The organism is Variovorax sp. Root434 (assembly GCF_001426595.1).
Lineage (GTDB): Bacteria > Pseudomonadota > Gammaproteobacteria > Burkholderiales > Burkholderiaceae_C > Variovorax.
Genome location: NZ_LMEK01000014.1, coordinates 1 through 57,188, shown reverse-complemented (window position 1 = coordinate 57,188; position 57,188 = coordinate 1). Strand labels below are relative to the sequence as shown.

The window sequence follows — 57,188 nt, the reverse complement described above, 5'->3', positions numbered from 1 at the left end:
GGCTGAGGCCCTTGGGGCATTTGCTCGCCCCAATGAAAAATGCCCCGCTCTCGCGGGGCATCTCGATCAAGTCGTCGGCAGACTATTTACACAGCCTGAGAAGCGGGGCTTTTTCAATTCCAGGGTGCCGCCGATCCGGCTTTGCCGGTCGGCCAGCACCGCCCCCGGAAGGGGGTAGGCGCAGCGACACGAAGTGCGCGCAGCCTGGGGGTGAACCGCTTACGCGGCGGCGAGCCAGTAGCCAGCGTTGAAAGGGCTGCTCATGCGCAGCGCCAGGGGCGACACGTCGACCAGTTTGTCGGTCGGCATTTTTTCGCCGGCCGGCTCGGTGCTGGCGGCGGCCGTTGCGGCGGCGTTGGGGTTCACTTCGATGCCATCGAGGGTTTCAGCGTTTGGCTGAGCCTCGTTCGCCCGTTCTGCTTGGCTGGTAGATGCAGAACGGGCTACAGAAAAGAATAGAAGCACCGGAACGGGACCTTGCGGTCGCCCCAGTAGTCCGAGGCGTCGCGGAAGATGTCGAGCAGCTGCTCGCGCGCTTCCTTGTCGAACTTGGCGTTGGCCGGAATCTGTTCGAGGACGATGACGAAACCAGGCTGCGGGCCCGATTTATGCAACGGGTCCGTCATGCAGTCGTACAGCGCGTCGAAGTTCTTCCCGAAGTGGGCCGGGAACGTGAACTGCTGCGCGATCAGGTCGAGCACGTCCTGCTTGGTCTGGGCGTTGCCCAGGTTGGCGTACAGGAAGTGCTGGCCGGCTGCGTTGGCAGCGTCCTGCAGGTCGCTCACGCGGAACGCGCGGATCGATTGCACGATGTTCGGGCGTACGGCACGAAGGGATAAGGTCATCTCCGCTGGTCTTTCCATAGTCATCATCATTTCTTCGGGGCGCTTCGGGGCGCCGCCCAGGTCGTTTTCATCGCTCATGGCGCAATCCGTCTGAAACTCGCATAGTGATCTGCCGTGTACCAGCAGGCCTCGGGTGCCGTGCGCTGCTCGCCGCCGCAGACGATCCGTTGTGCACCACGATTGCGTGAACCGGGCGTCTGCACCGTGTACTCGCGGTAGTGGCCACGGCGCGCCGGCGGCAAAAGACGCTCGCGATTGCCGAACACGGTGCCGTCCTTGTCATGCCGGAAGGGGCCGCCACTGAGGATGGCCTGGTAGGTTCGCTGGCCTTGCACCGGCAAGTCGGACAGTGCAATTGTTTCCTCGGCGGACGTTTTTCCGGCGCCGAACCATCCGCGGGCCTCGGCCCCCGTCGTCAACGCCGCCAGCATCAGGCTGGTGAGCGCAAACTTTGTGAACGAGGACGTGATCGAGGCGTAAGCCGCCATGGGGCACCACAAGAAAAGAGCGGGGGGTTCGAATCGGCGATCAACGTCGGGGTTAACCCGCAAATTCAAGCCCGCGAGTGTGCACCACGCTGGCGAAAATAGCAAGCGACTGCTCAAAGTTTGAGCAGTCGCAAGGGGAGTGAGTGGTGCTTTAAGTTGGCGACCACTCTCGCCAAAGGGCCTATCTTTCGGCGTTTGCGTCAGCCACTGTCAAGGCTGTCATGTTCACGATGCGTCGAACAGTCGCGCTGGCCGTGAGAATGTGCACAGGTTTGGCCGCTCCGAGCAAAACCGGGCCGATCGCGATATTGCCGCCAGCCGCCGTCTTGAGCAGGTTGTACGAAATATTGGCGGCATCGATGTTCGGAAATACCAACAGGTTGGCGTCGCCGGCCAGTGCGCTGTGCGGCATGACGACCGCGCGCTGCTTGCTGTCGAGCGCCACGTCGCCGTGCATTTCGCCATCCACTTCGAGCCAGGGCGCCTGCACGCGCAGCAGTTCGAGCGTCTTGCGCATCTTGATGGCGCTGGGCTCGTTGCTGGTGCCGAAGTTCGAATGCGACAGCAGCGCCGCCTTCGGCTTCAGGCCGAAGCGCATCATTTCCTCGGCCGCCATCGTCGTGATCTCGGCCAGTTCCTCGGGCGAGGGGTCGTAGTTGACGTGCGTGTCGACCAGGAACACCTGGCGGTCAGGCAGCAGCAGGCCGTTCATGCAGGCGTACACCGGCACGTCCTGCGGCGTGCTTTCGCAGCCGCCGGGGCGCTTGCCGATCACCTGGTCGATGTAGTGCAGGTGGATCAGCGTGGTGCCCCAGGTGCCGCAGATCATGCCGTCCACCTCGTCCTTGTGCAGCAGCATCGCGCCGATCAGCGTGAGGCGGCGGCGCATCTCGATCTTGGCGGTCTGCACCGTCTGGCCCTTGCGCTCGGTCATGCGGTGGTAGGTCTGCCAGAAATCGCGGTAGCGGTGGTCCTGCTCGACATTGACGATGTCGTAGTCGAGCTCTTCCTTCAGGCGCAGGCCGAACTTCTCGATGCGCTGGGCGATGATGGCCGGGCGGCCGATCAGCGTCGGACGCGCAATGCCCTCGTCGACCACGATCTGCGCGGCGCGCAGAACGCGCTCTTCCTCGCCTTCGCAGTACGCCACGCGCTTCTTCGACGCGCGCCGGGCGCTGTCGAAGATCGGCTTCATCGTGGTGCCCGAGGCATAGACGAAGCTCTGCAGCCTGTCGCGGTAGGCGTCCATGTCCTTGATCGGACGCGACGCCACGCCGCTGTCCTCGGCCGCCTTGGCCACGGCGGGCGCGATCTTCATCATGAGACGCGGATCGAAGGGCTTCGGAATCAGGTATTCGGGGCCGAAGGACAGCTTTTCACCGACGTAGGCCGCAGCCACGCGCTCGCTCTGCTCGGCCTGTGCCAGGTCGGCAATGGCGTGCACCGCGGCGATTTCCATCTCGTCGGTGATCGTCGTCGCGCCGCAGTCCAGCGCACCGCGGAAGATGTACGGGAAGCACAGGACGTTGTTGACCTGGTTCGGGTAGTCGGTGCGGCCGGTGGCCATGATGACGTCGTCGCGCACCGCATGGGCGTCTTCGGGCGCGATCTCGGGGTTCGGGTTCGCCAGCGCGAAGATCACCGGGCGCTTGGCCATCTTGGCGACCATCGCGGGCTTTAGCACGCCGCCGGCCGACAGGCCCAGGAACACGTCGGCGCCCTCGATCACCTCGGCGAGCGTGCGCGCGTCGGTCTTCTGCATGTACTGGCGCTTGTCGTCGTCCATCAGCTCGGTGCGGCCTTCGTAGACCACGCCGGCGAGGTCGGTGACGAACACGTTCTCGCGCTTCAGGCCGACCTTCAGCAGCAGGTTCAGGCAGGCCAGCGCCGCCGCGCCCGCGCCCGAAGCGACCAGCTTGACTTCCTCGATCTTCTTGCCCGCCACCTTCAGGCCGTTGACCATGGCGGCCGCCACCGTGATGGCCGTGCCGTGCTGGTCGTCGTGGAACACCGGGATCTTCATGCGCTTGCGCAGCTCGCGCTCGACGTAGAAGCAGTCCGGGGCCTTGATGTCTTCGAGGTTGATGGCGCCGAAGGTCGGCTCCAGCGACGCGATGATGTCGACCAGCTTGGCCGGGTCCTTCTCGTCGATCTCGATGTCGAACACGTCGACGCCGGCGAACTTCTTGAAGAGAACGCCCTTGCCTTCCATCACCGGCTTGGACGCCAGCGGGCCGATGTCGCCCAGGCCCAGCACGGCGGTGCCGTTGCTGATGACCGCCACGAGATTGCCGCGCGAGGTGTACTTGAACGCGTTGGCCGGGTCCTTGACGATTTCCTCGCAGGGCGCGGCCACGCCGGGCGAGTAGGCCAGCGACAGGTCGCGCTGGTTGACCATCTGCTTGGTCGCCGCGATGGCGATCTTGCCGGGCACGGGAAACTCGTGGTACTCGAGGGCGGCACGTCGCAACTCGGCGCGTTTGTCTTCGGGCGTGGGAGTCGATGAGGTCGAGGGGGTCGAATCTGACATGTGCCGTAGCTCCTGGTGGCGCTTCTTCTGGGGGCGCCGATTGTAGACCTCGCTGCGCACCGGCCATACGTCGCATGGCTGGTGGGAGCCATGGCGAAAAGCCGGGTGCGCCGTCAAACCGGTGTGGCAATATGCATGGTTCGGACAAAACCTGAAAAAACGAGGAGCGACCATGGCCCTGATGGATTTCATCAAGAAGCAGTTCATTGACATCATCCAGTGGACCGAGACCGGCGATGGCACGCTGGCCTGGCGCTTTCCGATGGCCGAGATGGAAATCCAGAACGGCGCCTCGCTCACCGTTCGCGAATCGCAGGTTGCCGTCTTCGTCAACGAAGGCAAGGTGGCCGACGTGTTCGGCCCCGGCATGTACAAGCTCACGACGCAGACGCTGCCCGTGCTCACGTACCTGAAGAACTGGGACAAGCTCTTCGAGTCCCCCTTCAAGAGCGACGTCTATTTCTTCAGCACCCGCCAGCAGGTCGACCAGAAGTGGGGCACGCCCCAGCCGATCACCATCCGCGACAAGGACTTCGGCGCGGTGCGATTGCGCGCCTTCGGCAACTACAGCTTCCGCATCGGCGACGCCAAGGCCTTCCACACCGAGATCTCCGGCACGCGCGACATCTATTCGGTGGCCGACCTCGACGGCCAGCTGCGTGGGCTGGTGCTGCAGAACATCAGCAACGCCATCGCTTCGAGCGGCGTGCCCTTCCTCGACCTCGCGGCCAACCAGATCCAGTTTGCGCAGGCGCTCGCCGCGCAGCTCGTGCCCGAGTTCGAGAAGATCGGCATCAAGCTCGAGAACATCACGGTGCAGAACGTCTCGCTGCCCGAAGAGCTGCAGAAGATCCTCGACCAGAAGATCGGCATGGGCATGGTCGGCAACGACATGGGCAAGTTCATGCAGTACCAGACGGCGCAGGCGATTCCCAAGTTCGCCGAGGGCGCCGCTGGCGGCAGCGGCATCGCGGGCGACGCGATGGGCCTGGGCGCCGGCGTGGCGCTCGGCCAGGTGCTGGCGCAGAACCTCGCGCAGGGCCTGAGCCCGAATGCGGCCGCCCAGGCTGCGGCGACGCAGCAGCAGCCGGCCGTGGCAGTGGTGAGCCCCACCGACGTGATGACCACGCTCGAGAAGCTCGGCGAACTCAAGGCCAAGGGCATCCTCACGCAGGAAGAGTTCGACGCCAAGAAGGTGGAACTCCTCAAGAAGCTCGTCTGACCCCAGTATTGGTCTAACCCCCAGGCTTCGCGCACTTCGTGTCGCTTCTCCTCCCCCCTTGCAGGGGGCAACACCGACGGCCCGGCAAAGCCGGTTCCGTGGTGTTTCCCGCAACTGCATCCGTGGTTACAGCCGTCGATCTCCTGAGCCGCCATGGCTGAGGAAACCGGCAACCAACGCTACTACCGCGCACCCTGCCCCGGCTGCGGTGCGCCGGTCGAATTCCGCTCGGCGCAATCGACGCACGCGGTCTGCCCCTACTGCCAGAGCACCGTCGTGCGCCAGGGCGACACGCTCGCGCGCACCGGCAAGATGGCCGAGCTGTTCGACGACTTCAGCCCGCTGCAGCTGTTCGCCGCCGGCCGCATCCAGGACAAGCCCTTCACGCTGATCGGCCGGCTGCAGTACACCTACCCTGGCGGCCGCTGGACCGAGTGGATCGCCGCGCTCGACGGCGACCGCACCGGCGTGCTCAGCGAGGACAACGGCGCCTACGTCTTCGCGCTGCCCTTCGACCTGCAGCGCACCGCGCCGCCCTGGAACGAACTGCGCGTAGGCGCCACCACCGCCTTCGCGGGCCAGAGCTACGCCGTCACCTCGAACGAGCAGGTGGCACTGACCTCCGCACAGGGCGAACTGCCGCACCTGCCCGAGCTCGGCCGTTCCTTCGCGATGGTCGAGCTGCGCAACGACAAGGGCCTGGTCCTCAGCATCGACTACGGCACGCAGCCGCCCGCGAGCTACCTCGGCCGCTCGGTGCAGCTCGAAGACCTGCAGCTCACCGGCCTGCGCGAGGAATCCGCCAAGGACGAAAAGGGCCGCAGCTTCAACTGCCCCAACTGCGGCTCGCCCGTCACCGTCAACTTCGCCGACAGCAAGAGCATCACCTGCCGCTCGTGCAACAGCATCATCGACCTGTCGCAAGGCATCGGCGGCGAGCTCAAGCACGCCACGCAGGACGAGCCCGTGCGCCCGCTCATCGCGCTGGGCAGCATGGGCCAGCTGCAGGGCGCACAGTGGCAGGTGGTCGGCTTCCAGCACCGCATGGGCAGCGCGCCCGGTGACGACGAGTTGTTCGGCTGGGACGAGTACCTGCTCTACAACAAGAAGCGCGGCTTCAGCTTCCTGGTGGACGCCGAGGACGGCTGGAGCATGGTCAAGCCGACCACCGGCGCGCCCGTGATGGCTGCGAGCGGCAACACCGCCACTTACCTCAACAAGCGCTACCAGCAGCAGTACGCCTACAACGCCGAGACTACCTACGTGGCCGGCGAGTTCTACTGGCAGGTCGAGCGCGGGCAGAAAACCTTCAACCGCGACTTCGCCAGCGGCGGCGCACTGCTGTCGATGGAGCGCTCGGCCAACGAACTCACGTGGTCGTCGGGCAGCAAGCTCGACAGCGGCCTGGTGGCCACCGCCTTCAAGCTCGACGCGCGCAAGGACATGTTCAAGCGTGCCGACGCGCTGCCCGTGAGTGCCGCATCCGGCATGGGCTGCGGCACCATCGTCCTCATCGTCGTCGTGATCATCATCGTGTTGATCATCATGAGCACCTGCAGCAGTACCAGCGGCTCGTCGGGCGGGTTCCGCAGTTCGGGCGGCTCATATGGCGGCTATTCAAGTGGCGGCGGCCACAAATGACGGCGAAGATGCACGCGATGTTGTCTCTCACTACTACGACTGGAGGTCCCCATGGGATTTGAATGGCTGAAACCGGGCGTGGTCCTCGGATCGCTCGTGTACGCGCTGATCGGCGTCCTGGTCTTCTGGCTCTGCTTCCTGATCATCGACAAGATCACGCCCTATGACCTGTGGGGCGAGATCGTCGAGAAGCAGAACGTGGCGCTGGGGCTGGTGGTTGCCGCGATGAGCCTCGGCATCAGCATCATCGTCGCCGCAGCAATCCATTGAGCGACGCGGCCCTGCCCGCGCGCACCCCGGATGCGCGGGGGCCGCAACCCGTGGAGATCGCGCTGCTCGCCAGCGTGTTCGTGGTCGCCGCCTGCGGGCTTGTCTACGAACTGAGCGCGGCCGCGCTGAGCAGCTACCTGCTGGGCGACTCGGTGCTGCAGTTCAGCACCATCATCGGCACCTACCTGTTCGCGATGGGCGTGGGCTCATGGCTCTCGCGCTATTTCGAGCGGCAGCTGCCGGCGCACTTCCTTCGCATCGAACTGATGGTGGCGCTGATCGGCGGTGCGCTGCCGGCGATCCTGTTCCTGGCAAATGCGTATGTGCCGAGTGCCTTCCGGCTGCTGCTGTACGGCCTCGTGATGGTCGTGGGCACGCTGGTGGGGCTCGAGATCCCGCTGGTGATGCGCATCCTGAAGCGCAACATCGTGCTCAAGAACCTCGTGTCGCAGGTGCTCACCTTCGACTACCTCGGCGCGCTCGCGGTGTCGGTGGCGTTTCCGCTTGTCCTCGTGCCGCAGCTCGGCATGATCCGCACCGGCCTGCTGTTCGGCTTCATGAACGCGGCCGTTGCGGTGTGGGCGCTGTGGTTGTTCCGGCATGAGCTACGCCGCGTCGGCGCGCATGCGGTCGCGTGCTTTCTCGCACTGGCCGCGCTGGTCGCGGCCTTCGCCTGGGCCGACCACATCACCACGCTGGCCGAGGACAAGTTCTACCAGGATCGCATCGTCTTCAGCGCCACCTCACCCTACCAGCGCATCGTGGTCACGCGCGGGCTGCTCGGGCACCGGCTGTTCCTCAACGGCAACCTGCAGTTCGCCGAGCGCGACGAATACCGCTACCACGAGGCGCTCGTGCATCCGGTGATGGCCGCGCAGGGCGCGCCGAAGAAGGTCGCCGTGCTGGGCGGCGGCGATGGCATGGCGGTGCGCGAGATTCTCAAGTACCCCTCGGTCGAGTCGGTCACGCTCGTGGAGCTCGATCCGAACATGACAAAACTCTTCACCGAGCACGAGACCCTGGCCGCGCTCAACGGCCACTCGCTCTCGTCGCCCAAGGTGAAGATCGTCAACACCGACGCCTTCCAGTGGCTGCAGCAGCCCGGGGACATGTTCGACGTGATCGTGGTCGACTTTCCGGACCCGACCAACTTCGCCATCGGCAAGCTCTACACCAACAGCTTCTACGCGCTGCTCGAGAAGCGCCTTTCGGCCAGCGGCTATGCGGTGATCCAGACCACCTCGCCGCTGGTGGCGCGCAAGAGCTACTGGACCGTGGCCACCACCATCGAATCGGTGGGCCTGCGCGCCACGCCGTATCACGCGCATGTGCCGAGCTTCGGCGAATGGGGCTACATCATCGCGAGCCGGCGGCCCTACCGCATGCCCGATGCGCTGCCTTCGGGCCTGCGCTTTCTCTCGCCTTCCACGCTGCCGTTGATGTTCGACTTCCCGCTCGACATGGCGCGCGTGCCGGCCGAAGTGAACCGGCTGTCGAACCAGACCCTTGTCACCACCTACGAGCAGGAGTGGGGCAAGGTGATGGCGCACTAGCTGAGTCATGCAACGGCGCGAATTTCTCGGAATGGCGGCAGGCGCGCTGGCGCTTGCCGGCTGCGAGGCGCCGCCAACGCCCATCGAAGGCGGCTTCACCGGCATCGACATGGCGCGCGGCCACGCGATGCGCGACGGCGCGCTCAAGAGCCAGGCGCCCGCCGTCGTGAAGCGCACGCGCGTGGTGATCGCAGGCGGTGGCGTCGCGGGCCTTGCGGCTGCGCGCGCCCTGCGGCTCTCGGGCATCGACGACTTCACGCTGCTCGAGCTCGAGGACACCGCCGGTGGCAATGCGCGCGGCGGCGTGGTCAACGGCATCGCCTGCCCGCTGGGCGCGCACTACCTGCCGGTTCCCGGCGACGATGCGCGCGAGGTGCAGGACCTGCTCGAGGAACTCGGCCTGCGCCGCCGCGTGGCGGGTCGCTGGGAATACGACGAGGTCATGCTCTGCCACAGCCCGCAGGAGCGCCTGTTCTTCCGCGGCGAGTGGCAGGACGGCCTGCTGCCCGTGCACGGCGTGGGCGAAGGCACGCTCGCGCAGTACCGCAAGTTCGCGCAGCGCATCGATGCGATGCAGCACGCGGCGCACTTCGCCATTCCCACGCTCAAGGTCGCCGTCACGCCCGAGCTGCTGGCGCTCGACGCCATCACCTTCGCGGGCTGGCTCGACAGCGAAGGCTTCAGCGACGCGCAGCTGCGCTGGTACCTCGACTACTGCTGCCGCGACGATTACGGCGCCGGCATCGAACACGTCTCGGCCTGGGCCGGCATCCACTACTTCGCGAGCCGCCACGGCTTCCATGCGCCCGGCGATCCCACCGGCAGCGTCAACGATTCGAGCCCCGAGCGCGACGGCATCCTCACCTGGCCCGAAGGCAACGGCTGGCTCACGAAGCAGCTGGCCAGGCCGCTCGGCGATCGGCTGCGCACCGGACAGGTCGTCACGCGCATCGCCGAGGTGCGCGATGGCGTCGAGGTCGACGCGTGGGATGCGGCCACGAAATCGCTCGTGCGCTGGCAGGCCGAGCGCTGCATCGTCGCGCTGCCCGTGTTCATCGCCGCGCGCGTGGTCGAGAACCCGCCGGCCGTGCTGAAGAACGCCGCGGCCCACGTGCGCTACGCGCCCTGGCTCGTGGCCAACATCCATCTGCGCGGCCCGCTGGCCGACCGCCACGGCGCCGCGCCGAGCTGGGACAACGTGATCCACGGCACGCGCGGCCTCGGCTACGTCGACGCGCGACACCAGTCGCTCGACCCGACGCCGCGCGGCACGGTGCTCAGCTGGTACCGGCCGTTGGGCCCGAGCGGCTACGACGCGGCAGACGGCCGCAAGCTGCTGCTCGATCGGCCGTGGAGCGGCTGGCGGGACGACCTGCTCGCAGAGCTGTCGGTGCCGCACCCCGACTTGCTTTCGCTCGCCACGCGCATCGACGTCACGCGCTATGGACACGCCATGTCCATCCCCAGGCCAGGACTACTGGCCCAGATCGGCTCGCAGCGCAGCGCGCCCGATGCTGCGCATCGCGGCAGCGTCGTGGCGGGCCGCCTGTCGTTCGCGCATGCAGACTGGTCGGGCTACTCGATCTTCGAGGAGGCGTTCACGCGTGGGCACCTCGCCGGAACGAGCGTGGGGGCGGCATGAGGACACACGTCCGAGACGCAATCACGCCGACGGGGTGCTCTGCTCCGCGAATGTCCCCCGGCCTGCGGCCTCCTCCTTTATTTCGCTGCGCAGAGCACCCCATCGACGTGATCGTTCGGAGCACTGGTTGATCGAGCGGAAGAAACGCAGCGTGCCCTGTGCGAAGGGCACCGGGTGTCCCCCGCAGCGAAATAAAGGAGGAGGCGAAGCCGGGGGACATTCGCGGAGGGGGACACCCGGTGTCCTTTGCACTCGCCATGAAAAAACACCCAGCAAGGCAAACCGCACCATGAATCCTTGAAAACGGCCCGGCGCAGCCCCGTGCAGTTTTCACGCGGACTTCACACACGGCGCCATTGCTTCACAGACGGTCTGCAAACTCGCGAACGCCAACAAAAACATCGGGGGAGCTTCCATGCTTCAAGTCGCCAACAGAAAACTCGCGTCGCTCAGCGACGTGCTCTTCACCGGGCTGGGCCGCGCGCTCGGCTTCCTGCGTCCGCTGGCCCGCGGGCTCATCGGTTCCTGGCGACCCCCGGGCTGGCTGCGCATTGCCGGCGCCTTCGTGCTGCTCGGATTGCAGTGGCTGCAGCAGCGGCTGGCCTGGCTGGTGTTGCTCCTCTTGCTCGTGCTGGCCGGCTGGATGGCGAGCCCCCATGTGCTGAAGTGGTGGCACGGCCTCACGCCCGACCGCGTCGAGCCCGTTGTCGCCACCGCGAAGACCGAGCCGCCGCAGCGCACGCTGATCGAGCTCGACAAGGGGCCGAACCCCTTCGTCATGAACTTCTCCGCCTCGGTCGCGCCCATTGCGCGCATCGGCCAGGAAGCCACCGGCGTCACCATCGAGCCCGCCATCGCCGGCCGCTGGACCTGGACCAAGCAGAACCGCCTCGAATTCCTGCCCGCGCAGGACTGGCCCATTGGCCAGCCCTACAAGGTGCAGATCGCCGGCAACGCGCTCGCGCCGCACATCGAGATGGCGCAGCGCAAGTACGAGTTCACCTCGCCCGAATTCACCGCCCAGATCGCCAGCGCCGAGTTCTATCAGGACCCGGTGCAGGCCAACGTGCGCCGCGCGTTGTTTCAGGTGCGCTTCTCGCACCCCGTCAACACGGCCGAGTTCGAAAAGCGCCTGGTGCTGACCTACGACCAGCCCTGCAGCAGCTCGATCTTCAGCGTCGGCAAGTGCGCGAGCGAGAAGTTCACGGTCAGCTACGACAAGCTGCGCCTCAATGCCACCCTGCAGTCGGAGCCGCTGCCGATTCCCGAGAAGACGCGCCCGGCGATTCTCAGCCTCACGGCTGGCACGGTCGCGCAGAAGGGCGGTCCGGCGTTGCGCAACGACCAGTCGCGCGCGGTCGACATCCCCGGACTCTTCAGCCTGGCCATCGCCGCCATCGAGCCCACCATCGTCACCGGCGAGAACGGCGAACCCGAGCACGTGATGCACGTCACTGCCTCGATGCCGGTGCACGAGCGCGAAATGGCGCGCGTGGTGCAGGCCTGGCTGCTGCCGGCCACGGAAGAAGCCAAGGGCGACCCCGACGACAAGTTCGACTGGTCGGCCGAGCCCGCGAAGATCACCGACGCCGTGCTGCGTCGCGCGAAGAAGATCAACCTGCAGCCCATCGCCAGCGAGCGCGAGGTGACCGAGATGGTCAGCTTCCGCATGCCGCAGGCCGAGGGCGGGCGCTACCTGCTGGTGCGCGTGGCCAAGGGCCTGAAGACGCCCGGCGGCTACCAGCTCGGCGCCGCGCGCCAGGACGTGCTGCTGCTCAAGACCTTCGCGCCCGAGCTCACCATCATGAGCCAGGGCTCGCTGCTCGCACTCTCGGGCGAGCGCAAGCTGCCGATCCTGGTGCGCGACCTGCCCGGCATCCGCCTCGAGATCGGCCGCCTGCTGCCGCAGCAACTGCAGCACCTGGTGACGCAGACCAACGGCGACTTCGCGCATCCGCAGTTCTACGGCGGCCTGCAGTCGGACAACCTCGTCGATCGCTTCCAGAAGGAGATCCCGCTCAGCATTCCCGCCGGCAAGGCGCACTACGAAACGGTCGACTTCGCCGAGTACCTGCGCAGCGATGCGGCCGACCGGCGCGGCGTGTTCCTGCTCAAGGTGCAGGGCTACGACCCCAAGGCCAAGAAGAAGCCCGAGGGCGACGCGCAAGCCCAGCCCGAAGACGAACAGCAGCAGGAGCAGTCCTCGAACGAGGAAGAAGGCAACGGCGAAGGCGGCAACCCCGAGCAGCAGCTAGACCAGCGCCTCGTGCTCGTCACTGACCTGGGCATCGTCGCCAAGAAGTCGCTCGACGGCACGCGCGACGTGTTCGTGCAGAGCATCGCCAACGGCCAGCCGGTGGCGGGCGCCATGGTCGAGGTGTGGGGCCGCAACGGCATGATCGTCGCGTCGCAGGCCACCGACGCGACGGGCGCGGCCAAGCTGCCCAACCTCGCCGGCTACCAGCGCGAGAAGGCGCCGGTGGTGCTGGTCGTGCGCAAGGACGGCGATCTGAGCTTCCTGCCCTTCAACCGCAGCGACCGCACGCTGGACATCTCGCGCTTCGACGTCGGCGGCTTGCGCGCGGCCGGCGTGCCGAACCAGATGACGGCCTACGTCTTCAGCGACCGTGGCATCTACCGCCCGGGCGACACCATGCACATCGCGATGATGGTGAAGGCCGGCAACTGGGCCACCTCGCTGCGCGACCTGCCGCTCGAAGCCGAGATCATCGACGCGCGCGGCCTCAGCGTGCGCCGCGAAAAACTCAAGCTCGGCCCCGGTGGCGCCGCGGAAATCGCCCACACCACGCAGGACAGCTCGCCCACCGGCAACTACACCGTCAACCTCTACCTGCCGCGCGAATCGTCGCCCGGCACGCCCGAGGTCGAAGGCCTGCTGATCGGCAGCACCACCGTGAAGGTGCAGGAGTTCCTGCCCGACCGCACCAAGGTCACGGCCAAGCTCAGCAGCGAAGCGGCCGAAGGCTGGGTCAAGCCCAAGGACCTGAAGGCGCTGATCGATGTGCAGAACCTCTTCGGCACTCCCGCGCCCGACCGCAAGGTGGAAGGCACGCTCACGCTGAGCCCCGGCTTCCCGGTGTTCCGCGCCTTCACCGACTACGCCTTCTTTGATCCGCAGCGCGCTGCCGACAAGCAGGTCGACGATCTGGGCAGCGTGCAGACCAGTGCAGACGGCAAGGCCGAGTTCGACCTGCGCCTGTCGCGCTTCGACGCCGCCACCTACCAGGTGCACGTGCTCGCCAAGGCCTTCGAGCCCGAAGGTGGGCGCAGCGTGTCGGCCGAGGCGCAGACGCTGGTGAGCGACATGCCCTACCTCGTCGGCGTGAAGGTCGACGGCGACGTCGGCTACGTGAGCAAGGGCGCCGCGCGCAACGCCACAGTGATCGCGATCGACCCGCAGGCCAGGAAGACGGCTGTGCCCGGCTTGAAGATCGAACGCGTCGAACGCAAGGTGCTGTCGGTGCTCATCAAGCAGGACAGCGGCCTGTACCGCTACGAGTCGCGCCGCAAGGAGATCGTGCTCGACGAGAAGCCCTTCGCCATCGTTGCCGCCGGCAACACCGTGGCGCTGGACACAGGCGCCCCCGGCAACTTCGCCTACGTGGTGCGCAACGCCGACGGGCTGGAGCTCAACCGCGTCGAATACAGCGTGGCCGGCAATGCCAACGTCTCGCGCTCGCTCGACCGCAATGCCGAACTGCAGCTCACGCTCGACCGCAAGGACTACGAGCCGGGGCAGGAGATTGCAGTGAGCATCCGCGCGCCCTACGTGGGCGCCGGCCTCATCACCATCGAGCGCGACAAGGTCTACGCCCACGCATGGTTCAAGACCGACAAGACCGCCTCGGTGCAGAAGATCACTCTGCCCAAGGACTTCGAAGGCACCGGCTACATCAACGTGCACTTCGTGCGCGACCCGGCCTCGGACGAGGTCTACATGAGCCCGCTGTCGTACGGCGTCGTGCCCTTCGCCACCGCGCTGACCAAGCGCACCGCCAACCTGCAGCTCACCAGCAGCGACCTCGTGAAGCCCGGCCAGACCGTGAAGATGAAGCTCACCAGCGACAAGCCCACGCGCGCCGTGGTGTTCGCGGTGGACGAGGGCATCCTGCAGGTGGCGCGCTACAAGACGCCCGATCCGCTCAAGCACTTCTTCCAGAAGCGCGCGCTCGAAGTCGGCACGCTGCAGACGCTCGACCTGATCCTGCCGGAGTTCAAGAAGCTCATGCAGGGCGCCGCGCCCGGCGGTGACGGCGAAGGCGAGCTCGGCAAGCATCTGAATCCGTTCAAGCGCAAGCGCGACAAGCCGGTAGCCTACTGGTCGGGCCTGGTCGACGTGAACGGCAGCCGCGAGTTCAGCTACACCGTGCCCGAGAGCTTCAACGGCAGCCTGCGCGTGATGGCCGTCGCCGTGAACGACGAGACCACAGCCGCCAAGAGCACCCGCACCGTGGTGCGCGGCGACATGGTGATCCTGCCCAACGCACCGCTCGCGATGGCGCCCGGCGACACCGTCGAGGTGGGCGTGGGCCTGGCCAACAACATCGTGGGCTCGGGCAAGGAAGCGCCCATCGCGCTCACCCTCACCGCCTCGGGCGGGCTCGAAGTGGTAGGTGATGCCACGCAGACGCTCAAGGTCAACGAGCGCGGCGAAGCCAGCACGAAGTTCAACGTGCGCGCCAAGCCGGGCGAACAGGCGGTGCTGGGTTCCTCGGCGCTGGTGTTTACCTCCACGCACAAGAACTTCAGCGCGCGCCTGTCGACCGAAGTGAGCGTGCGGCCTGCATCGCCCTTCGTCACGCTGGTGCAGGCCGGCAGCTTCCAGCGCGCGGGAGAAATCTCAAGCCAGGCCGACCTGTACCCGAACTTCCGCCAGAGCGACGTGGCCGTGTCGGCCGCGCCGTGGGCCTTTGCCACAGGCCTCATGCAGTACCTGGAGGCCTACCCGCACGGCTGCACCGAGCAGATCACGAGCCAGACCTTCCCGGCGGTCCTGCTCTCGGGCCGTCCCGAGCTGGTGAAGGAAATGGCGCGCGGGCGCACGGCCGAGCAGGGCCCGCTGCCCGAGGCGCGCAAGACCTTCGAGCGCTACCTTGTGCAGCTGCGCGCACGGCAGACGGCCGACGGCGGCTTCTCGCTGTGGCCCGGTGCGGGCACCGATGCCTTCGCCACGCTCTACGCCGTGCACCTGCTGGTCGAGGCCAAGGACCACAAGCTGCCCGTGCCGCAAGACCTGCTGCAGAAGGCCAACATCTATCTGCAGGGCTGGCTCGGCGGCGGCGACAGCTCGCTCGACGGTTGGCGCCAGCGCACGCAGGCGGCCTACCTGCTGACGCGGCAGGGCATCGTCGCGCCGGCCGCACTGGCCAACCTGCGCGAAGCATGGCGCGGCAGGCAGACGCAAGGCTGGAGCGACGACCTCGGCGCCGTGTACCTCGCCGCGAGCTACCAGCTCGTGAAGCAGGAGCAGGTCGCCAACGAGCTGCTCAACCCGGTGTGGGCCGACCTGCTCGCGCGCACCGAGAAGAAGCAGCGCCGCAACGTCTGGGGCGCCTACTACGACCCGCTGGTGCACGACAGCATGACGCTGCACCTGGTAGGCCGCCACTTCCCGTCGCGCCTGAAGACACTGAAGCCCGCGGTATGGGAAGGCATGAGCGCGATGGTGCGCGACGGCTGGTACAACAGCCTGTCGTCGGCCTCGATGCTGCTTGCGGTCGACTCGTACTTCGAGGCCGTGGGGCAGAACGTGGAAGGCAAGCTCACGGCGAGCACTGTCAATGCACAGGGCCAGGCCGCCGCGCTCGCACTGGGCGCGGTCAACCCGATCACGCGCGCCGCGGTGCCGGCCGGCACGGCGAAGCTGAAGCTGTCGAACGACAGCGACTTCAACCTGTACTACAGCTGGGCCGAACAGGGCTTCGAGCGCAACGTGCCCACCACCGCGGTGAACAAGGGCCTCGAGATCTTCCATGAAGTGCTCGATGTCAAGGGCAACCCGATCGCCAAGGCGAAGCTCGGCGAGGAGGTCACGGTGCGGGTGCGCGTGCGCAGCCTGGAGCGGGCGAACATCAACGACGTGGCGCTGGTCGACGTGCTGCCCGGCGGGCTGGAGCCGGTGCTGCAGGCCGTGGGTGACGACGACGATGCGAATGCCGACGCGCCGATCTGGAAGAAGCGCCTCGGTGGCGGCGGCTCGTGGAAGGTGCAGTACGCCGACATTCGCGAAGACCGCGTGGTGTTCTACGGCAGCGTCAACAAGGACCTGCTCGAAGTGACCTACAAGGCGCGCGCCACCAACGTGGGCGACTACGTGGTGCCGGCGGCGTACGGCGAGGCGATGTACGACCGGCGCGTGTTCTCGCGCTCGGCCGGCGCACGCTTCCAGGTGGTGGGCAATTGAACGAGATGACGACGCACCCTGCCTTGTTCCCTCTCCCTCTGGGAGAGGGTTAGGGTGAGGGTGAGGGTGCGGCCTTCGCATGAACACGCTGCCTGATCCATCGCCGCGGCCCTCACCCCAACCCTCTCCCGGAGGGAGAGGGAGAAAGATGGGCATCGCTTTCGCGTTCGTCGTCTTCATGCTCGCACTGCTTCGCCTGTGGCCGCACGCAGCGCTCAGCGAAACCGTCGGCAGCTCCCGCGCCGTCTACGCACAAGGCGGCCAGCTCCTGCGGCTCACGCTTGCAGGCGACGAGCAGTACCGTCTCTGGGTGCCGCTCGAACGCATCTCGCCCACGCTGGTCGATGCGGTGCTGCTGTACGAAGACCGGCGCTTCTACACGCACCCCGGCGTCAACCCTGCCGCGCTGGCGCGCAGCGCCTGGCGCATTGCCAGCGGCGCGCGCCGCCAGGGCGGCTCCACGCTCACCATGCAGCTCGCGCGCCGCGTCTACGGCATCGACAGCCGCACGTCCACCGGCAAGGTGGCGCAGATCTTCGCCGCGCTGTGGCTGGAGGCGCGCTTCAGCAAGCACGACATCCTCGAGGCCTACCTCAACACCGCGCCCTATGGCGGCAACATCGAGGGCGTGCAGGCGGCGAGCCTCATCTACTTCCGCAAGGACGCCGCCAAGCTCAGCCTGCCCGAGGCGCTGACGCTCGCGGTGATTCCGCAGAACCCCGTCAAGCGCATCGCCGAGCGCGGCCGCAACGCCGAGCTGCAGTCGGCGCGCGAACGCCTGTGGGCGCTGTGGGCCGAGCGCGATCCGACGGCGAAGCAGCATGCGCCCGATGCGCAACTGGCGCTCTCGGCACAGTCGCGCGGCAGCCTGCCCTTTCTGGCACCGCACGCCACCGACATGCTGCTCGCGCAGGAGCGTGGCGTGCAGGAAGTGCACACCACCATCGACCTGCGCATGCAGGCCACGCTCGAACGCGTGATGGCGCAGTACCTGCGCGCGCATGCCGACGTGGGCATGAACAACGCGAGCGCGCTGCTGCTGGATGCATCGACGATGCAGGTGCGCGCGATGATCGGCTCTGCGGACTTCCGCAACGACGCCATCGCGGGGCAAGTCAACGGCGTTCTGGCCAAGCGCTCGCCGGGCTCCACCCTCAAACCCTTCATCTACGCGCTTGCGCTCGACCAGGGGCTGCTGCATCCGAAGACCATGCTGAAGGACGCGCCTACCTCCTTCGGCCCCTACACGCCTGAGAACTTCGACCATCGCTTCGCCGGGCCGCTGCCCGCGCAGGAGGCACTGATCCGCAGCCGCAACGTGCCCGCGGTGGCCGTGGCAGCGAAGCTCTCGAAACCGGGGCTCTACGATTTCATGCGCCTGGCCGGCGTGCAGAAGCTGCAGGGCGAATCGCACTACGGCCTCGCGCTGGTGCTGGGCGGTGGCGAGGTCACGCCCGAGGAGCTGGCCGGCATGTACGCGACGCTGGCCAATGGCGGCATCTCGCAGCCCATCCGCTACACGCAGCCCGCGCCCGGCGAGCGGCCCGTGCAGCCGCTGCGCTTGCTGAGCGAGGAAGCGTCGTTCATCACGCTCGACATGCTGCGCCACACGCCGCGCCCCGACACCACGCTGCCCGCGCGCCCGGCCATCGCGTGGAAGACGGGCACGTCCTGGGGCTTTCGTGACGCGTGGACGGCCGGCGTGTTCGGCCGTCACGTGCTGGTGGTGTGGGTCGGCAATTTCGACGGCACCAGCAATCCCGCGCTGGTGGGCGTCGACGCGGCCGCGCCGCTGTTCCTGCGCATGGTCGATGCGCTGCGCGCCGAGCGGCTCGACCCCGGCGAGGTGGCGTCGCGCCAGCCGCCCGACCTGCGCCAGGTCGAGGTCTGCGCCGCGACGGGCGGCCTGCCCGATGCGCTGTGCCCGGTGCGCACCATGACATGGTTCATCGCCGGCAAGTCGCCGATCCAGGTCAGCAACCTGCACCGCGCAGTGTGGGTCGACGAAACGACCGGCAAGGTGGTCTGCGGCCCGCAGCCCAATGCGCGCCAGCAGGTGGTGGAGCAATGGGGCAGCGACATGCGCCGCCTGTTCCGCCAGGCCGGACTGCCACGCGCGAGCGCGCCTGCCGACGGCTGTGGGAAGGATGGCGATGCGCCGGAAAGCGCGCCGCTCATCACGTCGCCCTTGCGCGGCGTGCGCCACACGCTGCGCGCGAAGAAGCCCGAGCCGCTGGTGCTGCGCGCCGAGGCTGCCGCGGGCACGCAGGCCATCTACTGGTTTGCCGACGACGCGCTCATCGGCCGCGCCGCGCCCGGCGAAGGCATCACCTGGATGCCCGACCTCGCGGCATCGGGCCGGCGCTATGTGCTGCGCGCGGTCGACGACCAGGGCCGCGCGGAGTCGCGCGAGGTGACGGTGGACGTCGCCCCCTGAAAGGATGTCATGGCCGCGTCATGCCGCCTCGGCATGGTCACGCGTTTTGAACTCGAACGCCTTCCTTTCCATGACGCGCATCGCCTCCCTGTCTTTCGTCGCTCTTGCCGCTGCACTCGCATGCGGCGGCGCGACGGCCCAGACCGCCTTTCCCTCCACGCTCGCCGGCCACGCCGTGCTTCCCGCGCAGAGCTTCGTCGCTGCGCCCAAGGACGCGCCGGCCGACCTGCAGGCCAGCGGCAAGTTCACGACCGGCAAGCGCGTCGAGGCGATCGGCTCGGTCGAAGGCCTGTCGGCCGGCCGCGGCACGGGCGTGTCGCTGCCCTTCAAGGGCCAGCCGCTGCAGGGCCACTCGGGCATCAAGAAGATGGACGACGGCAGCTTCTGGATCCTCACCGACAACGGTGCCGGCAGCAAAGCCAATTCGCCCGACTTCATGCTCTACCTGAACCACTACAAGGTGGACTTCAAGAGCGGCAAGTTCAACCACCTGAACACCATCTTCCTGCACGACCCGGACAAGAAGGTGCCCTTCCGCATCGTCCACGAAGGCACCAAGCAGCGCTACCTGACGGGCGCCGACTTTGACCCCGAGAGCTTCCAGTTCGCCGGCGGCGCGCTGTGGATCGGCGAGGAGTTCGGACCCTTCCTCATCAAGGCCGACCTCAAGGGCAAGGTGCTCGCCGTGTACGACACGCTGGTCGACGGCAAGGCCGTGCGCTCGCCCGATCACCCCGCAGTGACCACGCCGGGCGCGCCCGGCGGCGCGGTCGATTTCCAGATCAAGCGCTCCAAGGGCTTCGAGGGCATGGCCTCTTCGAAGGACGGCAGCAAGCTCTACGCGCTGCTCGAAGGCCCGGTGTGGAACGCCGAGGCCAAGGACTACGAACGCGTCGACGGCAAGGAAGCGCTGCGCGTGCTGGAATTCGATGTGGCCACCGAGAAGTGGACGGGCCGCCACTGGAAGTACGTGCTCGAAGCCAATGGCAACGCCATCGGCGACTTCAACATGATCGACGCCACCACCAGCCTGATCATCGAACGCGACAACGGCGAAGGCACGAGCGACAAGGCCTGCCCCGAGGGCCAGAAGCGCACCGACTGCTTCCACGACATCGCGAAGTTCAAGCGCGTCTACAAGGTCGAGTTGAACGACGCGAACGCGGGCGGCCCGGTGCGCAAGATCGGCTACATCGACCTGCTGAACATCGCCGACCCCGACAAGCTCGCACGCAAGCCCTTGAACGACGGCGTGCTGAAGTTCCCCTTCTTCACCATCGAGAACGTCGACGTGGTGGACGCCACGCACATCGTGGTCGGCAACGACAACAACCTGCCGTTCTCGAGCAGCCGCGAGCCGAACAAGGCGGACGACAACGAGCTGGTGCTGCTGGAAGCCGGGGCGCTGCTGCAGGCGAAGTAAGCGGCCTGCCGCGAGGGCATCGGCACCGCCTTGCGGCCTTTCAGGTGTCCGTGCCGCGCTGCTGCACCAAGGTCATCGCGAACTGGCCGTTGCCGACCGACCAGTCCGAGTAATCATTTTCGTGAGTGAAGATGAAGACGTCGGCTGGTGCGATGCCAGCCTGGTGTTCCAGGTTGTGCGCGATCTGGCCATAGAGTGTCCGCTTCATCGCGTCGCTGCGCCCCCGGCGCATGGTGATCTCGACCACGATCACGCGATCGGAACGTGCCACGCCATTGAACCTGCGATCGAAAAAGAAATGGTCGGCCCTGTACGGGTTCACCAGGTTGAACAGCTCGTCCTCCGGCATCCCGATACTGCCGACCAGTGCGTCGTGGATGCCTCGCACGATGGCCTGGCATTGGGCGGGAGGCGTGTCTTCAGGGACGGCGGTGCGAATGAAAGGCATGGTGACGGACTCCAGCAAAAGCGATACATGCCGCCGGACGATTCCGGACAGGTCATGCGCCGTTTGTAGGCGCCGCAACGCAGAAAACGAACCGATGAATTTGCCGGTGCTATGTGCAATAAAGTCACTTCACCATGAAACAGCATCTTCGCCACATGAACGCGTTGCGCGCCTTTGAAGCGGCCGGCCGTCTGGGCCGCATGACCCTGGCCGCCGACGAGTTGCATGTCACGCCTGGTGCGATCAGCCGGCAGGTGCGGCAACTCGAGGATGCGCTCGGCGTCGTGTTGTTCGAAGGGCCGAAGAACCGGCCCGTGCTGACCGCTGCCGGCAAGTACCTGCAGCCGACCCTGTCGGCGGCCTTCATGCAGATCGAACAGGCGGTGGATGCCATGCTCGAGCGGCAGCACACGACATTGGACGTCTCCTGCCTCAGCACCTTCACGATGCGCTGGCTCATTCCGCGGCTCTACGATTTTCATGCGAGCCAGCCGGACATCGGCGTGCGGCTCAAGGCCACGGACCAGAGTGCGGCAACGCCGGTGTCGCGCAGCGACGTCGCGATCTCGGTGGCGCAGGACGAAGACGAGGAGGCGACGCCCGCCGATGTATTCCTGTTCGACGAACTGCTCGGCCCCGTGCTGGCTCCCGGCCTGGCCGACCGGTTGCGGCTCGGCGAGCCGGCCGATCTCGAGAATCGGGAGATCCTGCAGACACGCACGCGGCGCAATGCCTGGTCGATGTGGAGCGCATCGGTCGGCAGCGCGGTGCGGGTTCTGCCCGGCACGGAGTTCGAGCACTACTACTTCACGCTGGAGGCGGCGATCGGCGGCCTGGGCATCTGCATCGCGCCCTGGCATCTCGTGATGGACGACGTGCGGGCGGGACGATTGACCGCGCCCTTGGGCTTTCATGCCAGCGGCTACCGCTATGTCGCCAGGCGCAACGGCACCCGGGACGAGGCGGCGCGGCTGTTTTGCGACTGGCTTCAGGCCCAGGCCGTGGCGATGCCACAGCCCGAGCCGCTCGGCGCGCGCGCCGTCAAGCTCGCATCAGCGCCTCGATCTCGTCCGCCTTCACGGGCACGCCGCGCGAGATGAGTTCGCAGCCGGTGGCCGTGACGATCGCGTCGTCCTCGATGCGGATGCCGATGCCGTGGAACTGCTCGGGTACGCCGTCGGCGGGCCGCACGTAGATGCCGGGCTCCAGCGTCAGCACCATGCCCGGATGCAGGATGCGGCTCGGGCGGTTCTTGATGACCTCGTTCGACAGCGGATCCTTGCGCTCGCTCACCTCGCCAACCTGCGTAGGCTCGACGTAGCTGCCGCAATCGTGCACGTCCATGCCGAGCCAGTGGCCCGTGCGGTGCATGTAGAACTGGAAGTAGGCGCGCGAGTCGATCACGTCGTCCACGCCGCCCACCTTGTTGGCATCGAGCAGGCCGAAGTCGAGCATGCCCTGCGCCAGCACCTTCACCGCGGCGTCGTGAGGGTCGGTGAAGCGGTTGCCGGCCTTGGTGACGGCGGCCGCTGCGTCCTGGCTGGCCAGCACGAGGTCGTACAGCGCGCGCTGCGGGCCGGTGAACTTGCCGTCGGCCGGGAAGGTGCGGGTGATGTCGCTCGCGTAGCCGTCGAGTTCGCAGCCCGCGTCGATCAGCACCAGCTCGCCCTTGCGCAGCGGTGCCGCATCGGCGCGGTAGTGCAGCACGCAAGCGTTGGCGCCGGCCGCGACGATGGAGTAGTAGGCCGGGTACTGCGAGCCGCCAAGGCGGAATTCGTGCAGCAGTTCGGCGTCGAGGTGGTACTCGCGCGCGTCCTTGCCCTCGCGCAGCATGCGGGCCGAGAGCTGCATCGCGCGCACGTGGCCGCGGGCGCTGATCTGCGCGGCGCGGCGCATGATGTCCTGCTCGTGCGCGTCCTTGATCAGGCGCATCTCGTCGAGCGGGCCGCACAGGTCGCGCTGTTCCTCGGGGCACAGCGCGCCGTAGCGCACGCGGGCGCGCACCGACTGCAGCCAGCCGTCGATGCGGGTCTCCAGGCCCTTGTGGATGGCGAATGGGAACCACACGGTCGAGCGGTTCTCGAGCAGCTTTGGAAGCCTGGCATCGAGGTCTGCGACCGAGAAGGCTTCGTCGACACCGAGTGCCGCGGGTGCCGCGTCGGGGCCGAGGCGGTAGCCGTCCCAGATCTCGCGCTCCAGGTCCTTCGGCGCGCAGAACAGCGTGGCGCGGCCGTCGCCCGCCAGCACCAGCCAGGCGTTGGGCTCGGTGAAGCCGGTCAGGTAATAAAAGTAGCTGTCGTGGCGGTAGAGGAAATCGGTGTCGCGGTTGCGCGGGCGTTCGGGCGCGGTCGGGATGATCGCGATACCGTCCTTGCCCAGCTGCGAGGCGAGGCGCGCGCGGCGCTCGGCGTAGATCGTGGTGGTGGCTGCTGCTGAAGTCATCTGCTTGGCGTGTTCAGTTGGGCGAGTCGTTCGGGGGTGCCCACATCGGTCCAGGGGCCGGTGTAGAGCTCGGCGCTCACGAGTTCATTGTCCATCGCGGCGCGCAGGATCGGTGCCAGCGGGGCTTTGCGGCCGGCCGGGTTGCCGCTCGGGATGTCGCAGTACGGCGGCGCGAAGAGCTCGGCGCGGTACAGGCCGATGGTCGAGAAGGTGAACTTCCGGTCGGCCGTGTTGAGCGCGAGACCCCCGGCGGACAAGCCGAAATCGCCCTTGAGGTTGTGCGCGGGGTTCGGCACCAGCCACAGGTGCGCGAGCTTGCCGCTGGCGACGAAGCGGTCGACCGAGTCTTGCGTGAAGGCGAAGCCAGGCGCGAACACGTCGCCGGCCGCGACCCAGAACACCTCGCCGAGCAAAGGCAGCGCACGTACGATGCCGCCGGCCGTCTCCAGCGCGCCGCCGAAGTCGCGGCCCTCGTCGGAATATGAAATCGACAGTGCCGATGGCCCCTGCAACAAGGGCTTGGCGCCGAACCGCTCGGAGATCTGCGTGCCCAGCCAGTCCGTGTTGATCACCAGCTCGGTGAACCCGCCCGCGGCCAGCGCTTCCATCGGCCACTGCATCAGCGGCTTGCCGCGCACTTCGAGCAGGGGCTTGGGAGTGATGTCGGTCAGCGGCCGCATGCGTTCGCCGCGCCCCGCGGCCAGGATCATGGCCCGCACGGAAATCGAAGCTACGTTCGTCATCGGCTGATTCTTTCGGGAAACACCGAGGAACCGGCTTTGCCGGGCCTCTGGTGTTGCCCCCGGCAGGGGGTGGGAGAAGCGACACGAAGTGCGCGAAGCCTGGGGGCGAGTGTCATTTCCGCCCGCGCTGCAGCTCGTTGCGTTCGCTGTGGAGGGGCTGGAACAGCGCCACCAGGCATTCCATCAGCGCATGCGCCTTGGCCGAGTGGTCGCCGCTGAAATTGCACACATACACGTCGAGCGTCACGCCGCGCTGCTCGGGCCAGGTGTGGATGCACAGGTGCGATTCGGCCAGCAGCACGGTGGCCGTGACCCCGCCCGGGCCCTGCGGCGTGGCCGGAAATCCGTGGACCAGCCTGCCCACCGCCTGCAGCCCGGCGGCGTCCACCGCCTTGAGGCAAACGGCGCCCAGGGCCTCCCGATCGGTCAGCCATTGAAGGCCGCATTGGCAGTCGTGAAGGTCGGCGGTGAGGTGCAGCCCGTGCATGGGGCGCAACTCTAGCAGTCCGGCCGCTGCACAAGAGAGCATCGGCCGGGCGTTTGCCCTGTATCGGCGGGTGTCCGGGCTCGCCCGGTAAAATCGCGGGTTCCCCCCTATCCCCTCCCACCCTTTTCCCCCGAAAGTCCACCGCAAATGGCAAACCACGCCCTGATGGCCAACGCAATCCGCGCTCTGGCCATGGATGCCGTCCAACAAGCAAATTCCGGACATCCGGGCGCACCGATGGGCATGGCCGACATGGCCGTCGCACTCTGGGGCGAACACCTGCGCTACAACCCCGCCAACCCGCACTGGTTCGACCGCGACCGCTTCGTGCTGTCGAACGGCCATGCCTCGATGCTGCTGTACTCGGTGCTGCACCTCACGGGCTACGACCTGCCGATGGAGGAAATCAAGCACTTCCGCCAGCTGCACAGCAAGACTGCCGGCCACCCCGAAGTCGACGTGACGCCGGGCGTCGAAACCACCACCGGCCCGCTGGGCCAGGGCATCACCAATGCCGTGGGCTTCGCACTGGCCGAGAAGCTGCTCGCCGCCGAGTTCAACCGCAATAGCCACAACGTCGTCGACCACCACACCTACGCCTTCCTGGGCGACGGTTGCATGATGGAAGGCATCAGCCACGAAGCCTGCGCCCTCGCTGGCGCCTGGCACCTGAACAAGCTGATCGCGCTGTACGACGACAACGGCATCAGCATCGACGGCCAGGTCAAGCCCTGGTTCATCGACAACACGGAAGAGCGCTTCAAGGCCTATGGCTGGAACGTCATCGGTCCGATCGACGGCAATGACGCCAAGGACGTGTCCAAGGCCATCGCCAAGGCCAAGAAGGAAGAATCGAAGCCCACGCTGATCATCTGCAAGACGACCATCGGCAAGGGCAGCCCGAACCGCGCCGGCACCGCCAAGGCGCACGGCGAGGCACTCGGCGCCGAAGAAATCAAGCTCACCCGCGACGCGATCGACTGGCACTACCCGCCCTTCGAAATCCCGGCCGAGGTGTACGCCGACTGGGACCACAAGGCCGAAGGCGCGAAGACCGAAGCCGCCTGGAACGACAAGTTCGTCGCCTACGCCGCCGCGTACCCCGAACTGGCCGCCGAGTTCACCCGCCGCATGAAGGGCGAGCTGCCCAAGGATTTCCACCAGGTGGCGTTCGACACCGTGGTCGCCGCCCACACCAGGGGTGAGACCGTCGCCAGCCGCAAGGCCAGCCAGCTCGCGCTGGAAGCCTTCACCGCCGCGCTGCCCGAAATGCTCGGCGGCAGTGCCGACCTGACCGGCTCGAACCTCACCAACACCAAGAGCACCGCCGCGCTGCGCTTCGACGCCAAGACCGGCGCCGTCGTGCTGAACGCGCCCCCCGCGCCGGTGGTGCTCCAGGGCGCCGAAGACGAAGCCGCACAAGGCGCTGCCGTCGAGCCGCCGCACGGCGAGATCGGCCGCCACATCAACTACGGCGTGCGCGAGTTCGGCATGGCCGCCATCATGAACGGCGTGGCGCTGCACGGCGGCTACATCCCCTACGGCGGCACCTTCCTCACCTTCAGCGACTACAGCCGCAACGCCATCCGCATGGCCGCGCTGATGAAGCGCCGCGTGATCCACGTGTTCACGCACGACTCCATCGGCCTCGGCGAAGACGGCCCGACGCACCAGTCGATCGAGCATGCCGCCTCGCTGCGCCTGATTCCGAACCTCGACGTCTGGCGTCCGGGCGACACGGCCGAAACGGCCGTGGCCTGGGCCGTGGCGCTGCAGAACCAGTCGCGCCCGACCGCGCTGCTGCTGAGCCGCCAGAACATCGCCTACGCACCGAAGAGCGAGCTCGGCGACATCAGCCGCGGCGCCTACGTGCTGTCCGAGCCCGAAGTCGTCGGCCTCAAGAGCAAGAAGACGGCCGCCGTCATCATCGCCACCGGTTCCGAAGTGCCGCTCGCACTGGCAGCGCAGAAGCTGCTGGCCGAGAAGAAGATCGCCGTGCGCGTGGTGTCGATGCCCTCGACCACCACCTTCGATCGCCAGGACTTGGCCTACAAGAAGAGCGTGCTGCCGAAGAAGATTCCGCGCATCGCCGTCGAGATGGGCTGCACCGGCGGCTGGTGGAAGTACGGCTGCGCGGCCGTCGTCGGCATCGACACGTACGGCGAGTCGGCACCGGCGCCGGCGCTGTTCAAGCACTTCGGTTTCACGGCGGAAAACGTTGCCGCCACCGTGGAAGCGGCGCTGCGCGACTGACGTCGCACCGCCCGCTTTCCCGTCCGATCACGATTTTTCAACCTTTAGGAGCAAGTCAGATGGCTATCAAACTCGGTATCAACGGCTTCGGCCGCATCGGTCGCAACGTGCTGCGCGCAGCGGTGCAGAACTTCAAGAACGACATCGAGATCGTTGCCATCAACGACCTGCTCGAGCCGGACTACCTCGCCTACATGCTCCAGTACGACTCGGTTCATGGCCGCTTCAAGGGCGAAGTCACGGTCGAAGGCAACACGCTGATCGTCAACGGCAAGAAGATCCGCCTCACGCAGGAACGCGACCCGTCGCAGCTGAAGTGGAACGAGGTCGGCGCCGACATCGTGCTCGAATCGACCGGCCTGTTCCTCACGAAGGAAACGGCGCAGAAGCACATCGACGCGGGCGCGAAGAAGGTCATTCTGTCGGCACCGTCGAAGGACGACACCCCCATGTTCGTCTACGGCGTGAACGACAAGAAGTACGCCGGTGAAGCCATCATCAGCAACGCCAGCTGCACCACCAACTGCCTGGCGCCGCTGGCCAAGGTGCTGAACGACAAGTGGGGCATCAAGCGCGGCCTGATGACCACCGTGCACGCTGCCACCGCCACGCAGAAGACCGTGGACGGCCCGAGCAACAAGGACTGGCGCGGCGGCCGCGGCATCCTGGAAAACATCATTCCCTCGAGCACCGGCGCTGCCAAGGCCGTGGGCGTGGTGATCCCCGAGCTCAACAAGAAGCTCACGGGCATGAGCTTCCGCGTGCCGACCTCCGACGTGTCGGTGGTCGACCTGACCGTGGAGCTGGTGAAGGAAGCCACGTACAAGGAAATCTGCGCCGAGATGAAGGCACAGAGCGAAGGCGCGCTCAAGGGCGTGCTGGGCTACACGGAAGACAAGGTGGTGGCCACCGACTTCCGCGGCGACCCGCGCACCTCGATCTTCGACGCTGAAGCCGGCATTGCACTGGACGGCACCTTCGTGAAGCTCGTGAGCTGGTACGACAACGAGTGGGGCTACTCGAACAAGTGCCTGGAGATGGTGAAGGTCGTTTCGAAGTAAGGCTTCGAGGCTTCAATGAAGAACGCGCCCGAGGGCGCGTTTTTTCATGGTGCGTTCAACGCAGCAGCTTCTCGTTCCTGCGAACCTCGCTGCTCAATTGCGACGTCAGCCGCGTCGCAGCCCTTCGCGCCGCCAGCCCGAAGTCGCCCTTGAACTCGCCGAACTCCGCCGTGCCGTTGCCCGCCGCGCGCACGCGCGTGACCTCGGCGCCTGCCGCATCGGTCACCACGCACGCCACCTCGGCGGTGAACGACGTCGGCGGCCAGCTGATCCACGACGACGAACTGGAGGCGGTGGTGATGCGCGGCGCGAACACCAGCGACACGCCCGTCGCCTCGTTCGCCTTCGCGTCGGCCGCGGTGCGCAGCACCACCACGTCGCGGTACACCGCGCGCAATGCGTCGCGTATCGACTTCTCGAGGTCGCGGTACGGGTAGTAGCTCACGCGGTCGCCGCTGCCGCCGGGCGTGATCACTTCCACGTCGCGGTCGGCGTCGGTCATCACATAGGCGACCTTCTTCGGGACCAGGTGCGCCTGCGAGCGCGGCGGCGCGGTCTCGGTGATCATGGTGATCGGGTGCACGCATCCCGCGAGCAGCAGCGCTGCGAACGCCGCGGTTGCGGCACGTCGAATCGCGGTCATTGGAAGAAAGAAGAACGGCATCATCGAAGCGCCTCCGGACCTTGGGATGTCTGTCGTCAACGGCCGATGGCGGCCACGAACTGCGGATCGGCATACACCTGCCGCAGCAGGGCGCGCACGAGGCGCGGATACGCGGCCTGCCCCGCCGGTACGGCGACGATGTTCGCGTAGCTCGAATCGAAGGCGGTCTCCGCACGGTAGGTCTTGCGCAGGCGCTGCGTGGCGTCGCGCATGACGGTCACCTCCACGTCCATGCGGCCCGTGCCGTTGATGATGCCCAGGTCGATCTCGTTGGCCATGATGCGCGCCGCGATGCGCGTCGGCGCCTTCGGGTCGTAGGCCGAGATTTCGCCGAGGTCGCGCATCAGCGCGTCCTGCAGGTACTGCGCGAAGCTGCCGCTGGGCGACACCAGCTTCGCGCCGCGCAGGCGCACCGTGTTGATCTTGTCTTCCGCGTCGATGGGCTGCGCCTTCGCGACGGCCACCATGCCGGGGCGCGTGGCCTCGAGCCGGTCGAGCGTTTCGTAGTCGGCCGCATAGGGCGGCGCGAGAAGCGGCGCGCAGCCGGTCGTCAGAAGAACGGCTGCCAGCAGCCCACCGGGTGCGATGGCGGCGCGCAAGCGAAAACCATGCGAACGAAAGATCGCCATGTCTTCGGTCCCTCTCTCCGTGGGGCATCGGTGATGCCTGCTCTCCCGCCGCGACGGTAGCACGCAACGCGGTGCGCGCGAAGCCGTGCTTGCGCGTGCGGCCTCAGACAGGTTCGAGCACGTGGATCAGCTTGCTCTCGACGAATTCCTTGGTCTTCTCGCCGTGGGCTTTCATGTGCGGGGCCACGGCATGCGCCTGCAGGTGCGCCAGCGTTTCCCACTTCTCGACGACGACAAAGGTGTCGGGGCCGAAGCTGGCCTTGGACGTCGGAATGCCCTGCGCATCGACCGTGGCGGCGTATTCGATGCAGCCCGCTTCTGCCAGCACGGCCGCGCGGTTCCCGGCGAAGGCTTCGAGCAGTCTGGCGCGCTGGCCGGGCTTGGCGGTGATGACGGCGACGACGTGAATCATTGAAAGAGTCTCCAGTGGGTAAAAGATGCGACGGTCGAATCTAAGAGAAACGGTGCCGCGGTGCAGGTCCGGTCCGCGACAACACCAGGCCGCGCAGTCTCCCCATGTGCCTGCCCGATTGTTGAACGCAGGTTAACGATGGATTGACTTCGAGTGCGAATCGTTCGGTGCACCTGCTCCTAAAGTGGCAGCTCCCCAGCAGCATTCCATGAAGGACATCGATGAGCAGCTACAGCATTGCCACCATTCCCGGCGACGGCATCGGCAAGGAAGTGATCCCGGCTGGACGCGAAGTGATGGAGGCGCTGGCCGCAGCCTCCAACGGCGCGCTGAACTTCACCTTCGAGGATTTCGGCTGGGGCGGCGATTACTTCCGCGAGCACGGCGTGATGATGCCGGCCGATGGCCTCGACGCGCTGCGCAAGAAGGACGCCATCCTCTTCGGTTCCGCAGGCGACCCGCACATTCCCGACCACATCACCCTCTGGGGCCTGCGCCTGAAGATCTGCCAGGGCTTCGACCAGTACGCCAACGTGCGCCCGACGCGCATCCTGCCGGGCATCGACGGCCCGCTCAAGCGCTGCGGCCCGGACGACCTGGACTGGGTCATCGTGCGCGAGAACTCCGAAGGCGAGTACGCCGGCGTCGGCGGCCGCGTGCACCAGGGCCACCCGATCGAAGCAGCCACCGACGTGAGCATGATGACCCGCGCCGGCGTCGAGCGGATCATGCGCTTCTCCTTCAAGCTGGCCCAGTCGCGCCCCCGCAAGCTGCTGACCGTCATCACCAAGAGCAACGCCCAGCGCCACGCGATGGTGATGTGGGACGAGATCGCGCTGCAGATCTCCAGGGAGTTTCCCGATGTCACCTGGGACAAGGAGCTGGTCGACGCCTCGACCGCGCGCATGATCAACCGGCCGGCATCGATGGACACCATCGTCGCGACCAACCTGCATGCCGACATCCTCAGCGACCTCGCTGCCGCGCTGGCGGGCAGCCTGGGCATTGCGCCCACCGGCAACATCGATCCGGAGCGTCGCTATCCCTCGATGTTCGAGCCGATCCACGGCTCGGCCTTCGACATCATGGGCAAGGGGCTGGCCAATCCGGTCGGCACCTTCTGGTCGGTCGTGATGCTGCTCGAGCACCTGGGCGAAGTCCAGGCCGCGCGCCGCGTGATGGAGGCCGTGGAGCACGTCACCGCGAACCGGTCGCTGCACACGCGCGACCTCGGCGGCAACGCCACCACTGCGCAGGTGACGCGTGCCGTGTGCGAGCACATCGCCAGTGCGCGGCAGCGCCTCGCGGACTGAACCCAAGCCCCCCCGCCGCCGCGTGCCTCGATGCACGCGGGCACGACAACAACGAGCCGGAGACAAGACCATGACCGCTTCTTCTGTCCCTTTCATCCAGGGCCGGCGCACCGTGCTGCGGGCCGGCGCCCTGGCGCTGGGCCTGGGCACCGCCGCACTGGCCTTCGCGCAGCCGGCCGCCTGGCCCACGCGGCCCATCAGCCTCGTCGTGCCCTTCCCGGCCGGCGGCACCACCGACGTGCTGGCCCGTGCGCTGGCCGAAAAGCTGTCGCAGTCCCTCGGCCAGCCTGTCGTGGTCGAGAGCAGGCCCGGCGCGGGCGCCACGCTCGGCGCCGACTACGTCGCCAAGGCCAAGCCCGATGGCTACACGCTGCTGATGGGTGCGGTGCACCACACCATCGCCACCAGCGTCTACAGGAAGCTGCCCTACGATTTCCAGAAAGACCTGGCGCCGATCACCGTCGTGGCCATGGTGCCCAACGTGCTGGTCATCAACGCGGCCAACACGCCCGCGAAGAACGTGGCCGAGCTGGTTGCGCTCGCCAAGGCCGCGCCCGGCAAGCTGGCCTATGGCTCCAACGGCAACGGCACGGCGCAGCACCTGATCGGCACGCAGTTCCAGGCCAGCACCGGCACCACGCTGCTGCACGTGCCGTACAAGGGCAGCGGCCCGCTCACCACCGACCTGCTCGGCGGGCAGGTGGCCATGTCCTTCGACACCATCACGCCGGTGCTGCAGCACATCAAGGGCGGCAAGCTGCGCGCGCTGGCCGTGACCACCGCGCGCCGTTCGTCGGTGCTGCCCGACGTGCCGACGCTGGAAGAGGCGGGGCTCAAGGGCTTCGACATCGGCACCTGGTTCGGCGTGCTCGCGCCGGCGGCCACGCCGAAGGAGATCGTTGCGCGGCTCAACACCGAGATGGTGAAGATCATCAAATCGCCCGACTTCGCGCAGCGCATGCAGGCCATCGGCGCCGAGCCGCTGGGCGGCACGCAGGAAGAGATGGCGCGGCAGATCCGCGAAGAAACCGCCAAGTTCGGGAAGCTCGTGAAAGAAGGCGGCGTGACGATCGAGTAGGCCGATGGGGCGGCGCCGTACGGAGCAGTTCGTTACGCGGAAGACACACCTCGGCGGCGCTGGCACCCTGCGGAGGCCATAGGATCGGGGCCTTCGAATTCATCGCCGCCATCCTGCTCATGTTCATCGTCACCCTCACCTACACCCGCCCCCTCGAAGAGGTCGATGCGCTGATGGACGCGCACATGACCTGGCTCAAGAAGCACTACGAAAGCGGGTTGTTCGTGGCGTCGGGGCGGCAGGTGCCGCGCACGGGCGGCGTGATCCTTGCGCGCTCGGGCGACCGCGAGGGGCTCGAATCGGTGCTGGCGCGCGACCCGTTCGTGCAGGGCGGCGTCGCGCGGGTGGACGTGACCGAGTTCGTGCCGAGCATGACCGCTCCCGGCATGGAAGCCTTGAAAAAATTCTGATCGCCCGCCTTCGGTCAGCCTGCGGGGGTTTCCTTGCGGCCGTCCGGATGGAGCGCGAAGCGCGCGGCCTCGCGGTCGTGCACCGGCGCCGGGTCGTTCCACGGCCAGCCGCCGAACTGCGTGCGGCGGTAGTCGGCCATGGTCTGGCTGATCTCGGCCTGCGTGTTCATCACGAAGGGGCCGTACTGCGCCACCGGCTCGGCGATCGGGCGGCCCTGCAGCACGAGGAATTCGCTGGCTTCGTCGTCGCCGTTGACCAGCTCGACCGCGGCATCCGCGCGCAGCTCGACGGCGGCCGGGCCTTCGATGCGCTGGCCGGCGACGTACGCCATCGCGCCCTTGAAGAAATAGAGCATCCGTCGCGTGCCCTCGCCCGTGGCGGCCGGCAGCGTCCATTGCGCGCCGGGCGTCATCTTCAGCGTCCAGATCGCCACGTCGGCACCGGCCTGCGCGGCCCATGAATCGGGTGGCGGCGAGAGCGGGTGGATCGGCTCCTGGCCGTCCGCTGCGTCGCCGAGGCGGCCGGCGATCACCGCGACCTCGGTGCGCCCGCCCTTAGCGTCATCGGATGCGAAACGCGGAATGGCCTCCGACCAGAACATCGTGAAGTGCGGTTCGGCCATCTTGTTCTTCGCCGGCAGGTTGAGCCAGATCTGGAACAGTTCGAGCGGATTGGCCGCGCTGTTGTCGAGCAGCGGGAACATCTCCGAATGCACGATGCCCTTGCCGGCCGTGAGCCACTGCACGTCGCCGCCGCCGAAGCGCGCGGTGGCGCCCAGCGAATCGGAATGGTCGACCAGCCCCTTGCGCACGATGGTCACGGTCTCGAAGCCGCGGTGCGGATGCGAGGGAAAGCCCGGCACCGTGTCGCCGTGGTACATGCTCCAGCCGTCCTTGCGGCTGAAGTCCTGGCCGATCTGGCGGCCGGCCAGCGACGCCTCGGGGCCCATGCGGCCGTTGGCCTTCGGGTAGGCATCGTCGTGGTAGACGCAGAACAGGAACGGGTCGATCGTCTGCCACGGGAAACCGAGGGACGCGATCTTCACGATGGGGCTGTTGCGCTCGTTGTTGTTGTTGTCGGACATGCGGTTGTTCCTTTCCAGGTGAGGCTCGGCCGATGATGCCTGGCCGGTGCCTGGAATATCGGGCCGCCGCCGCATTCCGGTAGACGCCTTCCCTGCAACAGTGAAGAGCGCGTATGGAACGATCGGCATCAGGGGTTCTGATGCGTCACCGCGGCGTTGGGGTCCATGTACATCAGCTCCCAGAGATGGCCGTCGATGTCCTGGAAGCCGTGGCCGTACATGAAGCCGTAGTCCTGCGGCTCGCGCGGCACCGTGCCGCCGGCGGCCACCGCCTTGGCGACCGTGGCGTCGACTTCGGCGCGGCTCTCGCACGACAGGCACAGCAGCACCTCGGTGCTCTTGCTGGTGTCGGTGAGGCTCTTGGTCGTGAAGGTCTTGAAGAAGTCCTCGACCAGCAGCATGGCGTGGATGCTGTCTTTCTGGATCACCATGCACGCCGCATTCGCATCGGTGAACTGCTCGTTGAAGGTGTAGCCCAGCGCGGCAAAGAAAGCCTTGGACTTCTCCAGGTTCTTGACGGGGAGGTTCACGAAGATCTGCTTGTTGGCCATGGTGTTTCCTGTGTCTATGAAGGGGTGGATCGGCTGCTTGCCGGCATATTTGTGTACGCCGTCCACAAAAGATATCAAAGAAAATGGACGGCGTCCACATCTTCTTTTCATTCGAACGGATCGGGCACACAACGGAGCCATTGCGGGGAGAAAAAGACGGAGCATCATGGCCGCATGGAAATCGAGTTCAAGTTCTGCATTCCCGCCGGCCGCCTGAAAGCCGTCGAAGCCGCCCTGAAGCGCGGCGCCGTCGTACGCACCCGCCTGCAGGCCCGCTATTTCGACACCGCCGACCAGCGGCTGGCCGCCCACGGCATGGTGCTGCGGCTGCGCAAGGAGGGACCGCGCTGGGTGCAGACGGTGAAGGCCACTGGCGACAACGCCCTGCACCGTCTGGAGCACAACGTCGACCTGGGCACGGCGGGTGCGGCGCCGCAGATCGATCCGCAGCGCCACCAGGGCACGCCCGTGGGCGAGCGGCTCGCGAAGCTGCTGGCCGACGGTGGTGGCGCGCCGCTGGTCGAGCGGCAATCGACCGACATCGTGCGGCTCACGCGCGACGTGCGCGTTGCGGGGCCCGATGGCGCGGTGGTGGAAATGGCACTCGACGTCGGCAAGGTCGCCGCGCACGCGGGCACGGCAGGGCAACGCGAATCGCCGGTGTGCGAATTGGAGCTCGAGCTGAAGCGCGGCGACGTGCAGGGCCTCGTGTCGCTTGCGCGGCGCTGGTCGCAGCAGCATGGGCTGTGGTTCAGCACCGTGTCCAAGGCGGAGCGCGGCGCGCGCTTGCTGGCGGCGCATGAGACCGTGGAGGCGGTGAAGGCCGAAGCGCCGCGCTTCGGCACGCAGCACCCCGACGGGCGGGGCATTCAGCAGGCCGTGGTGGGGTCGTGCCTGGCGCAGATGCTGCCCAATGCCAGCGAGATCGCGGCGGGCAGCACGGACGAAGAGCAGATCCACCAGTTGCGCATCGGCATCCGCCGGCTGCGCACGGCGCTGCGCGAACTGGCGGAGCTCGACACGGCTTCGGGCCTGTTCGACGCGGCCAATTGGGAGCCGCCGCTGGTCGACGCCTTCCGCGCGCTCGGGGCATTGCGCGACCGCGAGCAGGTCGTGAAGCTGGCGCAGCCCAGGTTGAGCGAGGCGGGCGCGCCGGATTTCGACCCGCTGGCCGGCGACGACACGTCAGCCCACACCCCCTCGCCCGGCGACGTCGTGCGCGCCCCGGCATTCCAGAACGTGCTCGTTTCGCTGATCGGCTTTACTGCCGCGAAGCCCGCGGAAGCCTCATCGGAATCCGTGCCGATCGACGCCGATGCAGCCCACCGCCTGCTGCGTGAACACCTGCAGCATCTGCACAAACAGGTGCGGCGCGACGGCAAGCGCTTCGAGTCGCTCAACGCCGAAAGCCAGCATCGCGTGCGCAAGCGGCTCAAGCGCCTGCGCTACCTCGGCGAGTTCGTGGCGCCGCTGTTCGAGAAGGGAGACGGCAACGCCGCCGGGCGCTACCTGAAAGCACTGCGCCCCGCGCAGGACGTGCTGGGCGAGTTCAACGACGAGGCCGTGGCGCTCGCGCTGTACCACGAAGCCGCCGCGCGCGATGCGCGTGCGTGGTTTGCGGTGGGGTGGTTCAGTTCAAGGCGCGCGGCCGGCGCGAGCGCTTGCCGCAAGGCGCTGGAGAAGATCGAGGATGCGCCGCGGTTCTGGAAGAAGAACTGAACGGCCGGGCGCCTCTCGGGTTCAGTGATGGTGCCCGTGCGCCCCATGAACATGCCGATGCTCGATCTCCACCGGCAGTGCCGCGCGCACGTCCGCCACCTGCAGGCTGAACTTCAGTGCCTTGCCGGCCCACGGATGGTTGCCGTCGAGCAGCACGACCGGGCCCTTGATCTTGGTGACAGTGAAGACATGCTCGCGCCCATCGTCGAGCCGGCCCTGCAGCTGCCCGCCCACCTTCACGCCCGGCGGAAAGTCGGTCTTGGGAATGCTGCGCACCAGCGTTTCGTCGCGCTGGCCGAAGGCGTCTTCGGGCGCGAGGTTCAGCACGGTCTGGTAGCCCTTTTCCTTGCCATCGAGCGCTTCCTCGATCTTCGGCAGCGTGTTCTCGTACCCGCCATGCAGGTAGGCCATGGGCTCGGGGCTGGCTTCGATGAGCTTGCCCTGGGCGTCGGAGACCTTGTACTTGATGGTGACGACGGTGTCTTTTTCGATTTTCATGGGGTGGCATTTTCAGTGGAAACGAAAAAGGCGCCAGCGCTCAGGCCTTCCGTGGAGGCGGTGGCTCCTGCAGCACGTCGATCTGGTCGAGCTTGCCGATCACCAGGTCGATGAACGCCGACACCGCCAGCGGCAGGTGCTTGCGGCTCGGATACACCACACTAAGCCCTCGGCCGGTGTACCGGTACTGCGGCAGCACGCGCACCAGCCGTCCTTCCTGTTCGTCGCGCGTCGCCATCGCCGGCGGCAGCTGCGCGATGCCCAGCCCGGCCAGCGCTGCCTTGCGCAGCGCCTGCGCCGTATTGCCGGTGAATCGCCCGGTGACTTGCACTTCTTCCTCGACCCCATCGGGTCCCGCAAGGTGCCAGGTGGTGGTGCCGGATGCGTGCGGCGGTGTCACGCAGTCGTGGTTCGCGAGGTCCTGCAGGTTGCGGGGCTCGCCGCGCCGCGCGATGTAGTCGGGACTTGCCAGCAGGCCGCCGCTGCGCGTTGCCAGCCGCCGGCCGATGTAGCCCGAATCGCGCAGCACACCGCCCCGGAAGGCCACGTCGATCTGCTCCCCGATGAGGTCTGCGCTCGCGTCGCTGAGCACGAAGTCGAGCTTGACCAGCGGATGCGCGGCCAGAAAGTCCGACACCCATTCCATCGGGAAGAAATCGAAGAAATCCGCCGGCGCGGCCACGCGCACGAGGCCGCTGGGCTCCTGCCCTCCGGCGACCAGCGCCTGCCCGGCCGCCACCAGCCCGTCGATCGACCCCGCGCACTGGTCATGAAACTCCCGCCCGGCGCTGGTCAGCGTCAGCTTGCGGGTCGAGCGCTGCATCAGCCGCGTGCCGAGTTGCGATTCGAGCTGCTGGATGCGCCGGCTCACGGTGTTCGGCGGCAGGCCCTGCCGCCGGGCCGCTTCGGCGAAGCTGCCGTGGCGCGCCACCTGCACGAACAAGGCGATGTCGTTGAGGTCGAGCATGATGGGGCGATTCCTTCGATCTGTGGACGAGTGCAATCCGACTCTAGCGTCTAGTCGATCAATGGGTGCGTGCCTAACCTTGTGCCCATGACTTCCACATCACTTCCTTCTCCCTCCTCCACCCCGGTGCAGCGCCGCATCGTCTGGGGCGTCCGCATCCTTCTGGCGCTGGCTTTCGGCGCCGCGGGCGCCGCCAAGCTGGCCGGCGCGCAGCAGATGGTCCAGGTGTTCGACGCGATCGGCTTCGGGCAGTGGTTCCGCTACCTGACCGGACTGGTCGAGGTCGGCGGGGCGTTGCTGCTGCTGGTGCCCGCGACCGGCTTTCTCGGCGGCCTGCTGCTGGCCGCGACCATGGTCTGCGCCGTGGCAACGCACCTGGGGCTGATCGGCGGCAACCCCGCGCCGGCGGTGGTGTTGGGGCTGCTGTCGGGCTTCGTCGCCTGGCGCACGTGGCCCGCGTTCCGGCCGGCTGCCGCTGCCGCCTGACCCCTTTTCTTCAACGTTCCCGGAGTACCCCATGACACAGCAACAACCCCGTATCGGCGTCATCCTCGGCTCTATCCGCGAAGGCCGCTTCGGCGAGAAGCCCGCGCAATGGATTCATGAGATCGCGAAGCAGCGCACCGACCTCGCCTTCGAGCTGGTCGACCTGCGCGACCATCCGCTGCCCTTCTTCAACGAGGCGGGCGCGCCGGCCTGGGGGCCGGTAAAGAACGAGGCCGCGCAGCGCTGGCAGGCGAAGCTGGCCACCTTCGACGGTCTGGTCGTCGTGACGCCCGAATACAACCACGGCCCGAGCGCGGTACTGAAGAACGCGATCGACTGGGCCTACAAGGAATTCATTCGCAAGCCGATCGGCTTCGTGGGCTACGGCGGGGTGGGCGCGGCGCGCGCGATCGAGCAGCTGCGGCTGGTGGCCGTCGAGATGCAGATGGCGCCCGTGCGCAACGCCGTGCACATCGGCATGGTCGAGTTCCTGGGCATCTGGCAGCAGGGCAAGAGCTTCGGCGACTTCCCGCACCTCGCTCAGGCCGCCACCGCCATGCTCGACGACATCGCCTGGTGGACCAAGGCACTGAAGAACGCGAGGGAGGCCGCATGATGACCACCGCTGTTGAAACACCGGCCCGCGCCATCGTCTACCGCACGCGCGGCTCGCGCCATGGCGGCATCACGCGGCTGATGAGCCCCGGCGACCTGGGCGAATTCCTCAAGCCCTTCGTGTTCCTCGATCTCTTCGGCTTCGACGTCAGGGGCGGCCACAAGGGCTTCGGCCTGCACCCGCACTCGGGCATCGCCACGCTGACCTGGCTGATGGAGGGCGACACGCTGTATGAAGACACGACCGGCGAGCAAGGCACGCTGCTCGGCGGCGGCGTCGAGTGGATGCGCGCCGGCAACGGCGTATGGCACACCGGCGCACCCGCGCCGGGCGTGGAGCGCGTGCGCGGCTTCCAGCTGTGGGTAGCGCTGCCGGCCTCGGAAGAGAACGCACCGGCGCAGAGCATGTACCTCGCGCCCTCGCAGGTGCCACGGGAAGGCCCGGCGCGCGTGCTGCTCGGGCGCTACGGCGCGGCGCAGAGCGCGATTGCCGCGCCGGCGTCGATGAACTACCTGGCCGTGGAGCTGAAGGACGGCGAGCGTTGGCGCTACACGCCGCCCGCGGGCCACACGGTGGGCTGGGTCGCGGTCAACGTCGGCGGGCTCGAAGCGGACGACGGCACGGGCGGCCCGATCGTCGCCGGCGAACTCGCGGTCTTCGAAGAGTCCGCCGAGGCCATCGACTTCGTGGCCCGTGGCGATACGGCCTTCGTGCTGGGTTCGGCGGTGAAGCATCCTCACGAGCTGGTGATGGGCCACTACTCGGTGCACACCAGCAAGGCGGCGCTCGACCAGGGCGAGGCCGAGATCCGGCGCATCGGCGCACGGCTGCGCGCAGAAGGCCGCCTGCCCTAGCACTTCATCGGTGCGCCTGGGCGCACCACCGACCCATCCAGCCAAGCCGGCCGCGCGCATCTTCGGGTGCGCGCGGCCGGCGTTTTTGGCGCTCCGCTTCCCTGGTGGCGCCGCTTTTCCCGCCTCAAAGGACGACGACCAAGGGCTTACCCCATAACTCGGGCCCGCATATTGCTTAAGACTGTCGTCGGTTGACTGTCGACAGATTGCAGTCAACCCGATTAACCCAAACAAGGGCTTGGCCTGGCAGCCAGGCCGGTGAAAAGGAACGCGATATGCAACTGCACGCAGTGGACCGCAAGGCCCCGCCGGTCTCCGACGCCGAGCGCCAGGTCCGACAGGACCTGGCCGCGGCCTACCGGCTGGTGGCGCACTACGGCATGGACGACAGCATCTACACGCACATCTCCGCGCGTGTGCCGGGAACCGAAGACCAGTTCCTGATCAACCCCTTCGGCATGCTGTTTCGCGACATCACGGCCTCGTCGCTGGTCAAGATCGACCTTGCGGGCCGCATCCTCGACGACTCGCCCTACGACGTGAACCCGGCCGGCTTCACCATCCACAGTGCGGTGCACGCGGCGCGCCACGACGCGGCCTGTGTGCTGCACACGCACACGGTGGCCGGCGTGGCGGTGTCGTCGCTGGCCGGCGGGCTGCAGCCCTGCAACCAGTGGGCGTTGCAGTTCTACCAGCGCGTGGTCTATCACGACTTCGAGGGCATCGCGCTCGACCCCGAGGAGCGCGAGCGCCTCGTGGCCGACCTCGGCCCGACGGCGCGCGCGCTCATCCTGCGCAACCACGGCCTGGTGACGCTGGGCCGCACGGTGTCGGAGGCCTTCATCCTGATGCTGAACCTGGAGCGCGCCTGCCGCGTGCAGGTGGCCATCGAGTCGAGCGGCCAGCCGGTCTACCCGGTGCCGGCCGAGGTCTGCGAGAAGACCGCGCAGCAATACGAAGCTGGCGGCGGCAGCCACCTGCCCGGCCAGGCCGACCCGAACGCGCGCGAATGGCGCGCGCTGCTGCAGCGCATCGAGCCCGCGCCGGCCACCTCGTTCCGCGACTGATCGCCCCGCTTTCCCCTCCCGTTCCCTGACCCTGTCCACCACCTCGCAAGAGCCAGAAGGAGTTCGCCCCATGAAACGTCGCAATCTCATCCAGATGGGTGCCGCCGCCACCGCCGGCCTGACGCTGGCCGGCGTTCCCCTGCACCTTCTGGCCGCGGGCAGGAAGGGCGGCACGATCAACGCCGTCGTCCAGCCCGAACCGCCGGGGCTGATGCTGGGGATCACGCAGAACGGCCCGACGCAGATGATCTCCGGCAACATCTACGAAGGCCTGCTGCGCTACGACGAGAAGATCACGCCGCTGCCTTCGCTGGCCACTGCGTGGACCGTCAATAAGGAAGGCACGCTCTACACCTTCAAGCTCAAGCCCGGCGTCACCTGGCACGACGGCAAGCCCTTCACCTCGGCCGACGTGGTGTTCTCCGCCGACGTGTTCCTGCGCAAGACGCACGCACGCCTGCGCGCCAACCTGGCCGCGGTGGAAAGCATCCGCGCGGTCGATCCGCTCACGGTCGAGTTCAAGCTCAAGTACCCCTTCGGGCCCTTCATCGGCATCTTCGAGGTCGGCAGCATGCCGATGATTCCGAAGCACATCTACGAAGGCACCGACTTCGCGACCAACCCCGCCAACGCCACGCCCATCGGCACCGGGCCGTTCAAGTTCAAGGAGTGGGTCAAGGGCTCGTACATCCAGCTCGTGGCCAACGACAAGTACCACGTCAAGGACGTGCCGCTGGTCGATAGCGTCTACTTCCACGTCATTCCCGACGCGGCTTCGCGCGCGGCGGCCTTCGAGTCGGGCAAGGTCGACCTGGTGCCCGGCGGCGCGGTCGAGTACTTCGACGTGCAGCGGCTGTCCAAGCTGCCGGGCGTTGCCGTCACCACCAAGGGCTGGGAGTTCTTCGCGCCGCATTCGTGGCTGTGGCTGAACAACCGCAAGGCGCCGATGGACAACGTCAAGTTCCGCCAGGCCGTGATGTTCGCCATCGACCGCGAGGCCATGGCCAAGATCGCGTGGCAGGGCTTTGCCAAGCCGGCGACGGGACCGTTCAACAGCAACATCAAGTTCCACAGCACCGACGTCGCCAAGTACCCGCGCAACGTCGAGACAGCCAAGAAGCTGCTGGCCGAATCGGGCTACAAGGGCGAGACCCTGCGGCTGCTGCCGCTGCCCTATGGCGAGACCTGGTCGCGCCAAGCCGAGATCCTGAAGCAGAACCTGGCCCAGGCCGGCATCAAGGTCGAGATGACCGCCACCGACGTGGCCGGCTGGAACCAGCGCCTCAATGACTGGGACTACGACCTCGCCTTCACCTACGTCTACCAGTACGGCGACCCGGCGCTGGGCGTGGCGCGCAACTACACCACCGCCAACATCGCCAAGGGCTCGCCGTTCAACAACGTCGAGGGCTACTCGAACCCGAAGATCGACGAGCTGTTCGATGCCGGCGCGCGCGAGACCGATCCCGAGAAGCGCAAGGCCACCTACCTGCAGGCGCAGAAGATCCTGCTCGACGAAGTGCCCGTGGCCTGGCTGCTGGAGCTCAACTTCCCGACGCTCTACCGCACCAAGCTCAACAACATCATCAGCTCGGGCATCGGGCTGAACGACAGCCTCGGCACCGCAAGCATCGGCTGACCGCGCGGAGCAGCGAATGAAACGTACGCAGTTCATGTTGACCCGCGTGCTGCAGGGGTTGGTGGCGATCCTGCTGATCGCCACGGTCAACTTCATGCTGGTGCGCGCCGCGCCGGGCGATCCGGTGTCGGTGCTGGCGGGCGAGGCCGGCGCGTCCGATCCGCAGTTCGTGGCGCAGCTGCGCGCGCAGTTCGGGCTCGACCAGCCGCTGTCGACGCAGCTAGCCACCTACGTCGGCAAGGTGGTGCGGCTCGACCTCGGCTACTCGTACCGCCAGCAGCAGCCGGTGCTCAAGCTCATCTTGGACCGGCTGCCCGCCACGCTGCTGCTCACCGGCAGTGCCTTCGCGCTCTCGCTGCTGTTCGGCATCACGCTCGGTGCGCTGTCGGCGCGGCGTGCGGGCACATGGGTCGACAGCGCCATCACGGTGGTGGCGCTGCTCTTCTACGCCACGCCGCTGTACTGGCTCGCGCTGATGGCGGTGCTCGTGTTCACGGTGCAGCTCGAATGGCTGCCGGGCTTCGGCCTCATGACCGTGGGCTCGGGCCACACCGGCTTCGCGCTGGTGCTCGACGTGGCGAAGCACCTGGTGCTGCCCGCGCTCACGCTCGCGCTGTTCTACATGGCCGTCTATGCGCGCATGACGCGTGCCGCGATGCTCGAGGTGGCGCAGATGGACTTCGTGAAGACCGCGCGCGCCAAGGGGGTGCGGCCCGGCCGCATCCTGCGCGCGCACGTGCTGCGCAACGCGCTGCTGCCGGTGGTCACGCTCGCGGGCATTCAGGCCGGCGGCATGATCGGCGGCGCGGTGCTGACCGAGACCGTCTTCGCCTGGCCCGGCATCGGCCGCCTGATGTTCGACGCGCTGCTGCAGCGCGACTACAGCCTGCTGCTCGGCGCCTTCCTGGTGACGGCCGCGATGGCCGTGCTCTTCAACCTCATCACCGACCTCGTGTACACGCTGGTCGATCCGCGGATCGAGTTGACATGATGCAAAGCGATTTCTGGCGGCGCTTTTGCCGCAACAAGGGCGCCGTGGCGGGCATGGTCGTGCTGCTGCTCGTGGCAGCCGTCGCGCTGCTCGGCCCGTGGCTCGCCACCAACGATCCGTGGGCCATGGTCGAGCAGCCCTTCGTGCGGCCGTGGACCGAACCCGGCTTCTTGCTGGGCACCGACACGCTGGGCCGCGACATCCTCTCGGGCCTCGTCTACGGCGCGCGCATCTCCTTGCTGATAGGCGTGGTGTCCACCTTCGTGGCGCTGCTGATCGGCGTCGGCCTCGGCGCGGTGGCCGGCTACTTCGGCGGCTGGATCGATGCAGCGCTGATGCGTTTCACCGAACTGTTCCAGGCCGTGCCGAGCTTCGCGCTGGCTATCGTGCTGGTGGCGATCTTCGAGCCTTCGATCAAGTCCATCGTCGTGGCCATCGCCATCGTCTCGTGGCCGCCGGTGGCGCGCCTCGTGCGCAGCGAGTTCCTCACGCTGCGCCAGCGCGACTTCGTTCAGGCCGCGCTGCTCGCGGGGCAGTCGACGCCGCGCATCATCCTCACGCAGATATTGCCCAACGCCATGTCGCCCATCATCGTGATGGCCTCGCTGATGGTGGCCACGGCCATCCTGCTCGAAAGCAGCCTGAGCTTTCTCGGCCTGGGCGACCCGAACCAGATGAGCTGGGGCTACATGGTCGGCGCCGCGCGCACCGTGCTGCGCCAGGCCTGGTGGATGGCGCTGTTCCCGGGGCTGGCCATCGTGCTGACCGTGCTCGCGCTCAACCTCGTGGGCGAAGGCCTGAGCGACGGGCTCAATACACGGCTGCACGGAAAGGGCAAGTGAAATGAACGCCACCGTCACGCCAATGAAACCCCTGCATCCCGTGCTCGAGATCGTCGACCTGAGCATCTCGCTGCCCACGGGCGCCGACCGCGCGCTGGCCGTCGAGGGCGCCACGCTCTCGGTAATGCCGGGCCAGACGCTGTGCGTGGTCGGGGAGTCGGGTTCGGGCAAGTCGATGATCGCCAACGCGGTCATGGGCCTGTTGCCGCGCCCGCACGTGGCGCCGGTCGCGGGGCGCATCCTGTTCGACGGCCATGACCTGCTGCAGCTCACCGAGCCGCAGATGCGCGAACTGCGCGGGAGGCGCATCGGCATGGTGTTCCAGGAGCCGATGACCGCGCTGAACCCGGTGATGCGCATCGGCGAGCAGATCGGCGAAGTGTTCGACGCGCACGGCAACGTCCCTGCTGCAGAGAAGCGTCGCCGCATCCTCGCGGCGCTGGCCGACGTGGGCCTGCCCGACCCCGAGCTGCTGATCGACGCCTATCCCTTCCGCCTCTCGGGCGGTCAGCGCCAGCGCGTGATGATCGCCTGTGCGCTGGTGCTGGAGCCAGTGCTGCTGATCGCCGACGAGCCCACCACCGCGCTCGACGTCACCACCCAGGCGCAGATCCTCGCGCTGGTGCGCGAGCTGCAGCAGCGCCGCGGCACGGCCGTGCTCTTCATCACGCACGACTTCGGCGTGGTCTCCGAAATTGCCGACCACGTGGTGGTCATGCAGACCGGCCACGTGGTCGAGAGCGGAACGGCCGCGCAGGTGCTCGGTGCGCCGCAGCATCCCTACACGCGCAAGCTCATCGCCGCCATTCCAGACGGCCAGGCGCAGACCGTGCCGCACGACGACCTGACGCGCGTGCTGCAGGTGCAGGACCTGTGCAAGACCTACCGTTCGAGCGGCAGCCTGTTCAAGCGCGGCCGCGCGGTGCAGGCGGCGAAGGACATCAGCTTCGAGCTGCACCGCGGCGAGACGCTGGGGCTCGTGGGCGAGTCGGGCTCGGGCAAGTCGAGCGTGGGGCGCTGCCTCGTGGGGCTCGCGCCCTTCGACAGTGGGCGCATTCTTTTCAAGGGCCGCAACCTCGCGCAGGGCAAGAGCTTCCGGCGTGCGGCGGCCGGCAAGATCCAGATGGTGTTCCAGGACCCGTACGCCTCGCTCAACCCGCGCCACCGTGTCGGCGCGGCCATCGCGGGCGGGCCGATCGCACAGGGCGTGGGCAAGGCCGAGGCGATGGCGCGTGCCATGGAGCTGCTGCAGCTCGTGGGCCTGGGCGCCGATGCGGCGCAGCGCTATCCGCACGAGTTCTCGGGCGGGCAGCGCCAGCGCATCGGCATCGCCCGCGCGCTCGCGATGCAGCCCGAGCTGCTGGTGGCCGACGAGCCGGTGTCGGCGCTCGACGTGTCGGTGCAGGCACAGGTGCTGGAGCTCTTCGCGCAGGTGCGCGCGCAGTTCCAGCTCGCGATGGTCTTCATCACGCACGACCTGCGCGTGGCCGGCCAGATGTGCGACCGCATTGCGGTGATGCAGCGCGGCGAGGTGGTGGAATACGGCGAGACGCAGAAGGTGCTCAACGATCCGCAGCACGCCTACACGCGCAAGCTGATCGACGCGGTGCCGCGCCTCGCGGGGCAGGCCGACGTGTCTGCGAAGGTGGCCTGATGCCTTGCGTTGCGCTGCTGAGCGATGTGCTCGACATGCACTACCTTGAGCCCGCCTTCCGCGCGCACTGCCCCGATATCGACCTGCGGCTGGGCGCGGACCTCGGCCCGCTCGAACAGATCGATGCGGCCGTGTGCTGGTATCCGCCGCACGGCCTGCTGGCGAGCTTGCCGCAGCTGCAGCTGGTGCAGTCGCTGGCCGCGGGTGTCGACCACATCACGGCCGATCCGCAACTGCCGCGCGCGCTGCCGCTGTGCCGCATCGTCGATCCGGAGATGGCCACGGGCATGAAGGCCTACGTGTGCTGGGCCGTGATCCAGCATCAGCGACTGATGCCTGCGTACCTTGCGAGCGCGGCCATGGGGGCATGGCAGGAGCAGCCGATGAGCCCGCCGGGGCGCCACCGCGTCGGCATCGCGGGGCTTGGCACCCTGGGGCTGGCCTGTGCCGAGGCATTGGCCGCCATCGGCTATGCGGTGCGCGGCTGGAGCCGCAGCGCGAAGGCCGACCTACCGGCGGGTGTCGCGGGCTTCCATGGCGATGCGCAGCTCGATGAATTCCTCTCGGGCTGCGACACGCTGGTGTGCCTGCTGCCGCTCACGCCGCAGACGCAGGGCTTTCTGAGCGCAGACCTGTTCGCGCGGCTGCCGCGCGGCGCGCACCTGGTCAACGTCGGACGCGGTGCACACCTTGTCGAGGCCGACCTGCTGCGCGCGCTCGACAACGGCCAGTTGTCCGCCGCCACGCTCGATGCCTTCACGCAGGAGCCGCTGCCGGCCGACCACCCTTTCTGGGGCGACCCGCGCATCCTGGTCACGCCGCACATCGCCACCCGCACCGACACGTCGGTGATCGCGCAGCAGACACTGCACAACCTCGCGCTCGTACGGCGCGGCGAGCGGCCGGGAACGGCCGTCGACCTCGACCGGGGCTATTGAGCCGCCCTCGCATTTCAAGACAACGGAGCAGGCCACATGAACGCATCCATCTCTACCGCCGCCCTGCAATCGGCGCACGCAGAGCGCGCCGCAAACGACATCGCGGCCCACCTGCATCCCTTCACCAACCTCGCGGCGCATCCGCAGGTCGACCCGCTCGTGATGGAGCGCGGCGAAGGCATCTACGTGGAGGACGACCAGGGCCGCCGCTATCTGGAGGCCATGTCGGGCCTGTGGTGCGTCTCGCTGGGCTTCAGCAACGCGCGCCTTGCCAAGGCCGGCAGCGACGCGCTGCACACGCTGCCCTGCTATCACACCTTCAACCACCGCTCGAATGCGGCGGCCATTGCGCTGGCCGAGAAGCTGCTGTCGATGGCGCCGGTGCCGATGTCCAAGGTGTTCTTTGCCAACTCGGGTTCGGAGGCCAACGACACCGCCGTCAAGCTGGTCTGGTACTACCACAACGCCATCGGCAAGCCCGGCAAGAAGAAGATCATCGCGCGCCGCAATGCGTACCACGGCGTCACCGTGGCGGCGGCCAGCCTGAGCGGGCTGGTGCCCAACCACCGCGATTTCGACCTGCCGATCGACCGCGTGCTGCACGTCGATTGTCCGCACTACTACCGCTACGCCGAGCCCGGCGAAACCGAAGAGGCCTTCGCCACGCGGCTGGCCGACGCGCTCGAGCAGCGCATCCTTGCCGAAGGGCCCGAGACCGTGGGTGCCTTCATCGCGGAACCGGTGATGGGCGCGGGCGGCGTGCTGGTGCCACCGGCCACCTATTTCGAAAAGGTGCAGGCGGTGCTGCGCAAGTACGAGGTGCTGTTGATCGCCGACGAGGTGATCTGCGGCTTCTGCCGCACCGGCGAGATGTTCGGCTCCACCACCTTCGGCCTGCGGCCCGACATCCTCACCGCGGCCAAGGCCCTGTCGTCGGGCTATGTGCCGATCTCGGCCGTCATGGTGTCCGAGCAGGTGCATGCGGCCGTGGCCGCCAACAGCGGAAAGATCGGCACCTTCGGCCACGGCTTCACCTACTCGGGCCATCCGGTGACTGCCGCGGTCGCGCTCGAGACGCTGCGCATCTACGAGGACGAGCAGGTGCTCGCGCATGTGCAGGCGGTGGCGCCGCAGTTCCAGGCCGGCCTGCGCCGCTACGCCGGCCATCCGCATGTGGGCGAGGTGCGCGGCGTGGGGCTGATCGGCGCGCTCGAACTTGCGGCCGATCCGGCGAAGCGCATGCCCTTCGATGCGGCGATGAAGGCCGGCGCACGGCTGGCCGAACTCGCGCTGCAGGAGGGCCTGATCGTGCGCGCCATGGGCGATGCCGTCGCCTTCTGCCCGCCGCTGATCATCACGCCCGCGCAGATCGACGAGATGTTCGAGCGCTTCGATCGCGCGATGGTCCGCTTCGAGGCTTCGCTGGCGTGAACACCGCCGCGAGCGCCGCAGTGCTGCTGCGCCCGCCGGGCTCCAGGAGCACCGGCGTTGCGCTGTTCTTCTGTGCGCTGGTGGCGTTCGCGAGCTACGACGCCTTCTGCAAGCACATGCTGCAGTTCTACCCGGCGCCGTTCGTCAACCTGATGCGCTACCTGTCGGTGATCTGCATTGCCTTCGCAATGCTGCTGCGCCACGGCGACTTACGCATCTGGCGCGCGCCGCAGAAGAAGCTGCTGCTGTTGCGCGGCGTGATGCTCGCGACCGTGGCCACCTGCTTCATGACGGCCCTGATCTGGATGCCGCTGGCCGAGGCCACCGCCATCTACTTCACCGCGCCGCTGCTCATGGTGGCGCTGTCGCCCTGGCTGGTCGGCGAACAGGTGCAGCGCAGCCGCTGGGTGGCGGTGAGCGTGGGCTTCGCGGGCATGCTGCTGATCGTGCGGCCCGGCGGCAACCTGCCATGGGTGGGCACGGTGCTGATGGCGGTGTCGGCCGTCTGCTATGCGATCTTCCAATTGCTCACACGCCGCCTTGCGGGGTTGGTCGCGAGCCCGGTGCAGTACGCGTACACGGCGCTGGTGTGCCTGGTCGTCACCGCCCTGCCCGCGCCCTTCTTCCTGCCGGCCGAGCGGCCCGCTGCCGGTGCGGTGCTGTTGCTGCTCGCGGGCGGTGCCTGCAGCGGGCTGGCGCAGTGGCTGCTGCTGGCCGCCTTCGAGCGCGTCGAGGCCGCGACGCTGGCACCGCTCAACTACTTCCAGCTGCTGCTCGCGGTGGTCTTCAGCACTTTCTGGTTCCACAGGCCGCCCGATGGGCTGGCGATGGCGGGCATTGCGCTGATCGTGGCCGCGGGGGTCTACCTGGCACGGCGGCCGATCAAGAATAAGGCCCCGCTACCCCTCACATGACGAGACAAACACCATGGCTTTTTCTTCTTCCACCGCCGACAGCACCGGCTTCGAGTCCGTCGAGGCGCCTGACCTGGTCGGACTGGTCGAAGCGCAGCTGACGCGCGCCATCGTCGAAGGGCGACTCGCGCCCGGCAGCCGCATCGTCGAGGCCGAGATCGCGCGCCGCATGGGCGTGAGCCGCGCCCCCGTGCGCGAGGCCGCGCGCCGGCTCGAGCGCCAGGGCGTGCTGGTGGCGCGCCCGCGCCATGGCTTCGCGGTGCGCACCATCAGCGTCCAGGAAATCGACGACCTGTTCGAAGTGCGCCTGAGCCTGGAGATGACCTCGGTCGAGCTGGCCTGCCGCAAGGCCGACGACGCAGGCCTGCAGCGCCTGCGCACGCTGGTGGACGACATGGTGCGCGAGGCGCCCACGCAGCCGCAGCACGTGCGCATCGCGACCGACCTGGCCTTCCACACGCTGATCAGCGAGCTCTCGGGCAACGCGCACCTGCACCGCATCTTCTCGAACACCCAGACCGAGATGCAGATGATCATCGCGCTGATCGACGCGGTCTATCACGACCCCGAGACCATGGCCAACACGCACTACCCCATCGTCGATGCGCTGATGAGCCGCGACGTCGAGGCGTCGCGCCTGGCCATGCGCGAGCATCTCGACGACGCCTGGCAGCAGGTGCGCGCGTTGTTCGTGAAGCAGCACGGCGAGGTCCCCCCCACCACTTCCACGCAAGGACCCGCGAGATGAAGATCGTCTACAGCGACGCCCACAAGGATCACGACCCGCAGCTCTTCATGGTGCGCGGCCGCTTGAAGCGCAGCAACGAGCAGCCCGAGCGGGCCTTCCGCCTGCTGTCGGCGGTCGAGCACGATGGTCATGAGGTTGTCGCGGGCGAAGACTTCGGTGCCGGCCCGCGTGCCGCGATCCACACGCCGGAGTACCTGCGATTCCTGGAGACGGCCTACGCGCGCTGGCGGCTGCTGGACGATCCGTCCGACGAGGTCATGCCCAACATCCATCCCTTTCCGGGCGAGCCCTGCACGTATCCGGAGAGCGTGGTCGGGCAGGCCGGCTTCCACATGGGCGACAACGCGTGTTCCATCGGCCCGCACACCTGGGCCGCAGCCGTGGGCTCGGCCCACGTGGCCACCCATGCAGCGCAGCTCGTGCTGCAAGGCGAGCGCGCGGCCTATGCGCTGTGCCGTCCGCCGGGCCACCACGCCTATGCCGACCGGGCCAACGGCTTCTGCTACCTGAACAACACGGCCATCGCGGCGCAGCACTTGCGTGCGGCGCACGACCGCGTGGCGATCCTCGACATCGACGTGCACCACGGCAACGGCACGCAGGGCATCTTCTATCGCCGCGCCGACGTGCTGACGATCTCGCTGCACGGCGACCCGCGCAACTTCACGCCCTTCTTCACCGGCTACGCGCACGAGCGCGGCGAGGGCGCGGGCCTGGGCTACAACATCAACAAGCCGCTTGCACTGGGCACCGACATCGACGGCTACCTGCCCGCGCTGCGCGATGCCTGCGAGAGCATCCGCGCCTTCGCGCCCGGCGCGCTGGTGGTGGCGCTGGGCCTCGACACGCACGAGCGCGATCCCTACAAGGGCATGAAGATCACGACGTCCGGCTTCGCGCAACTGCTCGCCGAGATCGCGCGCCTCGGCCTGCCCACGGTGCTGGTGCAGGAAGGCGGCTACCTGTCGGACGACCTGGGCCCGAATCTCGCCAGCGCATTGCGCGGCTTCGCGAGCGCCGCATGACGGCAACGGTCGGGTTCGACGACGCGGAAGTCCTGAGCGAAGGCTCGCCCGAGCTCGACCCCGACTGGGTGCGCGCGTTCGCGCTGCGCCACTACGGCATCGAAGGGGAGATGCGGCCGCTGACCGGCGAGCGTGACCGCAATTACCGCCTTGAATCGGCGCGGAGCGGCGAGCGCTTCATGCTGAAGATCTCGCACCCGTCGGAAACGCCGCTGGTGGCGGACTTCCAGACGCAGGCGCTGCTGCACATTGCAAGAGCCGATCCGGAGCTGCCCGTGCAGCGCATCGTGCCCACATGCGACGGCCAGCCTTCGTTGCTCTGCGATCCGGGCGACGGCCTGCCGCGTGTGGCACGGCTCTTCAGCTACCTGCCAGGCTTGCCCCTGCCCGAAGCGCCGCGCACTTCCGCGCAGCAACTGAACCTCGCGTGCACGCTGGCCCGGCTCGACCTCGCGCTGCGCGGCTTCGACCATCCGGCCGGTGCGCTCGCCCTGCCCTGGGACATCCAGCGCGCCGACAGCGTGCGCGGCCTGCTCGCGCACATCGCCGACCCGGCGCGGCGCGCGCTGGCCGAACGCTCGTTCGTCCGCTTCGAGCGCGATGCAAAGCCGGTGCTGGGGGGCCTGCGCACGCAGCCTATCCACAACGATTTCAACATCTACAACGTGCTGGTCGACCCCGGTGACACCGACCGCATTGCCGGCATCCTCGACTTCGGCGACATGGTGCGCGCACCGCTGATCGACGACCTCGCGGTGGCTGCGGCCTACCAGCTCGATCCGGCGGGCGATGCGCTGGCCGGCATCGTGCCCTTCATCGCCGCTTACCACGCCGTGCTGCCGTTGACGCGCGAGGAAGTCGACGTGCTGTTCACGCTCATCACCGCGCGGCTCGTGATGGTGGTCGCGATCAGCGGCTGGCGCGCCGCGCGCCATCCCGACAACGAGGCCTACCTGCTGCGCAACAACCCGCTGTCGTGGGCCCGCCTGCAGGCCTGCGACCGCATCGGCAATGACGCCGCCAGCCGCGCGTTTCGGCGTGCCTGTGGCATGAACGAGAGCCAAGGACATGCCTGAAGAATCGCTCCTGGAACGCCGCGCGCGCCTGCTCGGCCCGGCCTACCGCCTGTTCTACGAAGCGCCGTTGCATCCGGTGCGCGGCGATGGCGTGTGGCTCGAAGATGCCGACGGCAAGCGCTACCTCGATGCGTACAACAACGTCGCGTCGGTGGGCCATTGCCATCCGCACGTGGTGGAGGCGATTGCACGGCAGGCCGGCGTGCTCAACACCCACACGCGCTACCTTCACGAAGGCGTGCTCGACTACGCCGAGCGCCTGCTGGCCACCATGCCGCCCGCGCTCGGCCATGCGATGTTCACCTGCACCGGCAGCGAGGCCAACGACCTTGCGATGCGCATCGCCAAGGCGCACACGAAGGCCGAAGGGCTGATCGTCACGCGCTTCGCGTACCACGGCGTGACGGAGTCGATTGCGCAGGCATCGCCCTCGCTCGGGCGCTTCGTGCAGCTCGGCAAGACGGTGCGCACCGTGCTGCCGCCCGACAGCTACCGTGTGCCGCCCGAAGACCAGGGCAAGGCTTTCGCCGCCAGGGTGCGCGCCGCCATCGCCGACCTGCAGGCGCATGGCATGCGGCCGGCCGCGCTGATGGTCGACACCGTGTTCTCGAGCGACGGCATCTTCACCGACCCGGCGGGCTTCCTGAACGAAGCGGTCGCCGCGATCCGCGAGGCCGGCGGGATCTTCATCGCCGACGAAGTGCAGCCCGGCCTGGGCCGCACCGGCGATGCCTTCTGGGGCTTCATGCGCCACGAAGGCCTGGTGCCCGACATCGTGACCATGGGCAAGCCGCTGGGCAACGGCCATCCGCTGGCTGGGCTGGCGGTGCAGCCGGAGGTGCTGGCCGCGTTCGGCCGCGAGTGCCGCTACTTCAACACCTTCGGCGGCAACCCGGTGTCGATGGCGGCCGGCATGGCGGTGCTCGACGTGATCGAGCGCGAAGGCCTGATGGCCAATGCGCAGCGCGTCGGCCGCCATCTGCGCGCCGGGCTGACCAGGCTGGCCGAGCGCCATGCGCTGATCGGCGACGTGCGCGGCGCGGGGCTGTTCGTGGGCGTGGAGCTCGTGACGGACCGCCGCACGCGCACTCCCGCGACCGCGGAGACCGTGCGCGTCGTCAACGGCCTGCGCGAGCGTCAGGTGCTGCTGAGCGCCACCGGAGAACACGCCAACACGCTGAAGATCCGCCCGCCGCTGGTGTTCTCCGAGGCCAATGCCGATCTGCTGGTCGCGACGCTAGACGAGGTGCTGGCGGGGCTCTGACAAAGCGGCATGGCGGCAAACGCCGCCTTGCGCCAGAATCCTCCGCCTCCCACGACAGCCCCTTTCCGTCATGAACATCGCAGATTCCTTTCTTGCCAATGCCGCGCGCTTCGTCGAGATCCGACGCGACATCCACGCCCATCCCGAACTCGGTTTCGAGGAGCACCGCACTTCCGAGAAGGTTGCGAACCTTCTGACCGGATGGGGCATCGAGGTGCACCGCGGCATTGCCGGCACCGGCCTCGTCGGCGTGCTTCGCAAGGGCACGGGCAGTCGCACCATCGGCCTGCGCGCCGACATGGACGCGCTGCCGCTGCATGAAGCCAACGAGTTCGCCCACAAGTCGACCAACCCCGGCCGCATGCACGCCTGCGGCCACGACGGCCACACCACCATGCTGCTGGCCGCCGCGTGGCACCTGTCGCAGCAGGGGCCGGACGACTTCGACGGCACGGTGCATTTCATCTTCCAGCCCGCCGAGGAGATGGGCAAGGCCGGTGCGAAGAAGATGATCGACGAGGGCCTGTTCGAGCGCTTTCCGTGCGACGCGGTCTTCGGGCTGCACAACTTCCCCGTCGGCGACGTGGGCCGCTTCGCGCTCAACGAAGGCGCGCTGATGGCGTCGAGCAATACCTACAAGATCACCGTGCGCGGGCGCGGCACGCATGCCTCGATGCCGCACACGGGCATCGACCCGGTGGCGGCTGTGGTCACGCTCGCGCAGCAGCTGCAGACCATCGTGGCGCGCACCATCCCGAACACCGAGCGTGCGCTGCTGGCGGTCACGCAGCTGCAGGGCTCCGATGCGCCCAACGTGATTCCCGACGTGGCCACGGTGGGTGGCACCATCCGCACCTTCTCCATCGAGGCCATCGACAAGCTCGAGGCCCGCCTGCGCGAAGTGGCCGCAGGCGTTGCGGCGGCGCACGGTTGCACGGCCGAGGTGTATTTCAACCGCTCGTCGCCGCCGACGGTGAACCATCCGGCCGAGGCGCGCTTTGCCGCCGGGGTGATGCGCGAGGTGGTGGGCGACGATATGGTCACCGACAACTTCCCCGCCGTGATGGGCGCCGAAGACTTCGCCCACATGCTGCTGGCGCGGCCCGGCTGCTACGCCTTCCTGGGCAATGGCGACGGCGACCACCGGCTCGACGGCCACGGGCCCGGCCCTTGCATCATTCACAACACCTCGTTCGACTTCAACGACGAGATCATCCCGATCGGCGCCAGCTACTTCGTGAAGCTGGTGCAGCGCTGGCTGTCGCCGGGCGCTTGAAGTTGTTCCCCTCCTGTTGACGATGACCAAGAAAGTGGCCACACAGATGACCTCCACCCCGCTCACCCGACGTTCATTGACCGCGCTTGCTGCCGCGGCGGTGCTTGGTGCCATCGCACCGGCCTATGCACAGCAGCGCGTGATCCACATCGTCGTGCCCTTCGCCACCGGCGCGGTGCAGGACACGGTGGCGCGCGCCTTCAACAACGAGCTGGGCGCGGCGCTCGGCACCAGCGCCATCGTCGAGAACCGCGCGGGCGCGGGCGGCACCGTGGGCGCGGCCCTGGTGGCGCGCGCGCCGGCCGACGGCAGTACGCTGGTCCTCGCGGCGGCGAGCCACAACATCGCGGGTTTCCTCTACAACAAGCTGAGCTACGACCCGCTGAAGGATTTCGTCGGTGTGGCCAACGTCGGCAACGCGGGCTATGTGCTGGCGGTGGCGAGCGGCATGAACGTGTCGACCACGGCCGACTTCATCAAGGAGGTCAAGGCCAACCCCGGCAAGTACAACTACGCCTCGGCCGGCAACGGCAGCGCGACGCACCTCGCGATGGCGTCGTTCCTTGCGAAGGCCGGGCTGCAGATGACGCACATCCCGACCAAGTCGACCGGCGAGGCCGTCAACGAGGTGCTGGCTGGTCGCGTGCAGGCGGTGATCTCGTCGAGCATCGGCGTGATCGGCTTCCAGGACGATGCGCGCATCAAGCTGCTCGCGTCCACCGGCCAGTCGCGCAGCCCCTTCCTGCCGAAGCTGCCGACGGTGGCCGAGAGCGGCCTGCCGGGCTACGCCTTCGATTCGTGGATCGGTTTGCTGGCGCCGGCTGGCACGCCCAAGGCGGAAGTCGAGCGCATCAACGTCGCGGCCAACAAGGTGCTGGCCGACCCGGCGATCCAGGAACGCTTCAAGCGCCTGGGCGTGGAGCCGCGCAGCCAGAGCGCGGAGGAGTTCCAGAAGCTGTTGCGCGCGGACTGGGATGCGATGGGGGCGGTGGTGAAGGCTTCGGGGGCGAAGATCGATTAGACGTGAATTACAAGCTGAGCCTTGTTTTGGGTTATTACAAGCCCAAGCTTGTAAGTCGTAAAAATACGCCAAGGCTTATATATTGACAAAACAAGCCAGGGCCGATATCTTGCTCGCAAGATGGACTTCCCCCTTCGCTTCGTCGACCAGCTCCGGCCACACCTGAAGGCGCTGCGAAAAAAACGCGGCCTGACACAGGCGCAAGCGGGGGCGCTCGTCGGCGTCAGCCAGGCCCGGATCGCAGAGATCGAGGCGAATCCCGGTGCCGTCGGTTTCGAACAGTTGATGAAGCTGCTGTCGGTGCTGGGGGCGTCCTTCTACCTGCGGGAAGAAACACCTTCAAGCGGCGGCCCCCTGTACGCGATGGAGGAGCGCGTGAAGTACGAGTCTCCACAGGACACGGCCGTGAAAGTCCCACCAGGGTGGGAAACCCGGAAGGTGAGTGGCGGCTCCGTGCTGGCGACGCTGGCCCCCGGGGAGCCGGACGCTCCGGCGCCGCCATCGTTCGAGGACGCGCCGGCTCAGGTTCCATCGACCGCGCCGGGTGCGTTGCTCCGGCTGCTCCAAGCGCTGAACCCGGGCATGGACGTCAAGCCGACATCGCGCCGCAGCTTCGTCATCCGGCCAAAGACAGGTTCCTGGTGATGCAGGCGCTGAATGCGTGGATGAACGGGGAGCTGGTCGGCACCTGGTCTGTCGATCGCGACTCCCACGCTTTCAGGTATCACCCCGGGTGGCTGGAATCGCCGCGACGGCGGTCGCTGTCGCTGTCGATTCCCATCAACAGCACGCTCGAAGTACAGGGCGAGGTGGTCAGGAACTACTTCGACAACCTGCTGCCCGACAACATCGGGATCCGTGCACGTCTGGGCCATCGTTTCAAGCTCAAGGACATCAGCACCTTCGACCTGCTCGAAGCCATTGGGCGCGACTGTGTCGGCGCCGTGCAGCTGCTGCCCGAAGGCGCCGCGCCCGAAGGCTGGAAGACCATGAACTGCGAGCCTCTCGACGAAGAGGAAATCGCCGAGCTGCTGCGGGCCGTTCCGTCCGACGCCACCCCCGAAAGCATGCGCGACGAAGACCTGTTCCGCATCTCCCTTGCCGGAGCCCAGGAGAAGACCGCCCTGACCCGCTGGAACGGCGCGTGGTGCCGCCCGCACGGCGCCACGCCCACCACGCACATCATCAAGCTGCCGCTCGGGCTCATCGGCGGTTCCAGGCGCGTGGACGCATCCGACTCGGTGCAGAACGAATGGGTTTGCGCGCAGATCGTCGAGGCGCTTGGCTTGCTTGTGGCGCCCACATCCATGGCGACTTTCGGTGGCCAGACGGTCCTGGTGGTGGAGCGCTTCGATCGCGAGTGGATGGACGGTGGCACATGGATCGCGCGCCTGCCGCAAGAAGATTTTTGCCAGGCCATGGGACTGCCGTCGAACGAAAAGTACGAGCAGCATGGAGGCCCCGGCATGCCCAGGTGCCTGCAGCTCCTGCAGGGAAGCCGCAGCGCCGACGACAGCACCCGGTTCCTGCTGACCCAACTGGCCTTCTTTCTTCTCGCCGGGACGGACGGCCACGCCAAGAACTTTTCGGTCCGCCTGTATCAGGGCGATGTCTACGACATGACGCCGCTCTACGACATCATTTCGATGTGGCCCTATTTCGGCAACGGGCCCAACCATTTCCAGCCGCGCCAGGCGGGCCTGGCCATGGCGGTTCGCTCCAAGAGCAAGCACTACGTCTTTCACACCATCCAGGCGCGCCATTGGCACCAGCTGGCAATGAAGAACGGTGGCATCGACGTGTGGAACGCCATGCTGGAGATGGTGGCGTCGCTCGACCAGGCATTGGGCGAAGTCGAAGCCCTGCTGCCGGGCGACTTTCCCGCGCAGACCTGGGAAGCCATTTCGCGGGGCATGCGAAGCGAAGCCGAGCGCTTCCTCGGGGGAATAGAAAAATCTTGACGATATATCCTTAATATATTTAAAGTGCGCCTGATTTCCACCGCACACCATCAGGAGCACCATCCGTGACCAATCCCCGCTGGCAAGGCATCTTCCCCGCCATCACCACCAAGTTCCACGCCGACGAGAGCATCGATGCCGAGGGCACCG

49 protein-coding genes are annotated in these 57,188 nt (G+C 67.5%); 34 read left to right on the top strand and 15 right to left on the bottom strand.

Features of this window, described 5'->3' with window-relative positions; translation table 11 throughout:
* Positions 1 to 219: 219 nt before the first annotated feature.
* The 4 genes from ASD05_RS30750 to ASD05_RS16695 form a co-directional block, all read right to left on the bottom strand.
* Entirely contained in the window at positions 220 to 366 is a 147-nt protein-coding gene (locus ASD05_RS30750) for a hypothetical protein (protein ID WP_155403714.1), read from the bottom strand.
* Positions 367 to 443: 77 nt separating this feature from the next.
* Positions 444 to 869 carry a barstar family protein gene (locus tag ASD05_RS16705; protein WP_157610139.1) on the bottom strand — a complete coding sequence of 142 codons (426 nt, stop codon included), beginning with the start codon at positions 867 to 869 and terminating at the stop codon, positions 444 to 446.
* 50 nt (positions 870 to 919) lie between these two features.
* Entirely contained in the window at positions 920 to 1,333 is a 414-nt protein-coding gene (locus ASD05_RS16700; RefSeq protein WP_007828532.1) for a ribonuclease domain-containing protein, read from the bottom strand.
* Between the two features lie 181 nt (positions 1,334 to 1,514).
* Positions 1,515 to 3,863, bottom strand: a complete 2,349-nt coding sequence (locus tag ASD05_RS16695; protein WP_056594785.1) for an NADP-dependent malic enzyme — start codon at positions 3,861 to 3,863, stop codon at positions 1,515 to 1,517.
* 172 nt (positions 3,864 to 4,035) lie between these two features.
* On the opposite strand from ASD05_RS16695, the gene ASD05_RS16690 reads away from it, so the two are divergent.
* The 8 genes from ASD05_RS16690 (at position 4,036) to ASD05_RS16655 (ending at position 20,475) form a co-directional block, all read left to right on the top strand.
* Positions 4,036 to 5,085, top strand: a complete 1,050-nt coding sequence (locus ASD05_RS16690) for an SPFH domain-containing protein (protein WP_056594773.1) — start codon at positions 4,036 to 4,038, stop codon at positions 5,083 to 5,085.
* 153 nt (positions 5,086 to 5,238) lie between these two features.
* Positions 5,239 to 6,726 (top strand): DUF4178 domain-containing protein, encoded by a 1,488-nt coding sequence (locus tag ASD05_RS16685; RefSeq protein WP_056594770.1) that lies wholly within the window; start codon positions 5,239 to 5,241, stop codon positions 6,724 to 6,726.
* A 51-nt stretch (positions 6,727 to 6,777) separates the two neighbouring features.
* Positions 6,778 to 6,996 carry a DUF350 domain-containing protein gene (locus tag ASD05_RS16680; protein ID WP_007828540.1) on the top strand — a complete coding sequence of 73 codons (219 nt, stop codon included), beginning with the start codon at positions 6,778 to 6,780 and terminating at the stop codon, positions 6,994 to 6,996.
* Positions 6,993 to 8,549 carry a polyamine aminopropyltransferase gene (locus ASD05_RS16675; protein ID WP_413749840.1) on the top strand — a complete coding sequence of 519 codons (1,557 nt, stop codon included), beginning with the start codon at positions 6,993 to 6,995 and terminating at the stop codon, positions 8,547 to 8,549. Before ASD05_RS16680 ends, ASD05_RS16675 begins: the two co-directional genes overlap by 4 nt.
* A 7-nt stretch (positions 8,550 to 8,556) precedes the next feature.
* The gene (locus ASD05_RS16670; protein ID WP_056594767.1) at positions 8,557 to 10,191 is read left to right on the top strand and encodes an FAD-dependent oxidoreductase; all 1,635 of its coding nucleotides are present in this window, start codon (positions 8,557 to 8,559) and stop codon (positions 10,189 to 10,191) included.
* Positions 10,192 to 10,606: 415 nt separating this feature from the next.
* A complete protein-coding gene (locus tag ASD05_RS16665; RefSeq protein ID WP_056594764.1) occupies positions 10,607 to 16,615 on the top strand; it encodes an alpha-2-macroglobulin family protein in 6,009 nt (2,002 codons plus the stop codon).
* Between the two features lie 148 nt (positions 16,616 to 16,763).
* On the top strand, positions 16,764 to 19,052 hold the full coding sequence (gene pbpC / locus ASD05_RS16660; RefSeq protein WP_056594762.1) for a penicillin-binding protein 1C: 2,289 nt from the start codon (positions 16,764 to 16,766) through the stop codon (positions 19,050 to 19,052).
* Between the two features lie 70 nt (positions 19,053 to 19,122).
* A complete protein-coding gene (locus ASD05_RS16655; protein ID WP_056594758.1) occupies positions 19,123 to 20,475 on the top strand; it encodes an esterase-like activity of phytase family protein in 1,353 nt (450 codons plus the stop codon).
* Positions 20,476 to 20,515: 40 nt separating this feature from the next.
* Here ASD05_RS16655 and ASD05_RS16650 read toward each other — a convergent pair whose 3' ends face one another.
* A complete protein-coding gene (locus ASD05_RS16650) occupies positions 20,516 to 20,923 on the bottom strand; it encodes a tautomerase family protein (RefSeq protein WP_007828549.1) in 408 nt (135 codons plus the stop codon).
* A gap of 134 nt (positions 20,924 to 21,057) precedes the next feature.
* On the opposite strand from ASD05_RS16650, the gene ASD05_RS16645 reads away from it, so the two are divergent.
* Complete coding sequence (locus ASD05_RS16645; protein ID WP_056594755.1) at positions 21,058 to 22,023, top strand: LysR substrate-binding domain-containing protein; 966 nt, start codon at positions 21,058 to 21,060, stop codon at positions 22,021 to 22,023.
* On the opposite strand, the gene ASD05_RS16640 is transcribed toward ASD05_RS16645, so the two are convergent.
* From ASD05_RS16640 to speD, 3 genes are all read right to left on the bottom strand, one after another.
* Complete coding sequence (locus ASD05_RS16640; RefSeq protein ID WP_056594752.1) at positions 21,965 to 23,365, bottom strand: aminopeptidase P N-terminal domain-containing protein; 1,401 nt, start codon at positions 23,363 to 23,365, stop codon at positions 21,965 to 21,967. The two genes, ASD05_RS16645 and ASD05_RS16640, sit on opposite strands and share 59 nt — an antisense overlap.
* Positions 23,362 to 24,075 carry a nucleotidyltransferase family protein gene (locus tag ASD05_RS16635; RefSeq protein ID WP_056594749.1) on the bottom strand — a complete coding sequence of 238 codons (714 nt, stop codon included), beginning with the start codon at positions 24,073 to 24,075 and terminating at the stop codon, positions 23,362 to 23,364. Before ASD05_RS16635 ends, ASD05_RS16640 begins: the two co-directional genes overlap by 4 nt.
* 145 nt (positions 24,076 to 24,220) lie before the next feature.
* Entirely contained in the window at positions 24,221 to 24,595 is a 375-nt protein-coding gene (speD, locus tag ASD05_RS16630; RefSeq protein ID WP_056594746.1) for an adenosylmethionine decarboxylase, read from the bottom strand.
* Positions 24,596 to 24,742: 147 nt separating this feature from the next.
* Between speD and ASD05_RS16625 the strand changes: the two genes are divergently transcribed.
* On the top strand, positions 24,743 to 26,848 hold the full coding sequence (locus tag ASD05_RS16625; RefSeq protein ID WP_056594743.1) for a transketolase family protein: 2,106 nt from the start codon (positions 24,743 to 24,745) through the stop codon (positions 26,846 to 26,848).
* A 59-nt stretch (positions 26,849 to 26,907) separates the two neighbouring features.
* Positions 26,908 to 27,909 (top strand): type I glyceraldehyde-3-phosphate dehydrogenase, encoded by a 1,002-nt coding sequence (gene gap / locus ASD05_RS16620; RefSeq protein WP_007828559.1) that lies wholly within the window; start codon positions 26,908 to 26,910, stop codon positions 27,907 to 27,909.
* A gap of 55 nt (positions 27,910 to 27,964) precedes the next feature.
* Here the strand turns inward: gap and ASD05_RS16615 are convergent, their stop codons facing one another.
* The 3 genes from ASD05_RS16615 to ASD05_RS16605 all read right to left on the bottom strand — a co-directional run bounded on the left by ASD05_RS16615 (position 27,965) and on the right by ASD05_RS16605 (position 29,614).
* Positions 27,965 to 28,552, bottom strand: a complete 588-nt coding sequence (locus tag ASD05_RS16615) for a hypothetical protein (RefSeq protein WP_157610136.1) — start codon at positions 28,550 to 28,552, stop codon at positions 27,965 to 27,967.
* 56 nt (positions 28,553 to 28,608) lie between these two features.
* On the bottom strand, positions 28,609 to 29,202 hold the full coding sequence (locus tag ASD05_RS16610) for a hypothetical protein (protein ID WP_056594740.1): 594 nt from the start codon (positions 29,200 to 29,202) through the stop codon (positions 28,609 to 28,611).
* A 103-nt stretch (positions 29,203 to 29,305) separates the two neighbouring features.
* On the bottom strand, positions 29,306 to 29,614 hold the full coding sequence (locus ASD05_RS16605; RefSeq protein ID WP_056594737.1) for a putative quinol monooxygenase: 309 nt from the start codon (positions 29,612 to 29,614) through the stop codon (positions 29,306 to 29,308).
* 221 nt (positions 29,615 to 29,835) lie between these two features.
* On the opposite strand from ASD05_RS16605, the gene ASD05_RS16600 reads away from it, so the two are divergent.
* The 3 genes from ASD05_RS16600 to ASD05_RS16590 all read left to right on the top strand — a co-directional run bounded on the left by ASD05_RS16600 (position 29,836) and on the right by ASD05_RS16590 (position 32,415).
* The gene (locus ASD05_RS16600) at positions 29,836 to 30,927 is read left to right on the top strand and encodes a tartrate dehydrogenase (protein ID WP_056594734.1); all 1,092 of its coding nucleotides are present in this window, start codon (positions 29,836 to 29,838) and stop codon (positions 30,925 to 30,927) included.
* 70 nt (positions 30,928 to 30,997) lie between these two features.
* Positions 30,998 to 32,005: a Bug family tripartite tricarboxylate transporter substrate binding protein gene (locus tag ASD05_RS16595; protein ID WP_056594732.1), complete on the top strand. Its 1,008-nt coding sequence runs from the start codon at positions 30,998 to 31,000 to the stop codon at positions 32,003 to 32,005.
* A 119-nt stretch (positions 32,006 to 32,124) separates the two neighbouring features.
* On the top strand, positions 32,125 to 32,415 hold the full coding sequence (locus ASD05_RS16590; protein ID WP_007828567.1) for a YciI family protein: 291 nt from the start codon (positions 32,125 to 32,127) through the stop codon (positions 32,413 to 32,415).
* Positions 32,416 to 32,429: 14 nt separating this feature from the next.
* Here ASD05_RS16590 and ASD05_RS16585 read toward each other — a convergent pair whose 3' ends face one another.
* Positions 32,430 to 33,500 carry a pirin family protein gene (locus ASD05_RS16585; RefSeq protein WP_056594729.1) on the bottom strand — a complete coding sequence of 357 codons (1,071 nt, stop codon included), beginning with the start codon at positions 33,498 to 33,500 and terminating at the stop codon, positions 32,430 to 32,432.
* A 128-nt stretch (positions 33,501 to 33,628) separates the two neighbouring features.
* Entirely contained in the window at positions 33,629 to 34,051 is a 423-nt protein-coding gene (locus ASD05_RS16580; protein ID WP_056594726.1) for a VOC family protein, read from the bottom strand.
* A gap of 174 nt (positions 34,052 to 34,225) precedes the next feature.
* On the opposite strand from ASD05_RS16580, the gene ASD05_RS16575 reads away from it, so the two are divergent.
* Entirely contained in the window at positions 34,226 to 35,770 is a 1,545-nt protein-coding gene (locus ASD05_RS16575; protein WP_056594723.1) for a CYTH and CHAD domain-containing protein, read from the top strand.
* 21 nt (positions 35,771 to 35,791) lie between these two features.
* Here ASD05_RS16575 and ASD05_RS16570 read toward each other — a convergent pair whose 3' ends face one another.
* Positions 35,792 to 36,268, bottom strand: a complete 477-nt coding sequence (locus ASD05_RS16570) for an FKBP-type peptidyl-prolyl cis-trans isomerase (RefSeq protein WP_056594721.1) — start codon at positions 36,266 to 36,268, stop codon at positions 35,792 to 35,794.
* 40 nt (positions 36,269 to 36,308) lie between these two features.
* The gene (locus tag ASD05_RS16565; RefSeq protein ID WP_056594718.1) at positions 36,309 to 37,235 is read right to left on the bottom strand and encodes a LysR family transcriptional regulator; all 927 of its coding nucleotides are present in this window, start codon (positions 37,233 to 37,235) and stop codon (positions 36,309 to 36,311) included.
* A gap of 87 nt (positions 37,236 to 37,322) precedes the next feature.
* Between ASD05_RS16565 and ASD05_RS16560 the strand changes: the two genes are divergently transcribed.
* The 19 genes from ASD05_RS16560 (at position 37,323) to ASD05_RS16470 (ending at position 57,038) form a co-directional block, all read left to right on the top strand.
* On the top strand, positions 37,323 to 37,721 hold the full coding sequence (locus ASD05_RS16560) for a DoxX family protein (protein WP_056594715.1): 399 nt from the start codon (positions 37,323 to 37,325) through the stop codon (positions 37,719 to 37,721).
* A gap of 31 nt (positions 37,722 to 37,752) precedes the next feature.
* Positions 37,753 to 38,337, top strand: a complete 585-nt coding sequence (locus ASD05_RS16555) for an NADPH-dependent FMN reductase (RefSeq protein WP_056594711.1) — start codon at positions 37,753 to 37,755, stop codon at positions 38,335 to 38,337.
* Entirely contained in the window at positions 38,337 to 39,191 is an 855-nt protein-coding gene (locus ASD05_RS16550; RefSeq protein WP_056594708.1) for a pirin family protein, read from the top strand. Before ASD05_RS16555 ends, ASD05_RS16550 begins: the two co-directional genes overlap by 1 nt.
* A 275-nt stretch (positions 39,192 to 39,466) precedes the next feature.
* Entirely contained in the window at positions 39,467 to 40,258 is a 792-nt protein-coding gene (locus ASD05_RS16545) for a class II aldolase/adducin family protein (protein WP_056594705.1), read from the top strand.
* Between the two features lie 70 nt (positions 40,259 to 40,328).
* Positions 40,329 to 41,897, top strand: coding sequence for an ABC transporter substrate-binding protein (locus ASD05_RS16540; protein WP_056594702.1), 1,569 nt, complete (start codon positions 40,329 to 40,331; stop codon positions 41,895 to 41,897).
* A gap of 16 nt (positions 41,898 to 41,913) precedes the next feature.
* Entirely contained in the window at positions 41,914 to 42,888 is a 975-nt protein-coding gene (locus ASD05_RS16535; RefSeq protein ID WP_056517234.1) for an ABC transporter permease, read from the top strand.
* Entirely contained in the window at positions 42,885 to 43,730 is an 846-nt protein-coding gene (locus tag ASD05_RS16530) for an ABC transporter permease (RefSeq protein ID WP_082572093.1), read from the top strand. The genes ASD05_RS16535 and ASD05_RS16530 overlap by 4 nt, the downstream gene beginning before the upstream one ends.
* Position 43,731: 1 nt before the next feature.
* Positions 43,732 to 45,384 (top strand): ABC transporter ATP-binding protein, encoded by a 1,653-nt coding sequence (locus ASD05_RS16525; protein WP_056594699.1) that lies wholly within the window; start codon positions 43,732 to 43,734, stop codon positions 45,382 to 45,384.
* Positions 45,384 to 46,322, top strand: a complete 939-nt coding sequence (locus ASD05_RS16520) for a 2-hydroxyacid dehydrogenase (RefSeq protein WP_056594696.1) — start codon at positions 45,384 to 45,386, stop codon at positions 46,320 to 46,322. Before ASD05_RS16525 ends, ASD05_RS16520 begins: the two co-directional genes overlap by 1 nt.
* 36 nt (positions 46,323 to 46,358) lie before the next feature.
* Positions 46,359 to 47,753, top strand: a complete 1,395-nt coding sequence (locus tag ASD05_RS16515) for an aspartate aminotransferase family protein (protein WP_056594693.1) — start codon at positions 46,359 to 46,361, stop codon at positions 47,751 to 47,753.
* Positions 47,750 to 48,667, top strand: coding sequence for a DMT family transporter (locus ASD05_RS16510; RefSeq protein ID WP_056517222.1), 918 nt, complete (start codon positions 47,750 to 47,752; stop codon positions 48,665 to 48,667). The genes ASD05_RS16515 and ASD05_RS16510 overlap by 4 nt, the downstream gene beginning before the upstream one ends.
* A 13-nt stretch (positions 48,668 to 48,680) precedes the next feature.
* A complete protein-coding gene (locus ASD05_RS16505) occupies positions 48,681 to 49,415 on the top strand; it encodes a GntR family transcriptional regulator (RefSeq protein WP_056594689.1) in 735 nt (244 codons plus the stop codon).
* The gene (locus ASD05_RS16500; RefSeq protein ID WP_056594686.1) at positions 49,412 to 50,440 is read left to right on the top strand and encodes a histone deacetylase family protein; all 1,029 of its coding nucleotides are present in this window, start codon (positions 49,412 to 49,414) and stop codon (positions 50,438 to 50,440) included. Before ASD05_RS16505 ends, ASD05_RS16500 begins: the two co-directional genes overlap by 4 nt.
* Complete coding sequence (locus tag ASD05_RS16495) at positions 50,437 to 51,516, top strand: phosphotransferase (protein WP_056594684.1); 1,080 nt, start codon at positions 50,437 to 50,439, stop codon at positions 51,514 to 51,516. The genes ASD05_RS16500 and ASD05_RS16495 overlap by 4 nt, the downstream gene beginning before the upstream one ends.
* Positions 51,509 to 52,780, top strand: a complete 1,272-nt coding sequence (locus ASD05_RS16490) for an aspartate aminotransferase family protein (RefSeq protein WP_056594681.1) — start codon at positions 51,509 to 51,511, stop codon at positions 52,778 to 52,780. Before ASD05_RS16495 ends, ASD05_RS16490 begins: the two co-directional genes overlap by 8 nt.
* 70 nt (positions 52,781 to 52,850) lie before the next feature.
* On the top strand, positions 52,851 to 54,056 hold the full coding sequence (locus ASD05_RS16485) for a M20 aminoacylase family protein (protein WP_056594678.1): 1,206 nt from the start codon (positions 52,851 to 52,853) through the stop codon (positions 54,054 to 54,056).
* A gap of 22 nt (positions 54,057 to 54,078) precedes the next feature.
* The gene (locus tag ASD05_RS16480) at positions 54,079 to 55,077 is read left to right on the top strand and encodes a tripartite tricarboxylate transporter substrate-binding protein (protein WP_056594675.1); all 999 of its coding nucleotides are present in this window, start codon (positions 54,079 to 54,081) and stop codon (positions 55,075 to 55,077) included.
* Between the two features lie 120 nt (positions 55,078 to 55,197).
* Positions 55,198 to 55,722, top strand: a complete 525-nt coding sequence (locus ASD05_RS16475; RefSeq protein WP_056594671.1) for a helix-turn-helix domain-containing protein — start codon at positions 55,198 to 55,200, stop codon at positions 55,720 to 55,722.
* On the top strand, positions 55,722 to 57,038 hold the full coding sequence (locus ASD05_RS16470; RefSeq protein WP_056594668.1) for a type II toxin-antitoxin system HipA family toxin: 1,317 nt from the start codon (positions 55,722 to 55,724) through the stop codon (positions 57,036 to 57,038). Before ASD05_RS16475 ends, ASD05_RS16470 begins: the two co-directional genes overlap by 1 nt.
* Positions 57,039 to 57,188: the final 150 nt, after the last annotated feature.

Excerpts from the sequence above, each read along its gene's own strand:
- ASD05_RS16580 (WP_056594726.1), bottom strand. The coding sequence starts at position 34,051 with ATGGCCAACAAGCAGATCTTCGTGAACCTCCCCGTCAAGAACCTGGAG.
- ASD05_RS16645 (WP_056594755.1), top strand. The coding sequence starts at position 21,058 with ATGAAACAGCATCTTCGCCACATGAACGCGTTGCGCGCCTTTGAAGCG.
- ASD05_RS16550 (WP_056594708.1), top strand. The coding sequence starts at position 38,337 with ATGACCACCGCTGTTGAAACACCGGCCCGCGCCATCGTCTACCGCACG.
- ASD05_RS16635 (WP_056594749.1), bottom strand. The coding sequence starts at position 24,075 with ATGATCCTGGCCGCGGGGCGCGGCGAACGCATGCGGCCGCTGACCGAC.
- ASD05_RS16685 (WP_056594770.1), top strand. The coding sequence starts at position 5,239 with ATGGCTGAGGAAACCGGCAACCAACGCTACTACCGCGCACCCTGCCCC.
- ASD05_RS16610 (WP_056594740.1), bottom strand. The coding sequence starts at position 29,202 with ATGGCGATCTTTCGTTCGCATGGTTTTCGCTTGCGCGCCGCCATCGCA.
- ASD05_RS16480 (WP_056594675.1), top strand. The coding sequence starts at position 54,079 with ATGACCAAGAAAGTGGCCACACAGATGACCTCCACCCCGCTCACCCGA.
- ASD05_RS16495 (WP_056594684.1), top strand. The coding sequence starts at position 50,437 with ATGACGGCAACGGTCGGGTTCGACGACGCGGAAGTCCTGAGCGAAGGC.
- ASD05_RS16565 (WP_056594718.1), bottom strand. The coding sequence starts at position 37,235 with ATGCTCGACCTCAACGACATCGCCTTGTTCGTGCAGGTGGCGCGCCAC.
- ASD05_RS16615 (WP_157610136.1), bottom strand. The coding sequence starts at position 28,552 with ATGACCGCGATTCGACGTGCCGCAACCGCGGCGTTCGCAGCGCTGCTG.
- ASD05_RS16540 (WP_056594702.1), top strand. The coding sequence starts at position 40,329 with ATGAAACGTCGCAATCTCATCCAGATGGGTGCCGCCGCCACCGCCGGC.
- ASD05_RS16670 (WP_056594767.1), top strand. The coding sequence starts at position 8,557 with ATGCAACGGCGCGAATTTCTCGGAATGGCGGCAGGCGCGCTGGCGCTT.
- ASD05_RS16530 (WP_082572093.1), top strand. The coding sequence starts at position 42,885 with ATGATGCAAAGCGATTTCTGGCGGCGCTTTTGCCGCAACAAGGGCGCC.
- ASD05_RS16515 (WP_056594693.1), top strand. The coding sequence starts at position 46,359 with ATGAACGCATCCATCTCTACCGCCGCCCTGCAATCGGCGCACGCAGAG.
- ASD05_RS16535 (WP_056517234.1), top strand. The coding sequence starts at position 41,914 with ATGAAACGTACGCAGTTCATGTTGACCCGCGTGCTGCAGGGGTTGGTG.
- ASD05_RS16690 (WP_056594773.1), top strand. The coding sequence starts at position 4,036 with ATGGCCCTGATGGATTTCATCAAGAAGCAGTTCATTGACATCATCCAG.
- ASD05_RS16490 (WP_056594681.1), top strand. The coding sequence starts at position 51,509 with ATGCCTGAAGAATCGCTCCTGGAACGCCGCGCGCGCCTGCTCGGCCCG.
- gap (WP_007828559.1), top strand. The coding sequence starts at position 26,908 with ATGGCTATCAAACTCGGTATCAACGGCTTCGGCCGCATCGGTCGCAAC.
- ASD05_RS16625 (WP_056594743.1), top strand. The coding sequence starts at position 24,743 with ATGGCAAACCACGCCCTGATGGCCAACGCAATCCGCGCTCTGGCCATG.
- ASD05_RS16500 (WP_056594686.1), top strand. The coding sequence starts at position 49,412 with ATGAAGATCGTCTACAGCGACGCCCACAAGGATCACGACCCGCAGCTC.
- ASD05_RS16665 (WP_056594764.1), top strand. The coding sequence starts at position 10,607 with ATGCTTCAAGTCGCCAACAGAAAACTCGCGTCGCTCAGCGACGTGCTC.
- ASD05_RS16650 (WP_007828549.1), bottom strand. The coding sequence starts at position 20,923 with ATGCCTTTCATTCGCACCGCCGTCCCTGAAGACACGCCTCCCGCCCAA.
- ASD05_RS16595 (WP_056594732.1), top strand. The coding sequence starts at position 30,998 with ATGACCGCTTCTTCTGTCCCTTTCATCCAGGGCCGGCGCACCGTGCTG.
- ASD05_RS16545 (WP_056594705.1), top strand. The coding sequence starts at position 39,467 with ATGCAACTGCACGCAGTGGACCGCAAGGCCCCGCCGGTCTCCGACGCC.
- pbpC (WP_056594762.1), top strand. The coding sequence starts at position 16,764 with ATGGGCATCGCTTTCGCGTTCGTCGTCTTCATGCTCGCACTGCTTCGC.
- ASD05_RS16590 (WP_007828567.1), top strand. The coding sequence starts at position 32,125 with ATGTTCATCGTCACCCTCACCTACACCCGCCCCCTCGAAGAGGTCGAT.
- ASD05_RS16560 (WP_056594715.1), top strand. The coding sequence starts at position 37,323 with ATGACTTCCACATCACTTCCTTCTCCCTCCTCCACCCCGGTGCAGCGC.
- ASD05_RS16485 (WP_056594678.1), top strand. The coding sequence starts at position 52,851 with ATGAACATCGCAGATTCCTTTCTTGCCAATGCCGCGCGCTTCGTCGAG.
- ASD05_RS16475 (WP_056594671.1), top strand. The coding sequence starts at position 55,198 with ATGGACTTCCCCCTTCGCTTCGTCGACCAGCTCCGGCCACACCTGAAG.
- ASD05_RS16705 (WP_157610139.1), bottom strand. The coding sequence starts at position 869 with ATGACTATGGAAAGACCAGCGGAGATGACCTTATCCCTTCGTGCCGTA.
- ASD05_RS16655 (WP_056594758.1), top strand. The coding sequence starts at position 19,123 with ATGACGCGCATCGCCTCCCTGTCTTTCGTCGCTCTTGCCGCTGCACTC.
- ASD05_RS16520 (WP_056594696.1), top strand. The coding sequence starts at position 45,384 with ATGCCTTGCGTTGCGCTGCTGAGCGATGTGCTCGACATGCACTACCTT.
- ASD05_RS16640 (WP_056594752.1), bottom strand. The coding sequence starts at position 23,365 with ATGACTTCAGCAGCAGCCACCACCACGATCTACGCCGAGCGCCGCGCG.
- ASD05_RS16600 (WP_056594734.1), top strand. The coding sequence starts at position 29,836 with ATGAGCAGCTACAGCATTGCCACCATTCCCGGCGACGGCATCGGCAAG.
- ASD05_RS16555 (WP_056594711.1), top strand. The coding sequence starts at position 37,753 with ATGACACAGCAACAACCCCGTATCGGCGTCATCCTCGGCTCTATCCGC.
- ASD05_RS16695 (WP_056594785.1), bottom strand. The coding sequence starts at position 3,863 with ATGTCAGATTCGACCCCCTCGACCTCATCGACTCCCACGCCCGAAGAC.
- ASD05_RS16575 (WP_056594723.1), top strand. The coding sequence starts at position 34,226 with ATGGAAATCGAGTTCAAGTTCTGCATTCCCGCCGGCCGCCTGAAAGCC.
- ASD05_RS16605 (WP_056594737.1), bottom strand. The coding sequence starts at position 29,614 with ATGATTCACGTCGTCGCCGTCATCACCGCCAAGCCCGGCCAGCGCGCC.
- ASD05_RS16505 (WP_056594689.1), top strand. The coding sequence starts at position 48,681 with ATGGCTTTTTCTTCTTCCACCGCCGACAGCACCGGCTTCGAGTCCGTC.
- ASD05_RS16680 (WP_007828540.1), top strand. The coding sequence starts at position 6,778 with ATGGGATTTGAATGGCTGAAACCGGGCGTGGTCCTCGGATCGCTCGTG.
- speD (WP_056594746.1), bottom strand. The coding sequence starts at position 24,595 with ATGCACGGGCTGCACCTCACCGCCGACCTTCACGACTGCCAATGCGGC.
- ASD05_RS16700 (WP_007828532.1), bottom strand. The coding sequence starts at position 1,333 with ATGGCGGCTTACGCCTCGATCACGTCCTCGTTCACAAAGTTTGCGCTC.
- ASD05_RS16570 (WP_056594721.1), bottom strand. The coding sequence starts at position 36,268 with ATGAAAATCGAAAAAGACACCGTCGTCACCATCAAGTACAAGGTCTCC.
- ASD05_RS16585 (WP_056594729.1), bottom strand. The coding sequence starts at position 33,500 with ATGTCCGACAACAACAACAACGAGCGCAACAGCCCCATCGTGAAGATC.
- ASD05_RS16470 (WP_056594668.1), top strand. The coding sequence starts at position 55,722 with ATGCAGGCGCTGAATGCGTGGATGAACGGGGAGCTGGTCGGCACCTGG.
- ASD05_RS16525 (WP_056594699.1), top strand. The coding sequence starts at position 43,732 with ATGAACGCCACCGTCACGCCAATGAAACCCCTGCATCCCGTGCTCGAG.